Below are 57,186 nucleotides of genomic sequence, written 5' to 3' on the forward strand. Positions count from 1 at the left end.
GGAGAAGAGCACGACGGCCACTTCAAGGCAGGCGCACCGGTGTGGGTGGACCACGGCCCGGACTGCTATGCACCTGCCCTGCTGCGTGCACCTGGCGGCAGATGGCTGCTGTGGGGCTGGTCTTGGGAAGCCCGCGACCAAGCCTGGGCCGTCGCTGGCGGATGGGCCGGCGTCCTCACCGTGCCCCGCGAGATCCATGTCGGCGGCGACGGCACGCTGCGTCAGCGGCCCGCCACCGAGTTGCTCGCGCTGCGCGGTGAGCGCACCGTGCAGGCCGAGGGTGCGACCCATGGCCCGGAGCCGGTGGAACTGGGCAGCGTTGGACGGGCCTTCGACCTGACGGCCCGTCTGGAGCCGACCGGGACTGCCGGCCTGCGGCTGCTCACCACCCCGGACGGTTCCGAGTACCTCGACATCCACCTCGATCCGGACGCGGGCGAACTGGTCGTCGACCGCTACCACGCCTCCTTGGACACGCGGGCCCACGGCGGCGCCTACCGGATGCCCTGCCCCACCGGACAGCCGGTCGACCTCCGCGTGGTCGTCGACCACTCCATCGCCGAGGTCTTCCTGACCTCCACCGGCCAGGTCCTCACGCTGCGGTTCTACCCGACAGGGCAGGAAGCGTGGCGACTTCAGGCCCACACCGCACCGGGCACGCGCCTTCGCTACGCGGTCGACGCTTGGGAGTTGCACCCGCTCGTGATCAAGACGCCGACCGCCGGCGCCGCCGAGCAGTACTGAACCAACAGGTCTGAAGGAGGATCCTCAATGAGCTCGCACGGTTTTGGACGACGTCAGTTCCTCTCAACCGCCATCGGCGTCGCCGCCGCCTGGACCCAGGTTTCCGGCAACGCTGCCGCCGCCACCTCGTCGCGTAATTCTTCCGTGCAGGTCTGGCTGACCGACACGTCGGCCAAGAAGTGGGTCGTCGGCCAGAGCGATGTGCTGTTCCGGACGAAGAGCACCGGCAACCCGCTCACGATCAAGGTCGACGACAGCGTCAAGTACCAGAGGATCCAGGGCTTCGGGGCGGCCATGACCGACTCTTCCGCGTGGCTCATCAACAAGCTGTCCACCGCTGACCGAGCGAAGCTGATGCAGAAGCTGTACGACCCCTCCAAGGGCATCGGCCTCAGCCTGATCCGTACGCCGATGGGCGCCACGGACTTCAACCCGTCCGGCAACTACTCCTACGACGACATGCCGGCGGGACAGACGGACCCGACGCTGTCCAACTTCTCGGTCCAGCACGACGAGAAGTACATCATTCCCATCTTGCGCCAGGCTCTCGCACAGAACCCGTCCGCCAAGATCCTGGCCACCCCATGGAGCCCGCCAGGCTGGATGAAGACCTCGGACTCCATGATCGGCGGCACCCTCAAGAGCGACTACGCTTCCACGCTGGCCGACTACTTCGTGAAGTTCATCAACGCCTACGACAGGGCCGGTGTGCCCATCTCCTACATCACGCCGCAGAACGAGCCCATGGGTACGCCCAGTTGGCCCGGCATGTCCCTGTCCGCCTACCAGGAATCCGCGTTGATCCAGGAGATCGGTCAGGTGTTCGAGGCCAACCGCATCTCCACGAAGATCCTGGCCTGGGACCACAACTGGGATGTGCCCTCGTATCCCGAGACGATCTTCAGCGACCCTGCCGCCTCGCAGTACACGGCCGGCACCGGATGGCACATCTACAGTGGCAACCCGACGTACCAGACTGTGGTCCACAACGACTATCCGGGCAAGGAAACCTACATCACGGAGGCCACCGGAGGCGTCTGGCAGGGTGACGACGAGACGGCGTTCCATGACGCACTCGGCACCTGGATCATCAAGGGCATGCGCAACTGGGCGAACGGTGTGACGCTCTGGAACACCGCACTCGACCCCAAGCTGGGGCCGCTCAACAGCGACACCAACGGCATCCCCATGTGCCGGGCACTGGTCACGGTCGATCCGGACAGCGGGCAGGTGTCCTACAACGTGGACTACCACGCACTCGCTCACGCCAGCCGGTTCGTGAAGCCCGGAGCGCATCGCATCTACTCGAACACCTTCGGGGAAGGAAGCATCGAGAGCGTCGCGTTCCTGAACCCGGACGGCTCGAAGGTCGTGATCGCGTACAACTCGGGTAGCGCCGCGAAGAACTTCAGCGTCGCGGACGGAACGCAGTCCTTCGACTACACCCTGAACGCCGGCGACGCTGTCACGTTCACCTACACGGGCGGGCGCAGCGGCGGGACCCCCGCGGCGACCAATGTCTTCGACCCGTCCCATGACTTCACGTTCAAGTCGTCGCTGGGGCCGATGACGGTCACGTACGACCCGGCACTCCTGCAGTACCAGAACGCCGTCCGCACCGGAAGCAAGCTGCTCACGTACTCCCTGCCGGTCGGGGCGTCCATCAAGACGCCCGGAACGTCACTGAGCCGTGGCAAGTGGACCGCCACGGCCTCCTCGAGCCCGGACTGGGGCGCGGCCTCGAACGCGATCGACGGCGACATCAACAGCCGGTGGAATCTCGGCCAGGGGACGACCAGCGGCGTCTGGTTCCAGGTCGATCTCGGAAGCCCGACGAGCTTCAACAAGATCGTCTTCGCCACCGGAGAAAGCAACTCCTTCGACTACGTCACCAAGTACCAGATATACGTCTCGGACGACGGGGCCGACTGGGGCAGCGCAGTCGCGACCGGCAGCGGGAACATAGGGAAGATAGCCGTCACGTTGCCGGCCCGGACGGCACGGTACATTCGCATTGTCTGTGTCGCGGCATCCGGTTTCTGGTGGAGCATCGCCGAAATCAACGTCTACGGATCCTCGAACGGCACCGGGTCGATCGCGGCCCCGACTGCGGTGCCCAAGGGCCTCCAGCTGAAGACGTGGACCAGTCCGGAAGGGGAGCAGGTCACCGCGGTGTTCAACGGCACCGCCACCAGTCAGGGCTTCCCGGTGTCCGCCGACGGCTCGTACACCTACACCCTGCCGAGCGGAACGTCGGCGATGTTCACCACGCAGAAGCTGTCCAGCTTCCCCGCACCGGTCTTCGGAAGCCTGAAGCCGAAGCAAGGCATACCGCGTGCCAAGTTCACGATCAGCGGTTCTCACTTCGGTGACGCGCAGGGGCTGGGTACGGTGCGTTTCGGGAAGCTCTTCGCCGAGATCGACAGCTGGTCGGACACGAGCATCAGCGCGTACGTACCGAGCGGGCTCCCGGTGGGGACGTACAAGGTCTCGGTGAACGGAGCCGGCGGAGCGGACGCAGGCGGAGCCTCCTTCGACGTCATGGACCTGGGCCCGGCGCTGGCGCGCACAGGCTGGACGGCGACGACCTCGAACACAAGCCCTGACAACGACGGCCCCGCAAACATGCTGGACGGCAATTCCGACACCCGGTACAGCTCCGGAACAGGCCAGTACGACGGCCTGTGGATCCAAGTCGACATGGGACAGACACAGACCTTCGACAAGATCCTTCTCGATTCCGGCAGCAACATCGGCGACTACGCGCGATCCGCGGACGCGTACGTCTCCACGAACGGAACCGACTGGACCAAGGTGTCTTCCATAACGGACGGCCAACGGGTCGAACTCGTCTCGTTCCCGACGCAGACAGCCCGCTACATCAAGATTGTCAATACCGCCGATGTCGCGAGCAACTGGTGGTCAATCGCAGAATTGACCGTCTACAACTGACATGTGCCGTGTTGAACTCGCCCGTTATCGGGGCTGATGGCAAACCTCTTCTGGCTGCTGGAGCTGTATCCGCACGACCGCACCAAGTTCCGCCGTCGGAGTTGTCGGTGGATGGCAGGTGGCGGGTTCCGGCTCGCCGTGTGGGACGACGACCTCATCCGGGACGGGAGCAGGGCGGCCGTGGACCACAGCTGCGGCCCCCAGCCCGAGCACGGCTCCCGGCAACTGGGCCGCGATGAACGGGGCGACGGAGGTGGGAGCAATACCGGCGAGGGCGTGGGTGAACGTCCGGCCGATGGTCACCGCCGGGTTCGCGAAGGACGTGGAGGAGGTGATCCAGTACACGGCCCAGATGTAGGCGGCCACCGCCGCGGGGCGAGCGCGGTGCGGCCGATATGGCTGAGGCCGAAGAACAGCAAGACCAGCCCGGCCGTCGCACCGACCTGGGAGGACGGCTTCGGCTCCTTCGAGGCACCAGCCGGCGCCGGTCATGTCGAGGCGGTCGCCGATGATGTGGCGGCAGCTGCTTCGACGGCGCCGGTGGCGAAGGGGCAGCCGACATCCAGCGCGGTGTCATAGTGGAACTGGTCGAGGTGGCTGGTAGGTAGCGGTGGCAGCCGGTGACAGTCTGGCGGCGTGAGCCGGGCAGGCGTTCACGGTCGGCCTGGGCCAGCATCCATGCCGGGCCAGGGCCCAACGTCGGCGGTCATCCCCTCGCTCGCCTACGTGAAGAAGGCACTGCAAGCCGCTGACGAGTTCCTCGCGCTGGAGATCGTGATAATGGTGGACTGTGGCTTGCGGAACGGTGAAGCCCGGGCGGTGAACATCAACAATGTCGTGGCGGGCGATGTCTACCGGGTGCACGAGCAGATCCACTCCAACACGCACAAGCCGGCGAAGCTGAAGCATCGCAAGGCGGGGGAGTTCCGGGAGGAGCCACCCGTGCTCCGCCAGGCGCCGGGCTTTCGACCGCAGTCCCTCGACTTTCGTCGGCGTCGCATCAACGCCCAGCTCAACCGCGATCTCCTTGGCCCGAAGCGGTCCGTGACCCGTGGATCGCTGCTGTTCCAGCACGCCCAGAATGCACTGATAGTCCGGCGCCAGAACCGTCACCGGCAGCCCTTCCCGCCAGGGCGGCACCGTCGAGCCCGGCACCGGCACGAGCGACAGCACCGCTTTCTCCTCGGCCTCGGTCCCGGCGGTGGTCTCGGCAGCCGAGGCTGTTAGGGCCTCGACCAGCTCTTCCCGCGCGATCACCCGCCGGTCCAGCTCGATCTCGGCGGCCTCCAACACCTCAACCAACCGGGTGACTTCCTCCCGTAGCCCTTCCACCCGCACACGGGCCGCTGTCTCCCGCTCCTCCAGCATTCCCAACACCGACGCCATCGCGCACCCTTCGCTCACGGAGCGGAAACAAGACGCCGAATGCCTCTCTCATTCCGAGCTACACCATGCCTGACCAGCAGAAATCAACGGATCACGTTCGGTTGAGATACGGCTTCTCATGCACGGCCCCACCCAACTGACCGGGGACCGCTACCTGCTTTGGGACGGCACCCCTGACGAGGCGCACGCCTTGCGCGAGGCCCTGGCCTTGTGCGGCTGCACCGAACTGCCCGATGTCGACCGCCCACAGGTGGGGTACCGGGCCACCGGTGCCAGCGGAGACCTGTGCGCTCCCGCCTTGCCCTGGGGTGCCATGGATGTCACCCACTGCCTGACTTCGGCGGAGACCACCCGTGACCCCGAAGGATTCAGCATCCGCTACGCCGCACTCGATGACCTGATCCGCATGCGGCGGGCCCTCGGCCGCCCGAAGGACCAGCGGCGTGCAGAGGAACTCGCACGGCTACGCACCTGATTCGGTAGTACGAGCACTCACCGACGGCTCCCCTGAACAGCCGTGCTCCCGGGACGTCGTCGGCGTCTCCCCCTCGGCATACCTCCAACTGAGACGACGTCTTGAATGCTCGCTCAGAGCGCCAAGGAGACGGGGGGCTCGATGCCGAGCAGAAGACGGGCGTGGTCCTCCTCAGTGACATATGGGTTGAGCCCGGCACAGCGCGTCCCCACGGACACGTCTCGCCAGAAACGCTGCAGGGGGTTGCCGGGGTCGAAGCCGCTGGCGCCGTGCAGGTCGAGCAGCCACTCCACGGCCTGTCGGCATTCCGTGGCTGCGGAAACCAGTCGCATGCGCAGCTGTGCGCGTTCCAGGCTCGGCACGGGGTGCGCGGGATCCGTCGCATCCAGTTGTCCGGCGACATCGAGGACACGCCGGGGCGCGGTGTCGAGCAGGTGACTGGCCTGGCCGAAGCGGTGTCGGGCCAAGGGCGAGTCCGCGAGCCGGGAGTAGGTGGTCTGCGACGGGACCCTCGCGCCGGCAAGCACCCCCTGAAGTACGGCGAGCGCACCGCGGGTCGCGCCGATCATGGGAGCCAGGTGGGCCACCACAGTGCCGACCGTGACGGCAGCGGGCGGGGGCGTGCGCCGGTCAGCAGGTGAGGTCGTGTACTCGGACGGCACCACGACGTCCTCGGCGAGGAGCGTGTGGCTTCCCGTACCCGCCAGCCCGGCACTACGCCACGATTGCTCGACAACCAGGTCTGCCATCGGCACCAGGGCACTGCCCACGCCTGTCAAAGTGTCCTGACGCATGACGGGCACGATGAGGAAGGCCCATGCCGCGTCCTCGCACCCGGACGCCATCCGCCAGCGCCCCGACAACCGCAGGCCGTCCTCGCTCTGCTGTCCATACCCCTCGACGACCGCGGTGGCACACACCAGCGCGTGTGGGTCGGCGAAGTAAGCCGACCGGACCGAACCACGCAGACCGGCGCCGACCGACTTCTTCGAGAGCGCGACAGGGATGTCACCCACGCGGTGGAAGGGCAGGCCGCGCCCAGAGCCATGGCCACCTGCGTCAGAGTGCGCAGATCGGCACCGAGACCACCGAGTTCGCGGGGTACTGTCAGCGCGAAGAGCCCAGCCTCCCCGCACGGCTGCCACGGAGGCGGGCGTCAGGCGGCCGGACTGCTCGGTCTCGGCGGCGTGCTCCGCGAGCGTAGTGGCGAGGGTGACCGCGCGCGCCACAGGTTCCACGCCCGCCGGGCGCATGTCGACAGTGAACCTTTTCCATCTTGATCAGGTGGCGAGCTAGGCGTCGGCACTGGATTTCCGGTGGCCCATGCGGAGGCGATCTGTCGGGTGCATCCGGACGCCCAGGTTCGTTGGCATCATCGCGAAGGTCACGCGTTCGCCGACCGGGCCCGCTGTTGTGTCGGCCTCCAACTCGAAGTGGTGGCACACCATTGCGACGACCATGGTCATCTCGATGAGGGCGAGGTTGCGTCCGGGGCAGAACCGAGGCCCGCCTCCGAAGGGCAGGAACGGTGATACGCCGTTCGTCCGCGGGGCGGAGGGGGACAGCCAGCGCTCGGGCTCGAATGCGCCGGGGTCCGGGTACCTGCTGTCGTCGGCATCCGAAGCGTGTGTCAGTAGCGGCATGACAAGGGTTCCGGCCTTCAGATGCAAGGCGTCCGCTCCGTCCGCAACGGTGATGTCACGGGCGGTCTGCATGATCAAGAAAGGGCTCGTCGGGCGCAGGCGGATCGATTCGTTAACCACCGCCTCGGCATAGCGCAACCGGGACAGGGCGGCCGGGTCGGCTCGGAGTCCCGTGTCCCCCAGCACCCCCTCCGCCTCTTCCCGTACCTTCCGCTGCACCTCGGGATGGGCGGCCAGGTAGTACAGCGCCCATGCGGCAGCGGCGGCAGTGTTGTCCTCCCCCGCTACGATCATGTTGACCACGGCGCTGACGACGTCCTTCTCCGCCAGTTGTTCGCCGCCGTTCGCGCCTGCCTCGGCGAGCGCCTCGAGGTAAGTAACCGGCTCCCGCCCTTCTGCCACGCTACGCCTGGCCTGGACGTACTGTTTCTCCACCAAGCCACGGAGCTCCGCAATGGTGGCGTCCAGCCTGCGGTCAGCGGGCAGGCGGACCCACCGCCAGTACGGGATCGGGCTGGAGATCCGGCGCCCGAGTTTCTCGAAAGCCAGTGGCAGGCGCCCGGCCAGGCCATCGCTTTGCTGTGGTCCCACGGCGTCCAGATCGTGGCCTGAGAACAAGGCCGTCGACACTTCGACCGTGTAGCGCATCAGGTCGTCGAGGACGTCCACCCGCGCACCCCCCGTAGCGGCCCAGAGCATCTGGAGCCGCTCGACAGACCGGATGATCACGGAGAAGGAGTCACGCAATGCCTCGGCACGTAAGCCCCGCATTGCGATCTGGCGCATACGGTGCCAGTCCTCGCCTTCTGCATCGAACAGACCTGGAGCGCCTATCTCGTGGATGAGTTGCGCCAGCAGCGGAGCCCGCCGGAATGCTCCCGGTCGCTCGCGCAGAACTGTCTGAACGATGTTCGGCGACGAGGTGACGACCAGGGGAGTACGGCCGAACCGGATCCGGTAGATCGGGCCGTACGTGTCCCGCCAGTCATGGAGCACACGGTGCATGGCCGGACCGCGCGCCAGGGCCGGGAGGTGACCCAGCAGGGGAAACGCCGACGGCTCCGGGAGGTCGTTGACAGTGAGCATGCTCTCGGTCCTTTCCATGGCAGATCAGGCCTGGGCACACAGGTTGACACCCGTTAACCGCGACTGAAGTTAACAGCTGTCAACCTGTCATGTCGAGTGTCGTCGGCCTCGGATGACCGGAGCGGGAAGGGGCGACCGCTGACACGCCAAAAGGCGAAGAGGGAGAAGAGGGGCGGCCTGGTGACGGCGTTCAGGCAGTGAAGCCCCACAGGATGAAGAGCCGGTCGACGTGTGTCTCCACGTCCGGCCACGCCAGGTGTGGCTTGTGGATGCGCAGGGAGACCACTCCGTGCATGCCGACCCAGAGATCCTCAGCAGTGACGCGCTCGTCTGCGCCCGCCCCTCTGGCCAGTTGGCCGATGCCTCCCAGGACAACGTCCGCCGCCCCGCTCTGTACGTAGTCGTCGCCCAGTTGGCCGGCACTCTCAAAACGCAGCTGGTACAGCCCTGGGTTGGCGACGCCCCAGGCCAAGTAGGCAGCGGCGATGCGGCGGAGGCGGTCGAGAGGAGGCAGCTTCGGATCGTCGGCCTCGGTCAGCGCAGCGACGAAGATGGCATCGATGCGCAGGAGAATGGCTCGGTTGAGCTCACTCTGCGAGGCGAAGTAGCGGTACACCGCAGTGGCGGACACCCCGCAGGCCCGGGCCGCCGACCGCAAGGACGGCACGGCGAGAACCAGGCCGGGAGAGGCCAGTTCAAGGGCCGCGTCCAGCAGCCGGTCACGCAATGCTTCGCCAGGCACCCGCCACATCCCTCATTCGGTCGAGTTCGTTCGTAAGAACTTAACGCGGCGCCCCGGAGAGACCCATCGAGTCGTTTCCAACCTGACGGGAGGTTGGACGGGCGGCCCTGGCCGCGGACATGAAGAAAGCTCCTGGTAGACGGGTTCACGACCAAGATCACCAGTCCGCCAGAAGCTTTCGTATGCTTGTCTACCCGTCCGCCATTGATCTGTCCAGCCGCGCCTTGCGCCACCTCTCCGGTCTTCTCGCAGGTCACCGCCGCCGCATCGGCTCCCGGTGGCGTCGCCTGACCTGCGGCCGGCAGGCCCTGCTCGTCCTGGCCCACCTGCGCTGCGGCGACACCTACGCCCGCCTCGCGGCAGCTTTCCGCATCGGGATCGCCACGGCCTACCGCTACATACGCGAGGCCGTCGACCTCCTGGCCGACCTCGCGCCCACGCTGGAACAGGCCATGGAGACCGTGCGGAAGAAGGCGTACGTGATCCTCGACGGCACCGTGCTGCCGATCGAGCGCATCGCTGCCGACCGCCCGTACTACTCGGGGAAGAAGAAGCACCACGGGATGAACGTGCAGGTCCTCGCGGATCCAGCCGGCCGTCTGATCTGGGCCTCCGACGCGCTACCCGGGACCGTGCACGATCTGACCGCGGCCCGGGCCCACGGCGTTCCTGCGGCTTTCGCCGCCGACGACATCAAGTGCTGGGCGGACAAGGCGTATCAGGGCGCAGGTCCTGCTGTCCGCGTCTCGTTCCGGGGCAGGGGTCTGCGCGGCTGGCGGCGCCGTCACAACCGAGATCACGCCAAGATCCGCAGCCTCGGCGAACGCGCCATGGCCACCTCAAATGCTGGCGGCTCTTACGGAAGCTCCGCTGCAGCACCACCCGGATCACCGCCGTCGTCCGAGCAGTCATCGCACTCGAACTCGCCTCCTGATCAAGATGGAAAAGGCTCAGTGTCAATGGACACGAGGGATTGCATCTCCTGTAGGTCGGTGGGGGATCGCGGGGGCTTGCCGTAGGCGGGGAGTGTCAGTCGGTTCGTGTGCCGACCGGGGAAGGGGCTGTACGGTTCCCGAGAGGGCCAGGCGCTGGGCCTGGGGTGAGCCGGGTTCGGCGGTGAAGAGAATGAAGCGCAAGTCGCCGTCGTCGATGGACAGCGTGTCGCAGTCGACGACGATGTCGCCTGCGTCAGGGTGACGTACCGAAACGCGCTCCTCACGGGCCGGCGCACCGGCCCGGCCTTCCCACAGTGAGCGGAAGCGGCTGCTGGTGGCGATGAGATCGCCCACCAGAGTGCTCAGGCGTGCGTCTGCCGGATAGCGGATGACCGCTCTGCGCAGGTCGGCAACGACGGTGGCCTCAAAGTGGGCGGTCCGTCCGGAGGAGCGGAAGATCGATCCGGGTGTGCCGACGAACAGGCGCCAGGCCACGTTCCGTTCACGTCCTGGGCCGGGCTCCGGCCCGCAGCCCATCACGGAACTCCAGCTGCTGTTCCATGCGATCACCGTCCAGGCCGCATCGCAGACACACAGGAACGTCGGTCAGCCGGTCGAGCAGGCGCAGGGCGCCACCACCGATGTGTTGTGGTACATAGCCGTCTCCAGCCAGGGAGTAGCCGGCGAGCACGCAGAAATACTCGTAGTCGTCGCGGCCCAGCCGCAGAGCCCGCGCAAGTGCTTCCAGGACCTCCCGGCAGGGATGGCCCTGCCCCTGCTCCAGGCGCTTGATGTAGTCGGCTGAAACCCCTGCCAGTCGGCCCAGCTCCTCGCGCCGCAGGCCAGGAACTCAGCGGCGGTCGATGCTAGGAACGCCCGCCTGCTCAGGCGACGTTCGATCGCGCCACTGCCGCAGCATCGCTCCGAAGTTGTTGCTTTCCAACATGTTCCGACTCTAGTTACCCGGCGCCTGGTCAGCCTGGCCCAAACACTCCCAGGCAACCGCGTCCAGGACGCCAGCATGGTTTCGCTGTCGCTGGGTGGCGGGGGGTGCAGCGGGACTTCGATCGTGCGGGGGCGGTCTCACGGAGACCGCCCGTGTGGCCGTCCTGACGGTGGACACCGACGGCGAGGTTGTGCAGGCCGGCCCTGATGCGCGGCGCGGGTGGGGGCAGTTCGAGTGGGTACCGGCGGTGGTCATGAGCCTGGGGCCGCGGTGCCCGGCACGATCGGGGCAGGTCGAAACTTCAGCGGTCGACGATGCCCGACCGCCAGGCCCATGCGGCGATCTCGACGCGGTTTCGGGCGGGGAGTTTGGTCTGCACGTTGCCCAGATGGGTTTTCACCGTGCCCACGGAGATCGACAGTTCTGCGGCGATCTCCGCGTTGGTGAGGCCGTTGGCCACGAGCCGTACCACGTCCGTCTCGCGGGCCGACAGGCCATAGGACCGCGGTTCCCGGGCGCCGTGCGCGGCCGGGGTCGGCAGGCCCCTGAACAGTCGAAGCGTGATCGACGGGCTGACCAGGGCTTCCCCGGACGCCGCGGCGCGGATCGCCTCGACCAGCAGCGCGGGGCCGGAGTCCTTGAGCAGGAAGCCGCAGGCCCCGTCGCGCAGGGCGCGGTGGACGTACTCGTCGTCGTCGAACGTCGTGGCCACGACGACCTTCGGGGGGTCGACCAGGCCGGGACGGGTCAGCCGGCGCAGCGCCTCCAGGCCGTCCAGCCGGGGCATGCGGATGTCCATCAGGACGACGTCGGGGCGGTGTCGCTCGGCGAGTTCCACCGCCTCCAGGCCGTCCGCGGCTTGTCCGACGACCTCGATGTCGTCCTCGGCTGCCAGAATCATCTCGAAGCCGGTCCGGACCATGGCCTGGTCGTCGGCCAGCAGCACACGGATCTTCTCCCGGCCCGTCATGCCGCGCTTCCCACGGACGCGTCCAGGCGTGCGCCTACCGGCAGCGTCGCCTCGACGCGCCAGCCTCCGGCCGCCGCGGGGCCCGACTGGACCCGGCCACCGATCATGCCCACCCGCTCCGCCAGCCCCTTCAGTCCGAAACCACCGCCGAGCGCCTGGAGGGCCTGGTGGCCGGCGCGGGTCCGTCCGTCGTCGCTCACGGTCACGGTGACCCGGGGCCCGGAGCGGACCAGGCGCACCTGAACCTCGGTGAAGTCGCGAGCGTGCTTGCGTATGTTGGTCAGCGCCTCCATGACCACCCGGTGCAGGGTGGTGACCACCTCCACGGGCAGGTCCTCAAAGTCGCCCTCCGTCCGCAGGCTCGCCCGGCCGCCGCCGACCGGGGCGAACTCCTCGACGAGGGAACGCACTTCCGCCATGCCGACGAGCGGGGCGGTGACCGTTTCCCGCGTCTCGCCCGCGTCCGCCGGGGCGGTGTCGCGCAACATCCCGACCATCGCACGCATCGACTTCAGCGCCTCCGCCCCCGCGTGCTCGATCCGTTCCAGTGCCGGGGGCACCAGGTCCGGGCGGCGGGCGGCGATCGAGCGCGCCCCCTGTGCCTGGATGACGATGCCCGTGACATGGTGGGCGACGAAGTCGTGCAGGTCCCTGGCGAACTCGGCGCGTTGCTCGAGCCGTACGGCGGTCTCCCTGCGCTGCCGGTCGGTGACGACCAGACGTATGGTCAGGCCGATGGTCAGGGCGGCTATGGCCGCCAGGGTGAAGAAGAACGCCAGGACCATGCTGCTCAGATCGATCTCGACGGCCAACGGGCGCAGGACGATCGCCGCGATGCAGGCCGCCGCGGCCACAGCCGCCCTCCTCGGCGCGCCGCGCCATGCGGTCAGCGTCAACAACCCCAGCAGCGCCGCCGGTTCGGTGAATCCGACCGGTGGCTCCACGGGCGTGTACCCGTTCTCGTTCCGGACGGACAACACCCAGATGACGTGGACGGAGGCCGTCGTACCGAGCGACAGCGCCGCCACGGCACCGGTCACGAGCGGCAGGCCCTGGGCGCCCAGCCGGGGCCAGAGCAGGAGAGCGGCGGCCGACAGCATCGCCGAGCACAGCATCAGCGGACCGGCCGTGTGTGCGTCGACGCTGGTGAACGCCTGGCCCAGCAGACCGAACGCGCCGATCAGGTAGTCGAACCAACCGAGACAGAGCAGCAGCACGCCCACGACGGGCCACATCGCCGTGCGCACCCACGACCATCGCCAAGATCGCCAGGACGTCATGTCGGGAGCCTAGCCGGAAGGTCGGCCGAAAGTCGTAGTGCTCTCTGAAAGATCTGACTTTCGCAAGATCCGCCGCCGGGTGCGGCGGACGAGAGTTGACTTCGCCGCCGGACGCCACCGGCAGTCAACCCGGCAAAGCAAGGAGCAACTCCCCATGGCCGACGTCAACTTCGAGATCGGTGCCCCCACCGTGCTGGGGCCGCTGCTGGCCTCGTTCGGCGTGCTGGTGGCCGTCCGGGTACGCCAGGGCAGACCCGGCTGGACGGGAGGGCACGCCGTGACCCGCCTGCTGGCGGCCGGATACGCAGCCGGCGTCCTCGCCCTCACGCTCTTCCCGATCGTGGTGACCTACGGCAAGTACGCCAACCAGATGCCCTGGACCAACCAGATCAACTGGATCCCGGTGCCCAGCCCCGACCCGAGCATCGTCGCCAACGTGATCCTGACGGTCCCGCTCGGCATGCTGCTCCCGCTGATGTCGGCCCGGGCCGGGTCGAAGGGGCGGGTCACGGCCCTCACAGCGGCGGTGAGTCTGTCGATCGAGCTGACCCAGCTCCTCATGTACATCGTGTGCAACAACGCCCGTCTGACCGATGTCACCGACCTCGTGGTCAACACGCTCGGCGGGCTCATCGGGTACGTCGTCCTCCACCGCGCGGCCCGCGTCCCGGCCCTGGCCCGCCTGCTGCACACCCTCGCCCTGCCTGGCTCCGCGTTCGCCACGCGGGGGCCAGTGGCGCCCCGCCCGGCCGATGCCACCGCCGCCAACTCCTGACCGTGGCCCGACGGGCCGCCACCGAAGGCCACCACGCGGGCACGACTATGCACCGTCGTTGTGGTGCCCGGCGCGTACACCAGCGGCACCAACCACTTCGCCCACGCGGGAACCCCCGCCGACACAGCACGGGCCGCTCAGTACGACACCCTCTACGGCAAGCTACGCAAGGACATGGCGGGCGCCCTGACCGCGATCTTCCCCGACGGCCACGACGCCTCCGAGGTCGCCGACGAGATCGTCCGCGTCGTCGGCCTGCCCGCGGGCAAGCGACCCTTTCGTGTCCACGCCGACCCCAGCAAAGACGGCAGCGAAGTCGTCTCCGCCGTCTACGACCGCACACGCGCCGAGTTCTACCGGCGCACCGGCCTCGCAGAACTGCTCACCGACCAGGCCAGTCTGTAACCCGAACACCCCTCGGCCACCACGCCGATCAACGGGCCCGGACCCGCCCGCAGCCCGCAACGACTGTGCCCGCGACACCCTTTGACCACCTGAGAGGTCTCAGCGATGAGCATTCATACAGACACTTCAGGCACTTCCCCCTCGGACACGCCGTGGGCACTGGTGACCGGTTCGACCAGCGGGATCGGCCGGGCGACGGCACTGGGCCTGGCCGGCGATGGATACGCGCTCATCATCACCGGCCGCGACAAGGACCGGGCTGCCGAGAGCCGCCGAATCATCGAGTCCGCGGGCGGCCGTGCGATCGACCTGGTCGCCGACCTGGCCGACCCCGCAGCGGTACGCACCCTCATCGGCCAGGTACGTGAGGCCATCGACGGCCCGCTCGAAGTCCTGGTCCACAACGCCGGCGGCGGCAGCTTCGCACCGACCGAAGCCACGCCGGAGACCATGTTCGACACCGCGTTCAACGTCCATGCCAAAGCACCGTTCCTCCTGACCGGCGCGTTCGCCCCCGCCATGGCCGAACGCGGACACGGGGTCATCATCAACGTCGGCAGCCTGAGCACCTCGATGGCCGCATCCGGCACCTGCGCCTTCCAGGCATCAAAAGCGGCTCTGTCCATGATGACCAAGTCATGGACCGCCGAGTACGGCCCCCGAGGCGTCAGGGTCAACTCCGTCGACCCCGGCTACATCCTCACCCGCGTCAACCAGGACATCCGCTCCATGTTCACCACCTACCTCGCCTCGCTGCCCGCCGGCCGCGGCGGAGACCCCAACGAGGTCGCGAACGCCATCCGCTTCCTCGTCTCCCCCCAGGCGTCCTACATCAACGGAGCAACACTCGCCGTGGACGGCGGGAAGAACGCCGTCGTCGTCATGTAGAAAACCCATCCAGATGCGCGGACTCCAGCCTGCGCCCGGGCGCAGGCCGTCCGGGCTGCGCTCTGATCTTGTGCCTGTGGACGGCTGCCCCGCCGAGCCCGGCCTGTCATCCGACCTGCCTGACAAACGAAACGACACCAAGGAGCTCAATTCCAGTAATCGGCGATCAGTCGTTGACCTCCGCACTGTGGGTTTGGAGACCGGCCTGTCCGTCGGGGGCGACTTGTAGGCACCGTTGCCTACGCTGATCCACCGTCCCCGCGGGGCAGCCTGGAGAGTGATGCGGCCCCCGAACACCCCTCAGCACCTCTGAGTAGTCGTCAGGAAAGTCAGCAATCGGTCAGAGTGAGTCCTCAAACACCCGGCGACAGCTGACCACACATGCGAAACGTTGTAGCCTCCGAACATCGCCCTTGACCTGCAGAAGCAGGCAGGGAGCAGGACGAATCGGGAGTTTCCTCATGTTTCGTACAATGTTCAAGTCCAAGATCTAGCGTTTGGGTGTTTTCGCAGCTCAGCGCACTGATCGCGGCCTCCGGGTCAGTAAAAGGTCAGCATCAGGCCGGGCGGTGTCCGGCATGCTGACCTGCACCTACGGCAGGGCCTGCTGCGCCGCCCATCGCCCTGCTCGGAAGGCTTGGTGCGTGGCTCGGCCGCTCGCCCGTGGGATGGGGTCGTTCTTCAAGGAGTGCGGCAGATCGGGCGTCGTCGTGCAGAGGCGGCGGACCGCCGCCTCGTTGCGTCACTTCCGTCCCGCGTCACCGGTTGAGCCGCTCTGCCGACTTCGGCTCCGGCACCGTTGATGCGGTGGCAAGTACCGCCAGCGCGGCAGCGAACCGTCAAATGCTCTCTCCGCGGCTGGTGCGCCGGTTGGGCGCGGCGTCGCACGGCTGAAGTCCTGGCGGATCTTTCGCAAGGCCCGGTGCAGCCCGAATCGAATGAGGTCCATCGCCGCGGACGTCCTCACTCTGGAACGGCAACGCTGATCATACTCAGGATGTCAGTACAGTGAGACTGCGTAGTCCTAGTTTATGGAACGTAGGCCACCACTCCAGCTCGTCAGCAGTTACGGCCAATTCAAGCACGGGGAAGCGTTCAAGGAGGGACCGTACCGCGATTTCCGCTTCCATCCGTGCGAGCGGGGCGCCAAGGCAGTAGTGCACTCCGTAACCGAATGCCAAGTGAGTTGTTGCACGGCCTGGGTCGAACACATCGGGAGACGGGAACTCTCGCTCGTCCCGGTTCGCCGAAGCGATTGAAATCCACACTCGGCTGCCAGCCGGAATGAGAGCGTTCCCAATGTTCACATCTTCGAGGGCGAAGCGACGCACCGCCATTGCGAAAGGAGGGCTCCAACGCAGTGTCTCCTCAACTACCGACCGTATCGGAACGTCCCCGACTCGCACTGCCGTCAGCAGTCGGGGATGCAGCAGCAGACTCAGCGCTGTGTTGCCAATCAGATGTACGGCGTTGTCGTAGCCGGCGAACAGAGTAAGGAACGCCAGAGAGAGGAGTTCAGGCTCGGTGAGTGCGTCTTGGCCGTCGCGTGCCTGTATGAGGGCAGACAGAAGGTCCTCGGTCGGGCTGTTCCGCTTGTCTTCGATGACACTCTTGAGGAATTGGTGCATCTGCCCGATCGCAATGCGTGACTCTGTTGCCGCTCCCGGAGTCGGTGAGAAGAGGGTGTCGGTCCAGGTCCGAAAGTCGCGCCTCATTGTCTCCGGGATGCCGAGCAGTTCGCAGATGACGCCCATGGGCAGCGGGACGGCCAGGGCATGGGCCAGGTCCACGCGAGGGCCTGTCAACGTGGTGAGGAGTTCGTCAGTCAGTGCCTGGATGCGCATGCGCAACTCCTCGACGCGACGGGGAGTGAATGCCTTGGAGACGAGTCGACGCAGGCGAGTGTGGTCGGGCGGATCCATGTTGAGCAGGTGAGCGTCGAGCTCAGGAGGCATGGAGGACCTGTACGCCTCGCTGGTTTTGGCATGTGCCTTGTTCAGGGAAAGCCGGGGGTCCGCCAGAGCTGCGCGGGCCTCGACGTACCGGGTGATCAGCCACACAGGTTCGCCGTCAGGCGTGGTGGTGCGATGGACCGGGGCGGTTTCGCGGAGCCGGGCATAGGCGCCATGTGGGTCAGCGACGAGGGCTTCGCTGAACAGAGACGAGACGTGGCCGGGCCGCTTGGTGCTGCTCATGCGTCTGTTGTTGCCGACTGGAGCCGCTTGAGAACGGCAGGGATGACGGTGGAGGTGCTGAATGCCACGGCGACCTGAGTCAGACGCGCGCCTTCCTTGTCGAGGTCGCCGTCGGCGGCGTCGTCGAGGTCTGTGCCGTGTCCCTCTGATGCGTCATGGCCGGAGGACCGGGCCTGCAGGGCTGCAGCGATTTGCGCGGCTTCTGCCACAGCGACCGCCTCGTCACCAGTGATGTTCTGCTTGGCGACTATCTCTCGTGTCATGCGGCTGAGGTCTGTGTCAAGGTGGGACCGAAGTCTCATTTCACCGTCGAGTATCTCGATCACCTGGCGGCCGAGGAAGAACCGGAGGTCGCCTACCAACTCCCTGCGGGAGGCCGGCGGTGTGACGAGGACGACTTCGGGGAATGCTTGGGTGATCGCCTGCCAGAGAGGGTAGCGGCGGCGGAAGGTACGGTAGTCGGATATCCATGCCGTGGCCCTACTTAGGCCGACGCCCCAGGCGGGCATGGTGAACCCTACGGCGAAGAGAGCAGCCGAGACGCTGGCGAACATGGGGGCGACAACGGAGTTGACGAAGGCGAGCGATGAGATGCCGAGCTTGTCACAGATGAGGGACATGGCCTTGGGCAGAGAGTAGCCCAAGCCGGCGACTGCCCCCGCGGTAACGATGCGCAGGCCGCGGCGCAGCCAAGGCTCGTCGACGATTCTGGAGTAGCGCCAGCAGAGGCGGATCAGGCCGATCATGCTGACCGTGAACAAAGTCTGGTGGACGAGGAGGAACTCCCAGATGTACGCGCTCTTGGCATAGTGAACGTCGAAGTCAAGGGCGTGCGACGTGTCGGTGGCGTCTCCCAGGAAGAACAGCACCCAATTCGTGGTGACCGTGGCGATGGCATATCCGAGGATCAGCCGGTGATGGAGCCGGACCTTCGACTGCGCAGACGACCAGCTGACGAGGAGGGCCACGAACGATGTGAGGCAGATATCCACGGTGGTATAGATGATCAGCGAAGTGATATTAGGTGTGCCGACCAGGGCATCGATACGTGTGTACACCGGGGGTGCGGCGAAGCCGAAGGGTGCAGCGAATGTGGCGATCGCCAAGCACAACTGCTGCAGCTCCTTGTTGCGCCAGTCGCGGGCGAGGTCTCTCAGTTTGAAGGCGAATGCGCTCCATGTGATCAAGGAGAGCATCCCGTAGACGACGTTGAATAACACTCGGCTAGATCCTTGCTGTGGAACTGCGCCCCAGGGAGCGCTTGAGGTGGCTGACGAGATTGACCACGTCTTTCGACGAACTTGTCGTCGGCCGGGGAGCGGCCTTGGTGGCCTGCAGGGAGATCAGGGAGGCAACAAGCTCGGCAGCCTTCTCCTCGCTCCGGTCGTAGCAGGTGCGCCCAAGGACGGTGCGGACAAGGGTAGGATCGATGGTCGGCAGAAGAAGTCGGGAGATCTCTTCCTCCTCAGCCGGGGTCGACTCGTGATCGCAGAGCATGTGGCCGACCTCGTGGAGGACGATGTGGCCTTGGTGTGCCTTTCTGGCCCTCGCCTGGTAGATGACGTAGTCCACATCTGGGGTGGCGACCCACATGCCGCACAGACCTCGGTCGGCGGGTAGCGGCATTGGTATGAGCGAGATGGGTCGTCCGCGGCGTTCCTCCATTTGGTCAATGAGCATGTTGATGTCGAACGGCTCGGGGAGGTGAAGCTGCCGGACCAGATCGGCGCAGTAGCGACGCAGTTCGCTGTCGTTCATTCCCGCTCCCCCCGGGTTGGCCCACTGCCACTGGATGAAGACCGCTCTCGTGCTCCTCCCTCACCACCGCTGTGTCTGTCTTGCTTGGCAGCGGTGGAGGCCCGCGTGGACCACCGAATCGTGCTCAGTTGGCTGCAATTGAGCATCTCGTACACCGCCCTACCAGCAGCTCACATCCGTCGTCTTCTGCTTGCCCGCTGCAGGTGCTGGATCACTGGAACAAGGGCAGTAAGCGCCTCCTCGTCCAGGTCGGCGACTGCCCGTAGAGCGATCTGACGGGGGCCGGTGCCCTGGCATTTTAGTGTCTCCAACAGATCAAGATCGGCGGAGACCTGAGAGGCTACTTCGTCGTTGATGAAGTAGCCGACCGGTACGCCGAAGAAGTTGGCCAGGGCTTCGAGTTGCTCAGCACTCGGCGAATCCCAGGAGCCTTGTCGTAGCTTCTCGACTTGTGCTGCAGTGACCTTGACGCCGTACGCTGTGATTGCCTTGGCAACCTCGCGAGAGGTGTAGGTCTCGCGCCCCTTGGGGTGTATGACAGCAAAAAGGCGATTCAGTCGCACTGAAAGATCCGAGACGGTGGACGGCGGCTGTGCGAGGCTCGGCGCGTTTTCGACGTCCGCCTCTCGGAGTGCGAAGACCGCCACTTCGCTCTCTGCTGGCGAAGCGGCCAAATGCTCGACATTCGGCTGCCCTGGCGTCTGCTGCAGCGCGGTCAGTATGGGCAGCAGTACGCGGTTCAGGGCCTCAGCAGCTGGGGCGGTGAAGAACGCCTCGCCCCCCTCGACTCCGAAGAATCCCACCAGGCCGTGCAGCAGTTCAACACTCGGTACTTTGTCGCCCGAGCACACCTGGCGCGCCCAGAAAGAGGAAACACCCAGCTGCCGGGAAATGTTGCCCGCCAGGTCGGACATAGGCTTTCCGGTGCGCGCCAAGTAGGCATCCGCGAGAATCTTGATGCGTGCGCTGACTCGGGCAGCCACGGTGTCGGCTTCAATCTGGTCGCCTTCCAGCAGGATGGCTACGGTTTCTTCGGGCAGTGCGGTCTTGGCAGCCAGTTCCCCGATATTGAGCAGTTGCCCTGGATGCATGCCTCGTTCTTCGAGTAGTGCTTCGAGGCGAGCAAGCGTCATCGGCAGGGGTGAGGCAGAGCCCAACGAGATACTCCCTGCTACGGGTGGATTGGGTTGGTCGGTGCATGGCACCTTACAGGGCCCCCGACGCAGGCTCAACGATCATTTATCGCCGGAGAGGGGAGCGCGTCGATCCGCGTGTACCCACAGGGCGTAGCGAGGCCGTGCGGGCTACTCGACACTGTCTTCGGCGAGCGTTGCGGGTGCCGTTCCGCGGATGCGGCAGACTGTGCAGTCGTGTTGTCCGGCCACGGTTCGCGCGGTCTGTGACCTGCCCCGCGTAGTGCCGGCCGGACGTGCAATGGTGCGCGGGTGAACGCCCAGGTATGCAAGGTCAGTGGGTGTCGCACGCTGCATGCTGTCAACGATCCTTTAGCTGAAAACGATCGTTGACAGTGCTTGTTGGATCTAGCACGATCCTGGCGAGTCGAGCCGTGTCCGATGGGCGAAGCCCGTGACGGGCACACCGTGACCTGTTTGCTTTTCACCCATCGAACCGGAGGCTTGTATATGCGTGCGCCAACTGTACGGATGGCGCTTCGACATCAATGCGGATGTGGCCGAGTTGCATAAAAGCGCAGAGGTATCGGCAGGTTTACCGCCAGGTCCCGTCCCGCCGAGATGACCATCATGGCATCCGGGGAGGCCTTGGCAGGGCAGTTCCTCGTCGCGGCCGGCCAGCTTCCCGCTACATGGGGCGCGAGCTCATGGACGGCCCATGTGTCGCATGACGGCGGCGCCCCAGTCCCTGTCCTGTCTCGGAGGTCGACCGGAAAGGCAATTCGTCCTGAATGGCAGGTTGGGGAGACTGTCAGCGCCATGCCTGGCCCGTCTGACGGACTTCGTCCGCGGCTGGCCCGACACCTGCCCCGCTGCCGCTGCCAGAGATAGAAAACTGTCAAACCCATGCCCAACGTTATGTCGGCTGACCACCGGCGGACGCGTCGTGCGGCAACCCTTCGACGACTCTTCGAAGTACGTCTGCGTCGCACCAGGGTGCTGAGGGACAAACTCAAGGGGGAAACGCTCTGATGACATCCGTACCGAATTTGTCCGTCGCCGGTACTCACCCGGATTGTGAGGACAGCGGAGTCGGTGCCGCACCAGGTGCCGGGTCGGCGCTCTATGCCCGGATAGGGCGAAAGCTCAAGGGGGAAATCCTGTCTGGTGTGTATCCCCAGGGGGCGTACCTGCCTTCATCGGGCCAACTCGGAGAGATTTATGGCGCGAACAAGAACACTGTCCTCCGGGCACTCCGGATGCTTCGTGCCGAAGGGCTGATCGACTTCGGTCGGGGTCGCGGTGCTGTCGTGGTGCACTCGCCGCAAAAAGCTAACCTCGCGGAGATATCGGAGCAGCTCCGCCGCGTGGTGAACCTAGCCGATTTCTCCGGGATTTCACGGGCGGCCGTCGTGGCTGCAATACAGCGGATTCCCCCATCGCATGGCCGACACGGGGCGGGTGTCATGCCTGCCCCGGCAGGCCGACGTGGGGGAGCGAGCCGCGGTGCGTACAGGCGGCGCGGGCCTGGTGCCGCGTGACGAGCGGCGGCCTGCGACAGTGGCAAGGAAGCTAATACGCAGGGTCACGACAGTGCCAGGGAAGCTATCTGCCCGGCTGGGGCCCACTTCGTCTGCGATGCCTCGGATCACGGACGTAAGAGCAGGTTACGTCATATCCCGAGGGTCGGGTGATGCAATCTCCGGGGCGATCACGCAGAGTACAAGAGTCGGTCTTTCGTTGATCGCCCCCATTCACTTGCGCTTAGATTCTCTGGCGACCAGAGAAGTACGCGGGGCATCGCGTCCGTTCCGTATGGATGGAAGTGAACAGCATGGGATCCAAGATTTGCGAGGCGTCGACGATGTTCATTGTCAGCGACTTCCGACTGGACACCGGGCTCATGCGGCGTGGGTCCCATGAGCCCGGGGCCCGTCTGCCGCTGGGTTGGTAGCGAATCTCTGGAGAATGATGTCGACCCACGGCGAAAGCTGGGAGGCCACCGCACCGGTCGACGAGCCGGCGCCGACCATCCTCGACCAGCCCCGGTGGTTTGCAGGCCGCGGGGAGATGCTGGCCCGCGGTTCCGAACTGCTCTTCACCGGGATGGGTGGCGACCACGTCCTGCGGGGGCACCCGGCCCAGGTACTGCGCCGGCCGGCCATCGGGCGGTTCGTTGCCGCGGCCTGTTCGCGCTGCTTGCGGAGCGGCGGATGACGGGCTCCTGGGCGCTCACTCTGACGGTTGTCGGCACGATGCTGTCGCTGCTCACAATGCGGCTGATCGACCGGGCGGGGACCGGCGAGCCCCTGGCCGGTCCTGCGCTGCTGCTCAAAGGGTGGCTCGCCGCTCCGGCATGTATCGAGGGCCTGAGCCAGTTCCTACTCGATGTGGCCGACGAGGGGGTGGAGTTGGGGCTGGGCAAGACTCCGGCGAACCGACTGCTGTTCGTCCACACCAGTGACCTCGGCCGCCACTGGACCGGCCACCTGCTCTCCTTCGTGAGCACGGACATGAGCGTGCTGCGGGACATGGTGGCGGGATGCTTTGTTCAACTCGTCACCGCAGTGCTCACGGCCGTCGGTGCGTGCGGACTGATGCTGCGGCTCGGCCCGTTGTACTCGGCACTGTTATCGTCACGGTCACCGCCGTGGCTGTCGCCGTCGCCGGGGGCATAACCGGGATCCGCGGGACCGCCGAGCGATCCCTCACTCGTGTCGGCACCCTGACTGCCGAACTCGAAAGGGCGTTGGGCGACATACGTCCGTGCGCGCCTGCCCGGCGGAGTTCCGCGAAGGCCGGCGCATCGGGATTGCAGCCAGGCTGCCTGCCGAAGCGGAGTGTGATCGACGCGCCCGGGTTCCGTGTCGGACCGATAATGGAGGTCGCGGTCAACGGATCGTTCCTGTTCATGCTGCTCATCGGCGCGGTGTGTGTCTCGAACGGCGCCATGACAATCAGGGCACTAGTCGCCTTCCTGCTCCACGCGACCTAGCTGGCGATGCCGTTGGTCGGCCTGCTCAGCGCCACCGCCCTCATCCATCGAGGCCGCGGGTCACTGAAACGCATTCAGGAAACTTTGAGGCTGCCCGTGGGGTCCAGGCCAAACCCCGCCGAGGAGCCCCCGCCCCGGGGAGCCTGGCCTCCTGCTCGAACTGCAGGATGTCTGCCTCTCCTATGGGGGGCGCCAGGTCCCGGGTCAGGTGCCGTCTCAGATAGCGGAGCGCGGACACCTCGCGCGGGCAGTTCCGATGCGGGCAAAACCACGGTCACCGCCCTCGTCGAACGTTGCTACGACCACGATGACGGAGTGGTGGTCTTCCGGAGCGCCGGCCTCACAAAGTCGGCATACCGCGCCATCCAGTCTGAGAGATCCGCACATGTATGAGGTCCCTGGACATGAACCCCACTGGACAGCTGCCCTGCAGCGACTGGACCGCCTCACTCCACGCGAGTCGGAGGTTTTTTCCATGATGGCGGAGGGCCTGTCGAACGAGGATTTGGCGAACCGTCTCCATTTGACCGAACGAACCGTACGGGCGCATCTTGCGGCGATAACCGAGAAGTTGGAACTGCACTCCCGTTTGAGTGTCTGCCTGGCGTCGTACGTTTCTCGCAATACTGTCGCGAACGACAATGTCTGCCGGTGTGACCGGCGAGCAGAATAGGAATCAAGCAGAGACCGACTCTGCATCTTCCGCAATCCTGTGGAATTGTCACGCGAAAGGAAAGTATATGTCCGGCAACGAATTCGATCTGGACGTCCGGATCACCTCGCCGTCCACTGCCGGCCCGGACAGGGCACCCGCATCGATCAGCTCTCTCCTCACCCGACGGGTCTGCACCCGGGTGACCTGCAGGACCGGCTGCACCGTCGGCTGCACCAACATCTGCACCTCGGGGATCTGCTCCAAGGAGCACTGAACGGGATGAGCCCGCTCTGATCGGGCTCACCTTTGACGACGGGTGTTGCCGTGGGCTCAGTACGGCAACACCCGTTCCCACTACGGCAACCGAGCGGCCACGACACGAGGAATGGACATGCGTGAGAACCGGGAATCAGTCGGCTGGCCGGCTAGAGGCGAGGAGGACACCCTCATTGCACGCGCACACCGTGCGGTCCGCCTGGTTGTCGAACGAACCTCGACCACCGACCAGGTGACCGATCTGGCCTTGACCGCCGCGGAACAGTCGGTGCATCCGGTGGGCTGGTACCCCCCGAGCCTCAGCCACGGCCAGGCCGGAACGGCCCTGCTGCACCTGTACGCCGCCCGCGCCGGACTCGGCGACCGGGACACCGCCTTCGAGCACATCCGGGAAGCCGTGCTGGGCACCCGCGTCGTACCGCTGGAGGGACCCGGGATCTTCGGCGGCACTAGCGGACTGGCCCTGGCACTGGCCGACTGCGCCCGCGACGAGCCGCGCTTCCTGCCAAGCCTGCACCGGATGCACGAGCAGCTCGCCGCCCAGGTCCTCGACACCGACTACCCGACCGTGGAACGCGCGGTCACCGACGCCGACTACGACTGGATCAGCGGAGCAGCTGGGGTCCTCGCCTACCTCTCTTCCATCGAGGACCCCAGTCCCGCCGTCCGGGAGGCGGTGGGGCGGCTGCTCGACTACCTGGTGTGGTTGAGCGAGCCTGCGCAGACCACGAACACCCCTCGCCGCTGGCTGCTGGTCCCCGATGTCTACCCACCCGTGGGGGACTATCACGACAAGTATCCGCACGGGTATCTCAACCTAGGTTTCTCTCACGGTATGCCCGGCGTCGCCGCGGCGCTGGCCTCGGCTGCGGCGTCCGGTTACCGGCATCCGGGCCTCGACACGGCGGTCACCACGGTCACCACCTGGATCCTCGCGCGGCGGGCCGCCGACGAGTTCGGTCCGCTGTGGCACGACGGCGTGGCGGTCGACGTCGACGGCAACGAGCAGTCCCGCCGGCACGGGCACGACCAGATCGCCTGGTGCTACGGCACGGCCGGTGTCGCCTCGGCCCTGCTCGACATCTCGCGCAGCACCGGTGACAACGGCCTACTGACCACCGCCGTCACGGCGTTCGAGACCGTCTTGCGACGGGCCGCGCAGGCCGGACCGCTGTCGCCGACCCTGTGTCATGGACAGGCTGGCCTGTTGCTGATGTGCCGCGCCTTCGCACCCTTCAGCGGCCTCGCCCGCGAACGGATCCCGGTCCTGCTCGACCGGCTGCTGGAGCATGCTGACGAAGCGCGGCCGGTGGTGTTCACGGATCATCAGCTGCCTGGACACCTGGTGGACGACCCGGGCCTGCTGTGCGGAGCCGCCGGAGTCGCCCTCGCGATCCTCGCGGCCCTGAACGACGACCGCCCGGCCTGGTTCCGGGCCTTCTTCGCAAGGTGATGCGCATGTCCCGGTACGTACCCGCAGACTTCTACATGCTGCGCTCTCCCGCGTTGCCCGTGGAGACGTTCCACGAGTTCATGAGCGACCCGGAACATACGTCTGAAGCACTGTTACGGCTGGCCGACGACCCGGAGGTCCGGCGGGCGATCTTCGTCGCCAGCGAGGGCCTGGCGGATGGGCTCACGCAGCTGGAGCGGATGTCCCCCAAGAGCGTGGCGCGCGTCCACTCGCGGCTGTGGCGCTATGCCACCAGGATGTCGACCCGGCCCACGCCCTTCGGGGCGTTCTCGGGCGTTGCCGCCGGGACCTTCTCCGGGCGCACCACCGCCCGGTTGGTCACCCCTGTGATCAGTAGCACCCGGGTGCGCGCGGACATGGCCTGGATCCTCGCCTGCATCAAACGACTCGAGGACGATCAGGAGATCTGGCGGAGCCTCAGAATCGTCCGCAACGCGACAGCACACATCTCCGGCGACCGGGTGGTCTTGCCACACGCCGATGTCTACGGGAAGAGCGACCGCACGTCGGTGCGCGTCCGGGCAACCCCTGCCGTCCACACCGTCCTGGAGGCCGCCGCCACTCCCGTGACCCACCCGGAGCTCATCGACGCACTGTCGACCGCCTTCCCCGAGGCGACCGGCCCGCAGAAGGAGAACCTTCTCCAGCGGTTGTGGGACCTGAACTTCCTCACCAGCGATCTCCGCCCGCCCCAGACAACCGCCCAGCCTGAGCAGTACCTGCTCGACCGGCTTGCCGGAATCCCTCAGACGGCCGAAGCGACCGAACGGCTGCGCGAGGTCGTCGAGCTTGTCCGGCGCGCGGACGATCCGGCCTCTCTCGCCCGGTTGCGGGCGGCCCAGGAGAAGCTCGTTCCGGGTTACACAGGACAGACGTACCAACTGGACTCCGCCATCGGCCTGCAGTCGGAGGAACTGAACCGGTCCGTGGGCGAGGCGGCCGCCGACACGGTGGACGTCCTCATGCGCCTGAGCTCAGCCACGGGCGCCGTCAACGGCCATCTGAAGCGGTATCGAGAGGAGTTCCTCGAACGATACGGGCAGGGCGTGCGCGTCCCGGTTCTGGAACTGCTCGGCCCGGATCAGGGCCTGGACGCTCCCGAGTCCTACACGGAGCCAACTCGCACGGCCGGCCCGCTCAACAGCGACACCGACCCCGAGGACACCTCCTCCTACGACCGGGCCGTCGTCGCATTCGCACACCATGCCTGGCACGAGGGGACGCTGGAAGCGGAACTCACCGACGCCTGGCTGAACCGGCTTGCTCCCGAGGCGGCCGTCGAACCGCTGCTTCCCACAATGGACGTCTATCTGCAGATCGAGGCCACCGACCGGCAGGCCATCGACCGGGGTGAGTGGCGGGCCGTCGTCCGCGCCGACGGCCTCGCTCACGGTGGACGCACCTTCGGGCGCTTCTTCGACCTGCTTGGCGACCGGCTGGTGGACCGGTTGCGCGACCTCGCCCGGTGGGAACAGGAGCTTCAGCCACACGTGGCGTACGCCGAAGTGGCCTACCTTCCCACCTACGGCCGGGCCGGGAACGTCGCCGCACACCCGGACCTCGGGACATACGAGATACCCGTCAACACCACTCCCTCTGTGCCGGCCGACCGCGTCCTGCCGCTGGACGACATCCTGGTGGGCGCCGACGAACGGCGGTTCCACCTGTGGTCGCGGCGGCTGGACCGCGAGATCGTCGTGACGCAGCATCACATGCTCAGCCCCCTCGCTGCCCCGAACGTCGCCCGCTTCCTGCTGGAGGTCTCACAGGACGGGTACGTGCTGCCCGGCGGATTCCACTGGGGGCCTGTTTCGAACGCCACCTTCCTGCCCCGGGTGACCCGCGGCAAGGTGGTGCTCCGACCGGCCGAATGGCGGCTGGACGGAAAAGGGCTGGACGATCTCGCGGCATGGCGCGAGCGGTGGCGCGTGCCGCGCTACGTGCATCTCGTGGAGCATGACAACAGGCTGCTGCTCGACCTCGACCACCCACGCTGCGTCGGGGAACTACGGGAGGAGATCGGCCGCTCAGGCGGCGGTTCGGTGCTGCTCAACGAGATGCTGCCCGACTTCGCGCATCACTGGCTCGGCGACGACCGCGGACGGCGGTACACGGAGGAGATTGTCGTCCCCGTCATGGCCGCCCGCGCCGAGACCGCCGCCCGGTATCCGGCCGGGCAGCCGGTGGAGATCCCGGTACGTCGGTACCCGCCGGGCAGCGAATGGTCGTACATCAAGTTGTACGCCGCCTTCGAACGCCACGATGAGATCATCGCCGGTCCACTGCGCGAACTGATCGCGGAACTGCGCGCGGAGGACGCGGTGGACCGATGGTTCTACATCCGGTACGCCGATCCCCGCCCGCACCTTCGCATCAGGGTGCGCAGCGAACGGTCGTCGGTCCTGGGGCGACTCGCCGCCTGGGGCAGGAGCCTGATGCACGTCGGTCTCGCCCAGGACCTCGCCATGGACAGCTACTGCCCGGAGATCATGCGCTACGGCGGTCCCGACACCAGCGACGCGGTCGAGCGCCTCTTCGAGGCCAACAGCGACGCCACCGCACATCTGATAGCGGCTCGTGCGGATCAGCTTCAACTGGCTGACGAGCACCTGGCCGTGGCCGCGGTGGACACTCTCCTTCGCCACTGGGGCGTCCCGCTCGCGGAGCGCATGGACATGCTCCCCGGGCACCCGGACGACAACGCCACGCGGGACGAATTCAGGAAGACTCGCGCCTACCTCTGCGAACTGCTGCTGCCCTGGGAGCGGTCCACCCACGAGGAGGGCCGTGCACATCGCCTGCGGATCGACGCATCCCTCGCGTCCCAGGAGCCTGCGGTGCGTGCGGCATCGGCGGCGGTCCGCGAGGCCACCAAGCGCTCCCGTCTCGCGGTCCCGCACGTCGAGATCCTCGGCAGTCTCGCGCATATGCAGATCAACCGCCTCCTGCCGGTCGATCTGGCCCGTGAGGAACGTTGCTACGGGTTGCTGCGGCACACCTTGCGCACCCTCCGGGGCCGCCTTGCTGCCGAGGAGGCCAGGTGATCTGGCTCCGCGTGCTGCGGCTCTTCTGGAAGCTGAGCGCGCGGAGGGTCACCGCCTTCGCCGTCGTCTCGGTGCTGTCGGCTGCGATGCCCGGCGTGCAGGTCGGGCTCACGGCGAGTGCGGTGCAGTCGGTGGCGCAGGCTGCCGGCGGCAACGAGGGGGCCGGACGGCAGGCCCTGCACGCGGGCGTCGTCCTGCTGCTCATCGCGGTGGCCGGGCACCTGCTGGATGTGTGGGGCCAGTACCTCGACTCCTTGCTCCGCCTGGAACTCACCACCAAGATCGGTGAACAGGTGATGATCAAGGGCACGCGACTCGACCTCGAGGAGTATGAGAACGCCGAGTCGTACGACAAAATGCAGCGCGCCTTCCAGGAAAGCAACGGGGGCCGCATTTACCAGCTGTTCTCCGAAATGCTCACCGTCACTCGTGAGCTGGTCACCGTCGTCTCGGTAGGAGCGGTGCTGTTCACCTGGTCGCCGTGGGTGGCCCTGTTCATCGTGGTGTCCCCGGTCCCGTCCGTGATCGCGCACATGATCTACACGAACAAGGCGTACGCCGTCGAGTACGCGCGCGCAGCAGACCGCCGACGGATGTACTACTACCAGTACCTGACGACGACGGATCACTCCTTCAAGGAAGTGCGCCTGTTCCAGCTCGGACCCTACCTCGTCGAGCAGTACCGCAGGCTGGTCCACGAGTTCTTCCGGATCGACCGGCAGCTGGCCCGCCGTCAGTCGGGCATCGTCGGCTTGCTGGGCCTGGTCAGCGTCCTGGCCTCTTCGGGGGCGCTGCTGTGGGCGATCGGGTCGGCCGTGGACGGCGGGCAGGTGGGCCACCTCGCCGGATACCTGCAGTCCATGGGGGCCATCCAGGTGTCGGCCCACGGAATGCTCCTGGGGATCGCCTCGCTCTACAAGGACACGCTCTTCCTGGGCAACCTCTTCGCGTTCCTGGACCTCCCTGAGCGCCGGATCAGGGGCGGGAACAGGCCGTTTCCGGTGAAGCTGCGCAAGGGAATCGAGTTCCGGGACGTCAGCTTCGTGTACCCCGGCACCGACCAGCTCGTCCTCGACGGTGTCGACCTGCTCCTGCCGGCCGGGAAGTGCGTGGCGCTGGTGGGGCAGAACGGTGCCGGGAAGACAAGCATCGTCAAACTGCTGACCCGGCTGTACGAGCCGACGGGCGGGCAGATCCTGATCGATGACGTGCCGATCGAGGAGTATGACGTCGACGACCTCCAGCGGCACATCGGTGTGATCTTTCAGGACTTCATCCGGTACGAGATGTCCGTCCGCGACAACATCGGCTTCGGCCGCATCGAGGCAAGGGACGACGACGAGCGCATCCGGGCCGCAGCCGTGGCCGGAGGGGTCGACACTGTGGTGTCCGGGCTTCCGGACCGGTACGACACCATGCTCGGCCGGCACTTCGAGGAGGGCCGGCAACTGTCGGGCGGCCAATGGCAGAAGGTGGCTCTGAGCCGGGCCTTCATGAGGAGGGCCCCGGTGGTCGTGCTAGACGAACCCACGTCGGCCATCGACGCCGAGGCCGAGTCCGAGATCTTCGGCCGGCTTCGTGACATCGCAAGGGAGGCCACCTCCCTCATCATCGCGCACCGGTTCGCCACAGTGCGCATAGCCGACCGGATCGTGGTACTGGACCAGGGCAGGGTTGTCGAGGAAGGGACCCATGAGGACCTGCTGAGCGCCGACGGGATGTACGCCCATCTGTTCAATCTGCAGGCAGCGGGATATCTCGGCGAGCCCGCCTCTCAGTGAAGGTTGGTCCATGGAGACATCGGTAATTTTTCCAGTCATGCCCACAGATCCCTTTGACGTGGTTCCCTTCGCGGAACTTGTCAGAAGCGAGGACATGCCGCGGCTGTGGCAGGGCCAGTCCGTCACCATTGAAACCCATCAGATGTTCGCCTACCTCGCGGGCATGGGATTCCGTATCCCATTCGGCACGGCCGTGACCCTGATGCCTTTACGCCACCCCATGGAAGCAGCGACGCACGCCCGGTCCCTGGCCCGTCTGACCGGCAGGCGAGTGACGCTGGGACTCGGCCCGGGATCCCCCGACTTCGTGGCAGGTCTGCGCGGAAATCCGTACGACAGCCCGAAAGCAGCGTCTGCCGAGTATCTCAGGCAGGTGCGCGGCTTTCTCACCGAGCAGAATCGTGAGGCGCCAGAGGTCGGTCGGCAGTCATTGGACTTGCCAGATCTTGGTCATCCCGGTGTGGATCTCGGACTGGGGGTCCTCCGTCCGGCGCTCGCCCGGCTCGCGGGCGAGACGGCCGACGTGGCGATCACCTGGATGACGCCGCCAGGGTACCTGGCACGTGATGTGGTGCCGGCTCTCCGGCGCGGTGCCCGGGCGGCGTGCCGCCCGGTCCCGCGCCTGGTCACCGTGGTACATGTCGCCGTCGCCCGCAACGGGCGTGATCCTCGCCAACTCGCCTACGCAGCCGCCCACACACACCTGGGCGCCCCGCACTACACGGACATGCTCAGGCGCGCGGGGCTGCGGGTGCACCCATCACAGCCTTATCTCAACGCACGTGCTCTGGTCGACTCGGGAACCTTTGTATACGGCTCACCGCGGGAAGCGGCCGACGCACTGGCCGAATACGACCGAGCAGGCGTGGACGAGGTCGTCCTGAACTGCGCGGGGGTAGGTCTTGTCCATGGCTGGAACGCGGCCCTGGAGGACCTGGCGGAACTCGCGGCTGAAATGCGTTCGGCCCGTACAGGCATGATCGCATAGAGGCTAGGCTTGGCTAGGTCGAGAGGCGGAGCGAAAGGAAATCGCGATGACCGAGGAAGTGCAACAATGGCTGAAAGAGAACGCCTGGCCGCTGAAAAGCTTGCACCCTCAGGCATCGGAGCAGGGTCAAGGCGACCTGGAGCCAATGTGCGAGGTCATGCGCGACGTACGTGTTCTGGGTATGGGGGAAGCGACCCACGGGACAGCCGAGTTCTTCCGCCTCAAACACCTGTTACTGCGCTTCCTCGTCGAGGAGATGGGGTTCACCGCACTGGCCATGGAAGCCAGTGCCTCCGCCGCCCAGGCGGTCGACGACTATGTGCTGCACGGCACCGGTGATGCCGCCGACGCATTGGCCGGCCTCGGCTTCTGGACATGGCGGACCCGGGAAATGCTGGACGTCATCGAGTGGATGCGCGACCACAACCGAACGGTTCCGCCGGACCGAGCCGTACGTTTCGTGGGCATCGACCCCCAGCGATGCGGTCCATCGCTGGCTGCGCTGGCCGCCGTGCTGCGCACGCTTGCACCGGAACGGGCAAAGATCACCGGTGGCCTGCTCGGCACACTGGCGGAGGCCAGGACGGGATCCCTCGTTGCCCAGCGGTCCCAACTCCTTGCCGAGGCACATGAACTGGAGCGATACCTTGAGGAACAGCGGCCCCGGCTCGCCTCGCACAGCGGGGAGGCGACCGTCGAGCGCGCTCTCAGGCATGCGCGTCTGATCGTGGCCGCGGCCGACGTGGCCTCCCTGCCGCCGCGCGGCGAGGGACAGGAGCCGGGCGCGTTGGCCACCCGGGACCGCTACATGGCCCAGGCAGTGATCTCCCTGCAGGAGAGAACCGGCGGCAAGGTGGCCGTCTGGGCCCACAACGGCCACGTCTGCACCGACCGTTACGCGCGGGACATACCGGCCATGGGACGGCACCTCAGAAACCACTACGGTGAGCAGTACTACGCCTTGGGCCTGCTGTTCGGCGAGGGCGCATTCCGCGCCCGCCCCGGAAACTCCGCGACACGACCGCCCAGGAAGCACACCATCAGCGCGGCGGGTCCACGCTCCGTCGAGGCCCAGCTGGCCTCGGCCACCTCCGAGGACCACTTGATCGACCTCCGCGCCGGCCGAACCCAGCCCGCCGTTGCCCGGTGGCTGGAGAGCCCGCAGCTCATGCGGGCCTTCGGCGCCGGTGTGCCACGCGTGACGTACCGCTTCACCATGACAGAGACGGTGCTCATGCGCGAGTACGACGGACTGGCGTACGTGGCCCGCTCGACGCCTTCGGTGCTACTGAGCTGAGACAGCATCCATTTTCGGGGGCGTCTCTGGTCTGCTCGCCGACGCGGATGTCGCGTGCCATGACGCTCGACTGGAGGCCGCGTCCTCTGCGTCGACGCTGACGTGACACAGATCTCGATGTGCCTCCGGTAGACGGGTCTATAGTCTGGTCCCGTTTGTTGGCCGAAGGTGAGATGTAAGGCTCATGAAGAGCCGTCCGTATGTGGCTGGCGAAGCGTCAGCCAAGTCAGCAAGCGGTCAGCACAAAGCCCGCAACGGGCGTCGGAAGCGCGTTGGTGGCGGGCCACTGTAAGGTGAGAGAACAGCCCTTGACCTGCATAAAGCGGGCAGGGAGCGAATTCCGGGAGTGCTGAATGCTTCGTACCGTATTCAAGTCCAAGATCCACCGCGCCACCGTCACCCAGGCCGACCTGCACTACGTGGGATCGGTGACGATCGACGCCGACCTCCTCGAGGCGGCGGATCTGCTGCCCGGTGAGCTCGTGCATATCGTCGACATCACCAACGGCGCTCGTCTGGAGACCTACGTCATCGAGGGCGAGCGTGGCTCGGGGGTGGTCGGGATCAACGGGGCCGCCGCGCATCTCGTCCACCCCGGTGATCTGGTGATCATCATCAGCTACGCTCAGGTGACCGACGCCGAGGCGCGGGCGCTGAAGCCGCGGATCGTGCACGTCGACCGCGACAACCGGATCGTCGCCCTCGGCGCCGACCCGTCCGAGCCGGTGCCGGGGTCGGACCAGCAGCGCAGCCCGCAGGCCGTACCGGCCTGACCGACGCCCACCAGGAGCGTGCCCATGAGCGACATCGAGATCCGCGACGACCGGGCGGCCGGGCGCCTCGAGGCGGTGGCCGGCGGGGAAGTCGTCGGGCACGTCGAGTACTTCGTCCTCGACGGTCCCGCGCGGGCGCTCGTGCCCGTCCACACCATCGTGGAACCGGCCCATGAGGGGAAGGGCATCGCCGGCTCCCTCGCCCGGGAGCTGTACGCGAGCGCCGAGCGCGAGGGTGTCACGGTCGCGCCGCTCTGCCCGTACGTCGTCAAGTGGGCGGAGCGGCACCCGGACGTCGCCCCGGCGCCCGACCCGGGACTGCTGGACGCGGCGAAGGCCTGGCTGGCGGCGCACCCGGGCCGGTTCTGAGGGTCGGGCGCCCACCCGGCGGTGCGCCATCCCCCGGACGGGTGAGTGGCGGGGCGGCCGTCGGGTAGGTGGGGGAGTAGTCCAGAGCCCACGTCGAGTGACTGGCCGGAGGACACGATGACGAACCCGTACCCCGACCCGGTCCCGCCCGGACCGACGCCCGGCCCGGACCCTCAGCACCCGGAGCCGACCCCGAACCCGGTGCCGCCTCCCGAGCCGCCGCCGGCTCCCGCACCGCCTCCCGGTCCGGGGCCGAGCCCGGTTCCGCAGCCGCCCCCCGAGCCGGGCGGCCCGCCGGAGCCTTCGCCGTCCCCGATCCCGCCGGGCCCGGAGCCGGTCCCGAACCCCGAGCCCGGACCTCCGCTGACCTGATCCGGTGAGGGGCGAACGCCGGTGGGCGGCCACCCGGGCCGCCCACCGCTCGCTACGTCCTCCTGCCGGAAGGCCTACGCGGAGACCTCCGAGCGGTCGCCGCCCCACAGCGTGTGGAACGAGCCGTCCTGGTCGACCCGCCGGTAGGTGTGCGCACCGAAGAAGTCCCGCTGCCCCTGGGTGAGCGCGGCGGGCAGACGCTCGGCGCGCAGCGCGTCGTAGTAGGCGAGGGCCGCGGCGAAGCCCGGCGTCGGCACGCCCTGCCGGGTCGCGGCGACGAGCACCTCGCGCCAGTCGTCCTGGGCCGCCGCGATCTCCTGCGCGAACGTCTCGTCCGACAGCAGGCTCGGCAGGTCCGGCCGGGCGTCGTAGGCGGCGCGGATACGGTCCAGGAACGCCGCGCGGATGATGCAGCCGCCGCGCCAGATCGCGGAGACCGCGCCCAGGTCGATGTCCCAGCCGTACTCCGCGCGCGCCGCGTCGATCTCGTGGAAGCCCTGCGTGTAGGACACGATCTTCGACGCGTACAGCGCCTGTTCCACGCGGTCCGCGAAGGCCGCCGCCTCGGACTCGGACAGCGGGGTCGCCTTCGGGCCGGCCAGGCCCCGGGAGGCCTCCCGCAGGGCCGCGTGGCCGGAGAGGGAACGGGCGAAGACCGCCTCCGCGATGCCGGAGACCGGGACGCCGAGGTCGAGCGCGATCTGCACGGTCCAGCGGCCGGTGCCCTTCTGCTCGGCCTGGTCGACCACCACGTCCACGAACGGCTTGCCGGTGGCCGCGTCCACGTGGGACAGCACCTCGGCCGTGATCTCGATCAGGTACGAGTCCAGGCGTCCCGTGTTCCAGGTGCGGAAGATCTCCGCGATCTGCGCGGGGGAGTAGCCGGCGACATCGCGCAGCAACTGGTACGCCTCGCCGATCAACTGCATGTCGGCGTACTCGATGCCGTTGTGCACCATCTTCACGAAATGACCGGCGCCGTCCGGACCCACGTGCGTCACGCAGGGCGCGCCGTCCGCCGCCTTCGCCGAGATCTTCTCCAGCATCGGGCCCAGCGAGTCGTACGACTCCCTCGGGCCGCCGGGCATGATGCTCGGCCCGTGCAGCGCGCCCTCCTCACCGCCGGAGACGCCCATGCCGACGAAGTGGATGCCCTGCTCGCGCAGCGCCTTCTCCCGGCGGCGGGTGTCCGCGAAGTGCGCGTTGCCACCGTCGATGATCATGTCACCGGGCTCCAGGAGCGGGGCGAACTCCTCGATCACGGCGTCCGTCGGACCGCCGGCCTTGACCATGATGACCAGCCGGCGAGGTCGTTCCAGTGCCGCCACGAACTCCTTGGCGGTCTCGGCCGCGATGAAGTCGCCCTCGTGCCCGAACTCCTCGACCAGGGCGTGCGTGCGTGACGCCGTCCGGTTGTGCAGTGCGACCGTGTAGCCGTTGCGCGCGAAGTTCCGGGCGAGGTTGCGGCCCATGACCGCGAGTCCCGTCACGCCGATCTGGGCTGAAGTGCTCATACCGCCTGCTCCCTAACTGCGTCGTGAGTACGGCCCCGCCAGTATTGCCCGGCAGCGCTGCTGCGCCCATCCTGACGTGCCGCTACGGCGAGCGCACATCCGACCCGCCAGGTTTGAGTACGCACGGAAGGGCCCTGTCGCCTCAGCAAAGATCCGGCCGATCGAACGCAGGCGGGGCAATGAAGGTTTGTTCCCGGCCACTTGGGTACGGGAGGCGGCCGATTGCCGCCTTGTCATGGCCTGTTCGCAGCGCTTACTTTTGCCGCTCCTGACGCATGGCTAGGGGGCTTGAGACATGGCCGTACGCGGCCGGCACCGCCGGTATCAGCCGAACAGGATCAACCGCGCCTCGCTCACCGTCACGGCGGGCGGCGCAGGCCTCGCGCTCCCCCTCGTCGCCGCAGGCAGCGCCGACGCGGCCGACGCGGCCACCTGGAACAAGGTCGCCGCGTGCGAGTCCAGCGGCAACTGGAGCATCAACACGGGCAACGGCTACTACGGCGGACTGCAGTTCACCCAGTCCACGTGGGAGGCCTACGGAGGCACCGCCTACGCGGCCCGCGCCGACCTCGCCACCCCGCACCAGCAGATGGCCGTCGCCGAGAAGGTGCTCGACGGGCAGGGCCCGGGCGCCTGGCCGGTGTGTTCGGTGCACGCGGGGCTCACCCGGGGTGGCGCCGGTCCGGAAGTCCACCCGGCGAGCACGGCCAACCGGCCCGCCAAGAGCTCCGTCGAGGCCGCCGCAAGAACCTCCGTACGGGACGTCCAGCCGGAGAGCACGCCCCAGTCCCGGGCGGGCCGGGCCGAGATGTACACGGTGGTGCACGGCGACACGCTCTCCGGGATCGCCCAGGAGCGGCACGTGCCGGGCGGCTGGCACCGGCTCTACGCGGGCAACCGCGCGACGATCGGAGCCGATCCCGACCTGATCGTCCCGGGCCAGCGGCTGAACCTGCACGCCACCGTGTCCCCGGCCGGCGACACCCGTACCCCGGCCAGGCCCGCGCACAGGAAGGCGCCCACGCACCACGGCCACTCCACGTCCACGAGCGGCCACTCGCTCGTCGCTCCCGTCGACGCGGCCACGGGCGAGCCGTACCACGCCATGGGCTCGCACTGGTCGAAGGGCTACCACACGGGCGTCGACTTCCCCGTGCCCACCGGCACCTCCGTCAAGGCGGTCGGGGCCGGCCACGTGGTCTCCGCCGGCTGGGGCGGCTCGTTCGGCTACCAGGTGGTGATCCGGCACGCCGACGGGCGTTACACCCAGTACGCCCACCTGTCGGCGATCTCCGTCAGGGCCGGGCAGACGGTCGGCGAGGGGCAGCGCATAGGGCGCTCCGGCGCCACCGGGAACGTCACGGGCCCGCATCTGCACTTCGAGGTGCGGACGGGGCCCGGCTTCGGCTCGGACATCGACCCGGTCGCCTATCTCCGGGCCGGCGGCGTCAGGATCTGACCTTCGTACGTCCCCGGCCGGGGGCCGGGAGCATGAGGTGGAGACCGGTGTAGCCGGACGCGACCAGGGTCTGGATGTCGTCCGGCACGGTCTCCGCCAGGGCCGCTTCCTCCAGGACGGTGTCCGCCAGGCTCGCCTGCGCCAGGTTCCCGTCCATCAGGACGGGCTCCGCGAGCCCCACTTCGGCCCGCACGGCGTCCGCCTCGGCCTGCCGGCCCTGGCCCGCCCCGTTCAGGGCGGCCTCTTCCGGGACCATGGCCGCGGCAGCCCCGCTCAGGACGGCCTCGCCAGGGGCCGGGCTCAGGCCCGCCCCGCTCAGGGCCATCTCGCTCAAGGCGACCTCGGCCGGTGTCACGCCCAGGCCCGCTCCGCCCGGGGCCGCTTCCCCCAGGGACGCCGTGGCGTACCGGCGGGGCAGCGCGAGGGGTGGCTCCCCGAAGGGTGCGGTCTGCTCGACCGGCGCGACGGACGCCTCGGACGACGGGTCCGCCGCGATCGCGGTCCGGGGCGCCGCGGTGTCCGGCGTGTGCTCCAGCCGCTCCGTCGTCAGCAGGATCAGACCGCCGGCCGCCACCACGCCGCAACTCAGGGCGAGGGCGGTGCCCGTGGTGCCGTACCGGAAGGTCTCGCCGAACATCGTGATGCCGACCGCGGCGGCGAGCACCGGGTTGACCACCGTCAGCGTGGCGAGCGGTGCCGCGAGACCGGCGCCCCGGTAGGAGGCCTGCGAGAGCAGCACCCCGGCGACGGCGAACACGGCGATCGCACCGATGGAAGGCAGGTCCGCCGCCGAGACCCCGTCGGCCCAGTCGACCGCTACGGTCTTGGTGAACACGGACGACATGCCGAAGGCTATGCCCGAGGCGGTGGCCAGCAGCACGCCGCGCACCGCGGGGTGCCGGTGCGCGGCCCGGCCCGCGATCATCAGCGCGACGACCGCTCCGCCGGTGACCAGCGCGACGCCGACCCGCTGGGCGGTGTCGAGCGACTGGCCGTCGGAGGTGCCGACGAGGGAGAGCAGGCCGGCCAGTCCCGCCGTGGCCATGACGGCGCCGCGCCAGGCGGTCGCCCCGGCCCTGCGGCCGACGAACAGGGCGGCCATGGGCAGTGCGAACACTATGGTCAGCGCGCCCAGCGGCTGCACCAGGCTGAGGGGCCCATAGGCCAGCGCCACCACGTGCAGCACTCCGCCGAGGCCGTTCAGCAGCAGCGAAGCCCACCAGCCGGGCCGGCGCACCGGCGCGCAGTTCCCGTCGGGGGAGGACAGCGCGACCTGCTCCTGCACGATCGCCCCGCCCGCGTACGCGACGGCGGAGACGAACGACAGCAGCACGGACAACGCGAGGGCGTTCATCAGCGGCTCTTCTGCGTGGGGCGGGGGCCCGTGGCCCGGCGCGGCGAAAGGTCGGCTTCCATGTCCAACACTCTGCCCCGGCCCATGTGTTCCCGTCGTCGTCCCTGAGCACCCAATGGGTCCTACTGCCGATGGAGTACGAGGGGGACGCAGTCCTCCCAAAGGTGGGCGACGAAGGGCTTAGGACCCCGAACGCCGTCACCGAACCGCGCCTGATACCACTCTCGTCCATGGACCTCGACCCCGGCCTCGCCGCGCTCCGCCCGCTCGGCGGCTTCTTCGTCCTGCGCACGGCGGTGAACGCGCCGAACGCGATGAACACGGCCCCGCCCGGCCCGCTGCCGACGCTCGCGCGAGCCTACGCGGGCGACACGCCGTCGGGCGCGCAACGGCACGCCCTCACCGCCCGGGTCGAGACCGTCGCCCGCCGTCTGGGCAGCCACGAGCCGCGGGTCGCCGCGTCGATCGCACACCAGGGACTCGCGGCACGCCTGTGGTCCGCGGCCCTCGGCTGCGCCGCCCTGTACGGCCGCCTGCCCGACCTCGATCCCGCCCTGCTGCTCTGGGACTGCGACGCCGCCGCCCCCGACGACCTGTGGCTGACCGAGGTACGCGCGGTGCCCGCGGACCCCGGCACCCTCGCGGACACGGTACTGCACGGCCACCTCGCACCCCTAGGGGCCACCCTGAGAGCACGCCACGGGGTCGCGGCGGGCCTGCTGTGGGGCAACGCGGGCTCCGCGCTGGCCGGCGCGGCCCGTGAACTCGACCGGTGGGCGCGGGCGAACGGCCGTGACGACGTGGCCGGCCGGTCCCGCGCCCTGACCTCGGCGCTCTTCACCCACCCACTGCTGAGCACCACCGGCACCCGCACCGGGACCGCCTTCCGGCGCCGCAGCTGCTGCCTCTACTACCGCGTCCCGGGCGGCGGTGTCTGCGGTGACTGTTGTTTCCCACGACCGCCGCGCCCTTCCCCAAGAGCCACATCTGGGTGACCATGGGGATCCGGCTGTGCGAGACCAGGGAGTTGCCGGTGCGAGTGGGACTGCTGACCCGGGAGTACCCCCCGGACGTGTACGGCGGAGCGGGAGTCCACGTCGAGTTCCTCGCTCGGGAGTTGCGCCCCCTGGTGGACCTCGAGGTGCACTGCTGGGGCGAGGGCCGCGGTGTCGGCGTCGTACGCCACCGGCCGTGGTCCGCCCTGGACGGCGCCAACGACGCGCTGCGCACCTTCTCCGTGGACCTCGCCATCGCCGCCGGCCTCGAGGGCCGCGAACTCGTCCACTCCCACACCTGGTACGCCAATCTCGCGGGCCATGTCGCCAAGCTGCTGTACGGCGTCCCCCATGTGGTGACCGCCCACTCGCTGGAGCCGCTGCGCCCCTGGAAGGCCGAGCAACTCGGCGGCGGGTACGCGCTCTCCGGGTGGGCGGAGCGCACCGCGCTCGAGGCCGCGGACGCGGTGATCGCCGTGTCGGGCGCCATGCGCGAGGACATCCTCGGCTGCTATCCGGCCCTGGACCCGGACCGGGTGCACGTCGTGCACAACGGCATCGACACCAGCCTCTACCGGCCGGATCCCGGCACCGACGTGCTGCGTCGCGTCGGTCTCGACCCCGACCGGCCCTTTGTGCTGTTCGTCGGCCGCATCACCCGCCAGAAGGGCGTGCCCCACCTGCTGCGCGCGGTACGCGACATCGACCCGGCCGCGCAGGTCGTGCTGTGCGCCGGTGCGCCGGACACTCCGGAGATCGACCGCGAGTTCCGCGAGCTGTTCCAGGAGCTGAGCAGCGTCCGCGCGGGCGTGCACTGGATCCCGCAGATGTTGCCGCGCGCGGAGGTGATCCAGCTCCTCACGCACGCCGCCGTCTTCGTCTGCCCCTCGGTGTACGAGCCCCTCGGTATCGTCAACCTGGAGGCGATGGCCTGCGGCACGCCCGTCGTGGCCTCCCGGGTCGGTGGCATCCCCGAGGTGGTGGAGGACGGGGTGACCGGCCTCCTCGTGGCGGCCGACGACGATTTCGAGACGGGCCTCGCCCAAGCCCTGGACACCGTCCTCGGCGACCCGGAGGCGGCCCGGCGGATGGGAGCGGCCGGACGGGAGCGCGCGGTCGGTGAGTTCGGCTGGGACGCGGTGGCCCGGCGGACGGTCCGGCTCTACGAGGAGATCGTCAAGCAGGCTTAGCCGGCCCGCTCGCGGGCAGGCATGGTGTCAACCACGGTGAGGGGAGCGACCATGCGTCGTGGCGGACCTTCGGTGCTCGGAATCGTCCTGGCGGGCGGAGAGGGCAAACGCCTGATGCCGCTGACCGCCGACCGCGCGAAACCCGCGGTCACCTTCGGCGGCACCTACCGACTTGTCGACTTCGTTCTGTCCAACCTCGTCAACGGCGACATCCTGCGCATCTGCGTGCTGACCCAGTACAAGTCGCACTCGCTGGACCGGCACATCACCACCACCTGGCGGATGTCCAGCCTGCTCGGCAACTACGTCACCCCGGTCCCGGCGCAGCAGCGGCTCGGCCCGCGCTGGTACCTGGGCAGCGCGGACGCCATCCTGCAGTCGCTCAACCTCGTGCACGACGAACAGCCCGACTACGTGGCGGTCTTCGGCGCCGACCACGTCTACCGCATGGATCCCCGCCAGATGCTCCGGCAGCACATCGAGGGCGGCGCGGGTGTCACGGTGGCCGGGATCCGCGTCCCGCGCTCGGACTCGTCCTCCTTCGGCGTGATCACTCCAGGCTCCGACGGACAGCTCGTGGAGCGCTTCCTGGAGAAGCCCGCCGACCCCCCGGGGCTCGCGGACGACCCGGAGTGCGTCTTCGCCTCGATGGGCAACTACATCTTCACCACCAAGGCGCTGATCGAAGCCCTCCAGCGGGACGCCGAGGACGAGCACTCCGTGCACGACATGGGCGGTTCCATCCTGCCCCAGCTCACCGAACGCGGCGAGGCCCAGCTGTACGACTTCAGCGAGAACCACGTCCCCGGCGAGACCATCCGCGACCAGGGCTACTGGCGGGACGTCGGTACCCTCGACGCCTACTACGACGCCCACATGGACCTGATCGCCGAGCGCCCCGCCTTCAACCTGTACAACCGCGACTGGCCCGTCTACACGCACTCGTACCAGCTCTCGCCCGCCCGCTTCAACGCCGGCGGCATCGCGAGCGAGTCCATCATCAGCGCGGGCTGCCTGATCCGCGGCCAGGTGAGCCGGTCGGTGCTGTCGCCGGGCGTCCGGGTCGACCCCGGCGCGGTCGTCCAGGGATCCGTACTGCACGACAACGTGCACATAGGCCGGGGCGCGGTCGTGCGCGGGGCCGTCCTCGACAAGAACGTGGAAGTGCCGCCCGGCGCGACGATCGGCGTCAACCCGGAGCGGGACGCGGAGCTGTACACCGTGTCCAAGGGCGGGGTGATCGCGCTCGGCAAGGGGCAGGTCGTGTCCTAGACCGCGCCGGTGCTCAGCCGGTCAGCGGCGGGAAGTGGGTCATGGTCACCTCGCTGGTGCGGCGCAGGTCGTCGGCCGGGCTGAACTGGAGGTACTCGCTGCCCGGCTCGGTGTGCACGGGCACGTGCCCGGGCGGGGCGTAGAAGGCCTCGCCGCCGCGGTAGACCTCGTCGTGGTCCGCATAGCGGAAGACGAGCTCGCCCTTGAACACGTACCCCCAGTGCGGGCACTGGCAGCGGTCGTCGGGGAGCCCTTTGAGCAGGGGTGTGTGGTCGACGTCCGCGCGGAACGTCAGGAAGTCCACGGTGTAGGGCTCGAGATCCTCGGAGTGGTCGACCACCGAGCCGTAGTCGCCGCCCTGGGTGGCCGTGTGCCTGGAGACCTTCGGCATCGTTCCCGCCCCCTTTCGTCGCCGAGGCGGCCGTTCCCCCTGCGCGAGGGGTGCCGACTCCATTGTTCGCGCGCGACGCGTTTCGCGCGATCCGCGCGGCTTCCCCGGCTTCGCGGCCTTCGACCCGGAGGATGCGGACAACGATGTCCGACTCCGAAAGGTCGTCCCACATGAGAGGGACCCGGCGCCCGCGGCTGTGCCTGGCCGGGGTCATGGCGGCGTCCGCGCTGCTCACCGTCCCCGCCGCAACTGCCGCAGAACCGTCCGACGGCCACCTCACCGACCTGGTCAACCCCTTCATCGGGACCCAGAACGAGGGCAACACCTTCCCCGGCGCGGCCATGCCCTTCGGCATGGTGCAGCTCTCGCCCGACACCGGCCACAGCACCGGCTACGACTACACCCAGGACCGCATCCGCGGCTTCTCCCTGGTCCACCTCTCGGGCGTCGGCTGCCGGATCGGCGGCGACCTGCCCGTACTGCCGACCACGGGTGAGGTCACCCGGACCGACTACGCCCACTACGCGGCCGGTTTCCGCCACCGGGACGAGTCGGCGAGCCCCGGCTACTACCGGGTCGGCCTGGACTCCGGGATCGAGGCCGAGCTGACGGCCACCGCGCGCACCGGTGTGCAGCGCTACACCTTCCCCGCCACCGACCACGCCAACGTCCTGCTGAACGCGGCGCAGGCGCTGCACAAGCCGGTCACCAGCACGGTGGAGGTCCTCGACGACCGGACCGTGCGCACCGTCATCACCGGCCACGGCTTCTGCCGGGACACCGGCCCGTACACCGTGTACACCGTCACCCGCTTCTCCCGGCCCTTCACCACGTACGGCACCTGGGACGGCGGTGAGGTCACCGCGGGCTCCCGGACCGGGCGCGGCGGCGCCTACGTACGTTTCGACACCACCCGGGACCGCACCGTCGAGGCGACCACCGCCCTGTCGTACGTCGACGCACGCGGTGCCGAGGTGAACCTGCGCGCGGAGGGCGGACGTTCCTTCGACACCGTCCGCGAGCTGGCCCGGCGAGCCTGGGAGCGCCGTCTGGGAGCGGTCCGGGTCCGGGGCGGCGACACGCCCCTGCGCCGCACCTTCTACTCGTCGCTGTACCGCTCGTTCCTGGCGCCCAACGTCGGCAGCGACGCCGACGGCCGCTACACCGGCTGGGACCGGCGGATCCACCGGGCCAGGGGCTTCACGTACTACCAGAACTGGTCACTGTGGGACACCTACCGCACCCAGTGCCAGCTCCTCGCCCTGCTCGCGCCCCGGGAGGCCCGGGACATGGCGATCTCCGTGATCAGGATCGACGAGGACGGCGGCTGGCTGCCCAAATGGGGCTACGGCCCGGTCGAGACCAACATCATGACCGGCGACCCGGTGACCCCGTTCCTGACCACCGCCTACCAGCTGGGCCTGCTCGGCGGGTACGAGGAACGCGCCTACCGGGCACTGCGCAAGAACGCCGACGGGGTGCCGCCCGCCGACTACCCGGGCGTCGGCCGGGAGGCCAACGCGGAGTACCTGCGGAACGGGTTCGCGCCGTACATCAAGGACCGCCCGCGCCCGAAGGCGGGCGACTCCGACTACCACCAGGGCGCCTCCGTCACCCTGGAGTACGCCCTCTCCGACGCGATGCTCGCCCAGATGGCGCGAGGGCTCGGCCACGACGAGGACGCGGCCCGCTACGCGGCCCGGTCCCGCAACTACCGCAACGTCCTCGACCACTCGACCGGCTTCTTCCGGGCCCGGGACGCCTCCGGTGCCTTCACCGGCCCGGCCGACCCGGCCCGCAGCGTGGGCTTCCACGAGGGCACCGCCTGGCAGTACCAGTGGCTGGTGCCGCAGGACCTGCCCGGCATGATCGGCCTGATCGGCGGCGAGCGCGTGGCGAACGAGCGGCTCGACGTGTTCTTCGCCTACGACAGGCTGCTCAGCGATCCCGCCGGCACCGCCCGCCAGGTGTGGGTGCACGGCGATCCGTACGCCTACTACAACGCGGCCGTCTACAACCCGCAGAACGAACCCGATCTCATCGCCCCGTACACGTACCTGTCGACCGGGCAGCCCTGGAAGACCACCGACGTGGTGCACGCCGCGCTGACCCTGTTCACGGACACGCCGACCGGTATGACCGGCAACGACGACCTCGGCACGATGTCGGCCTGGCAGGTGCTGTCCTCGATCGGGATCTTCCCGGTGCAGCCCGGTTACGGCACCTGGGGCCTGTCCACACCCGTCTTCGACCGGGTCGACCTCCACCTGGACCGCCGGTACTGGCCCGGCGGCACCCTGACGGTCACCGCGCCGGGGACCTCGCCCACCGACCGCTACGTGCAGGCGGTCCGCAGGGGCACCGCGGTCCACGACCGGACCTATCTGACCACCCGTGAGCTGCGCTCGCTGCGCTCGCTCTCGTTCACGGTCGGCCCGCGCCCGTCGGAGTGGGGTACGTCACCCGAGGCGGCGCCGCCGGCCCTGAAGTGACCTCGCCTCACAGGCGTCCCGCCCCTTTCGGAGGGGCGGGACTTAATCTGCTGTTAACTGAGCGTAGCCTGATCGTACTTGACCGTAATCTCCAGTCAGGGATTGACTCAGGCTCACCACGTCCGTCGTCGATGAGAGGCAAGCCATTGACTTCCGACCCGCTCGCTCCTCTCGATCTGGCGTTCTGGAACATCGAGTCCGACCGGCACCCGATGCACCTGGGCGCACTCGGCGTCTTCTCGGCGCACTCACCCACCGCGGGCGCCCACGCGGCGGACCTGCTCGCCGCCCGCGCCGCCGCCGTGCCCGGCCTCAGGATGCGGATCAGGGACGTGTGGCAGCCGCTCGGCTCGTTCGGCGGTGCGACCCGGGAGGCGGACCCCGGCTTCGACCCGCTCAACCACGTCCGGCTGCACGCCCCGACCGGCGATTTCCACGCCGTCGCCGGCCGGCTCATGGAGCGCCCGCTGGAGCGCTCCCGGGCACCGTGGGAGGCCCATGTCCTGCCCGGTGAGGACGGGATCTCCTTCGCGGTGCTGTTCAAGTTCCACCACGCGCTGGCCGACGGTCTCAGGGCACTGACGCTGGCCGCCGCCGTGCTGGACCCGATGGACATGCCGGAACACCGCCCCCGCCCCGTGGAGCCGCCGCGCGGGCTGCTGGCCGACCTGCGCCGGCTGCCCGTCCGGCTGCCCGGGCTGCTGCGCGGCACGCTGTCCGACGTGGGCCGGGCCCTGGACATCGGCGCGTCCGTAGCCCTGTCCACCCTGGGGGTGAGCTCCTCGGCGGCACTGGCCTCCGGCTCCAGCGGCACCCGGCGCACCGCGGGGGTCGTCCTGGACATCGACGACGTGCACCGGGTACGCAAGGTCGTCGGCGGCACCGTCAACGACGTCCTCATCGCGGTCGTCGCGGGCGCCCTGCGCCGCTGGCTCGACGAGCGGGGCGACGGCAGCGAGGGTGTGGCGCCCCGGGCGCTGATCCCGGTGTCCCGGCGCCGCCCGCGTACCGCGCACCCACAGGGCAACCGGCTCTCCGGTTACCTGATACGGCTTCCGGTCGGCGACCCCGACCCGCTCGCCCGCCTGGCCAGGGTCCGTACGGCGATGGACCGCAACAAGGACGCCGGCCCCAACCGGGGCGCGGGCGCCGTCGCGCTGCTCGCCGACCACGTGCCCGCGCTCGGCCACCGGCTCGGCGGGCCGCTGGTCGGCCAGGCCGCCCGGCTGTGGTTCGACATCCTGGTCACCAGCGTGCCGCTGCCCGGCCTCGGCCTCCGGCTCGGCGGTCATCCGCTCGCCGCGGTCTACCCGTTCGCCCCGCTCGCCCCCGGCCAGTCCCTCGCGGTGGCGGTGTCGACCTACCGGGGCCGGGTCCACTACGGCCTCGTGGCCGACGCGGAGGCCGTACCGGACCTGGACCGCCTCGCCCGGGCGGTGACGGACGAGGTGGAGACGCTGATCTCGGTCTGCGATCCCTGACGTGGCCGGGGCGGCCGGGGCCGCCCGCCGTCCCGCGCGTCCGCGCCCGCTGCCGGCGCTCGCCGTCCCGCGCGTCCGCGCCCGCCGTCGGCGGGGCCGCCCTGCCGGGCCGGACACGCCGGGGCCGCATCGCCTCCCGGCGTGCCGGCCTCCGGCGCTGCGGCCCGGCCGCGCGGCGGGAGGTCCGCCCGTGTGGCACCCGGGTCCCCAGGGAGTGCGCCCGCCGCGGCGCACGGGCGGCTGACGCCTCGCGGCGGGTACCGGGCCCGAGGCGTCCTGAGGTCCGAGGCGTCCTGCGGCCCGCCAGGCCGACGGGCCCGGCGGCGGCCGGGCGCGTCCGGTCCCGCGCCGTCGTGATCGCCACGACGGCTCACCGGCGACGGTGCGGGCGGCCACGGACCGTGGCGGCGGATGCGTGGACCGCCGGTGTGTTCGTTCGGCAGGCGGCGCGCCGGCCGCGGTCCGCCGCACCCGAGCGGAGCGGTTTGGCGGTGGGGGGTCGCGCTGCCGTAAAATCCCCCGTTCGAAAGCGGGCGCGAGTCGGAGCGCTGCGCGGGTGACCAGGGAAACGGCAGCGCGATGACGGTGACTGAGGACGGCTCGGCGTCCATGGGCGTGGACATGGACGAGGTGGTCCACGGACCCGGGATCGACCCCGAGCGGCTCGCCGTGTGCCTCGGCGTGCTCGAGGAACTCGACAAGCTGGACGTCGACCACCCCGACGCCATCGCGGTGCGCCGGGCCACGGCCGGCATCTACCGCACGGTCAAGCAGCGCCGCCGCCAGGAGCGCCGGGCCGCCAAGACCGCCCACGACAAGGCGGTCACCGAGGCCACCGCGACCGGCTCCGCCCAGCGCATCGACGACGAGACCGAGGGCATCCTGCCGTCGTCGATCACCGAGGAGGGCAGGATCGCGGGAATACTCCAGCGCCCCCGCTCCTGCTACACCTGCAAGACCCGGTACGTCGAGGTCGACTACTTCTACCACCAGCTCTGTCCGGACTGCGCCCGGACGAACCGGGTCAAGCGTGACGTCCGGGCCGACCTGACCGGCAAGCGAGCGCTGCTCACCGGCGGCCGCGCCAAGATCGGCATGTACATCGCGCTGCGCCTGCTGCGGGACGGCGCCCACACCACGATCACGACCCGCTTCCCCAAGGACGCCATCCGCCGCTTCAAGGCCATGGACGACTCGGCGGACTGGATGCACCGGCTGGAGGTCGTCGGGATCGACCTGCGCGACCCGGCGCAGGCCGTGGCCCTCGCCGAGCAGGTCGCCGGGGCGGGCCCGCTCGACATCCTGATCAACAACGCGACACAGACCGTACGCCGTCTGCCCTCCGCGTACGCGGCCCTGGTCGAGGGCGAGAGTGCGCCCCTGCCCGCCGGGGAGCTCCCCGCCCACCACGTCATCGGCGCCTTCGGCTCCGGCGCCGTCGACGGCATCGCCGCGCTGCCCCTCGGCACCAGCGGCCTGGACGCACAGAAGGTCGCCGACCTGGCGCTCGTCGCGGGCAACGCCAGTGTCGCCCGTCATCTCGACGGCACCGCCATCGACGCGGGTGGCCTCGTTCCCGACGTCGTCGAGACCAACACCTGGGTGCAGACCATCGACCAGATCTCGCCGGTCGAACTGCTGGAGACCCAGCTGTGCAACTACACGTCGCCGTTCATCCTGATCAGCGCCCTGCGCCCGGCGATGGCGGCCGCCGCGAAGAAGGCCGCCAGCGGCCGGGCGTACGTCGTCAACGTCTCCGCGATGGAAGGCGTCTTCGGCCGCGGTTACAAGGGCGCCGGACATCCGAACACCAACGCCGCCAAGGCGGCCATGAACATGGTCACGCGGACCAGCGCCCAGGAGATGTTCCAGACCGACGGCATCCTCATGACCTCCGTCGACACCGGCTGGATCACCGACGAGCGTCCGCACTACGACAAGCTCCGCCTCGCCGAGGCCGGCTTCCACGCCCCCCTCGACCTCGTCGACGGAGCGGCCCGCGTCTACGACCCGATCGTGCGCGGCGAGGCCGGCGAGGACCTGTACGGCGTCTTCCTGAAGGACTACGCGCCGGGCAAGTGGTGAGACGATTCCGGACAGGCCCCAACCGGGGTTAACCGGTGGCCTGTTCGGGCAGCGGCGTCCTACGGTGGAGCGCGAAGCGCCGAAGTGCCCGGTGCGCAGGTCACGCGTTCTTCGTGGTTCGACTCCACACAGGTCCACCACCCGGGCCTGTGGCCCCTCCGGTGGGGCAACCGCGTCACCGACCCGACCTCGGGCACCGGCGTGTCGCACCGTGCCCGTGGGGTGTCAGTCGACCGCTCCCAGACGGGAGTTGCGCGCCGCGACCAGTTCCAGGACCGTGCGCCAGTCCTCCAGGACCCCGGCGTCGAAAACGACGGCCGGGCCGTCCGCCACGGCCTGGCGCAGGCGCAGCAGGTCGTCGTCAGCGGGACCGTCCGCGCCGGGCCGCGCGCGCACGAGCCGGCACACCCGCTCCCCGAGCAGTGCACGCACCGCGCGCGCCGCGGCGTCCGCCTGCCCCGCCCGGTCGCCGGGCCCGAGCAGGCGTCCGATGCCCGAGACCAGCCCGGCCACCTGGAGTTCCTTGTCGGCAGGCCGGGCGCGGCGCAGCAGGGCGGCGGTGCGCAGCGCGGAGTCGTAGGGGCAGGCGTACAGCAGATCCATCAGCTCCTCGACGCTGCGCAGCTCCATGCGTCAGTCCTCCCGCGGGACAGCCGTTGCCGTACGCCAGCAGATCATGGCTGGCTTTCGACTCGGCCAACGGCACTTGAACTGCGTAGTCTTCCCGGCCGGGATGAAATGGAGAGCCGAGGATACGTTCGCCGACGTAGGCCGATCGGGTGTATCCCGGCATGCCCTTGTCGGGCAAAGAGGGGTATAACGGGCCGGTGGGCCGGCGGATGACGCGCGAAAGTTACACCTTGTTTGCACTCCCTATCGAGCAGGCCCCCGCTCATTTGGTTAACCTGAGGTGGACGGACAGCAGCACGGGTCCCAACCCACACCCATGGTCCGTCCCGGGGCGAGCCGGTGCACATCGGCCTGCTCACGTACGAGGTACCGGCGCCACCGCGTCCGAACTGGCCTTCCTATCCAACCCGAGCGGGCGTCAGGCGGCGGATCGCAGACCGACCGGTACGCCCCCGAGGGTGACCCGACACATAAGGAGTGCGCGGTGACACCGGAGAAGACGAATCGCGAGCAGCGCCCCAAGGAACGCATGGAGCGTGCGGGCCGCGGGACCACGGAGCTCGGCAGCCTGGACGTGTGGGCCCGGTCCGCCCCGATCCGCCTCGCGGGCTACGAGGAGGACCTCGCCGAGGACCACATCCTGCCGAGCGTGGACTGATCCTCGCGGATCGGACCGTCGCGATCGCCGAAGGCATGGGCGTGCCGGATTCACGCCCATGCCGATCAGGGAAGCCGTGGCCGGCGCCCGGCCACGCATCAGGCCTCCGGCACCGCATCGTCGCCGCGGCCGACGCGTACCCCTGGGACCCCGGCACCCGTGCACGGATCGCTGCCCCGAGCAGCGCACTGGCCGAGCGGCGCCCTAGCCGAGCGGCGCCGTTCTCCGCCAGGGGCGCAGCTCCTCCAACTGCTCCGCCACCTCCAGCAGCACCGCCTCCGACCCCGGACGGGCGGCCAGTTGCACGGCGCACGGCGCACCGGAGGGCAGGGTGGCGAAGGGGACGGACATGGCCGGCCAGCCCGTGAGGTTCCACGGCGGGGTCAGCGGCGAGTAGTTCGTGTTGACCAGCAGGTTGCGCAGCCAGCCCCGTTCGTGCCAGGGCCCGGCCTCGGGCGAGCGGCGGGCGAGGGCGGGCATGAGCAGCACGTCGTGCTCCGCGAAGAACGGCTCCAGGCGGCGGCGCAGCCGCTCCCGCCGCGCGCCGGTGCGGACCGCGCCGACGAAGCGGCGGCCCACCGCCGCGTGCACCCGGGTCCGCCGGGCCAGCCGCGCCGGGTCCAGGCCCTCGGCGTCCACGGCGGTGCCCGCCGTCCAGTGCTGCAGCGCGGTGACGCCCAGCGACGCCGGATACGGCGGCTCGGCCCGCCGGAGCCGGTGCCCCGCCCCGGCCAGCAGCCCCGCCGCCTCCCGGACCGCACTCGTGTACGGCTTGCCCACCCGCACGCCGAGCAGCGGACTGCGCAGCGAGACGGCGACGTCGAGCGGGGCGGGATCCGCCCGGTGGCCGAACTCCGCGTCCGCGAGGACCGACAGCACCAGCCGCAGGTCCCCGACCGTGGTCGCCAGCGGCCCGTTCTCCGACATGCCGAACCAGTCACCGTTGCCGATGCCCGCCGGCACCACCCCGGGCCCGGGCTTCAGCGTCACCAGGCCGCAGTTCGCCGCCGGGATGCGCAGACTGCCCATGCCGTCGTTGCCGAGCGCGACCGGTACCAGGCCGGCGGCCACCGCGGCCGCGCTGCCGCCCGAGGAGCCCCCTGCGGTGCGCGACAGGTCCCACGGGTTGCGCGCGGTGCCGTGCACGCCCTCCGTCGTACCGAAGACACACAGCTCGGGCACGTTCGTCAGCCCCACGACCACCGCGCCCGCCGCCCGCAGCCGGGCCACGGTGACATGGTCGTCGGCCGCGGGCACCGTGGGGGTCGCGGCGGAGCCGTTACGGTTCGCCTCGCCGCGTACGGCCAGGTTGTCCTTGACCGCCACCGGAACACCGGCGAGCGGCAGATCCGCGAGACCGGCCCGGCTCGCCACCTCGTCCGCCTCGACGAGCGCCGCCTCGGCCCGCACCGTCCGGAACGCGCCGGTGCGGGCGTCGAGCCGCTCGATCCGGGCGAGGTGCTCGGCCACCACCTCGCGGGGCGTGGCCCGCTTCTCGCGTACGGCGGTGGCGATCTCGGCGGCGGTCCGGCCGACCCAGCTGGTCACGGGCGCTCCTGAAAGGGGGACGGGGAAGAGACACGGGCGCGTACCGGTCGGTACGTACGGTACGCAGGCAGAACTGTGCCCGTTCGCCCGCCCCCGCGTCGAGATCCCGGGCGCGGTCACCAGCCGGTGAGCAGCAGATGGTTGACCAGCAGGGCCAGGACCGCCTGGGCGGCGAGCCACGCCCGGGGCCGGGTGAGGAACGCGCAGGCCGGCAGGAGCCACATCGCGAACGGCAGCCAGATCCGTTCCGTCTCCGCCTTGCTCATGCCGGACAGATCGGCGACGAGGAGGGCCAGCAGGGCGGCGAGGGCGAGCAGGGCCAGGCGCGCCTCGGCGGCCACCACCGGGGGAGTGCCGGCCGGTGTCCGGTCGAGGACTGCCCGGGGCGCGCGGGCGAGCGCGCCGCCGGCCCGGCTGAGGCCGGCCACCGTGGCCAGGCCGGTGATCACCACCGTGCAGGCGAGGTTCGCCCAGACCCAGTAGCCGTAGGGCCGGGTGCCGCCCACTCCCTGGTAGTAGCGCGTGACCAGCAGGCGGTAGGCCTCCCACCAGTCGAAACCGGCGAGGGTGAAGGCGGCGGGCACCACCACCAGGCCGGCGACCAGGGCCACGGGCAGCGCGGGACGCTCGCGGACGCGGTGCCGGCCGAGGAACAGCACCGCCGCCGCGAGCACCGCGAAGAGCGTGAGCCCGTAGGAGAGGTAGCAGGTGAGCCCGAACAGCAGCCCGGAGCCGGCCGCCCACCACACCGACCGCCCGGTCACCGCCAGGGCGAGCAGGGCCACGGCCCAGGAGGCGACGGCCGCGAAGTAAGCGTCGGCCGAGGCACCCATCCACACCGCGGCCGGGGCCAGTACCAGGAACGGGGCCGCCCGCCGCGCCACGCCGTCCCCGGCGAGGACGCGGACCGTGACCAGGACCGCCACGCAGGCCGTGGCACCGACGGTGATGCACCAGGCCGCCGCCCACGCGCCGCCGCCCAGCCCCACCCGGTCCAGCAGGACGAACGTGAGCGTCGCGGCCGGCGGGTGTCCGGCGACGTGGGTCGGCCACGGCTCGGGCGTGCCCCAGACGATGTGGTGGGTGAAGTCGCGCAGGGTGGCAGGGATGTCCTGGAAGCGGTCGACGGCGCGGAGGTACTCGTGGCGGGTGGTGAGCCGGCCCGCGACACCCCGCTGCCAGCCGTCGACCAGCGCGAGGGACCAGATCCAGGCCATGGCCGCCCCCCAGGTCGTGGCGAGCAACGCGCCCGGGCGCAGCCGTGCCGCGAGCCGCGGCCCGTACGCCACCACGGCGGCCGCCACCACGACGGCGGCCGGGGTGCCCGGCCCGATGTGCGGGTCCCAGTCGGCGAACAGCGGGGGCCAGTGGACGAACAGCGTGTGGTGGCCGTCCTGGATGTGGCGGCCGACGACGACGGCGGTCAGCACGAGCAGGACGGCGGCGGCGACGGCGTACAGGTCGCGCAGGTCACGGGGGAGAGGGCGGTTCACAACCGGAACGCTAGGCCGCACGGCGGGCGCGGGGCCGCCGTGCACGGCGGACGTCAGCGTTTCGTCATGGGTCTGCGGCCCCTCACCAGGGCCGCACCGTCCTACGGTCGGAACATGAGCGATCCACGGCTCCCCACCTCACCCGGCTTCTGGCGCAGCCCGCTGCGCGGCCCCTGGTTCACCTCGGTGCTCGGCCTCGTCCTGCTCGTCGGCATCACCGTGCTGTTCGTGACGGGGCTGGTGTCGTACGCCGCCTACAACCCGGGTCTGTCGCCGGTCAACGACAAGACCCCGGACAAGGGCGTCCTCGGCTTCTACCTCTTCGCCTGGCCGACGAACCCCTACTGGCTGTACCGGCTCACCCAGGGCGTCCACGTCACGCTGGGCATCACCCTGATCCCGGTGCTGCTGGCCAAGCTGTGGTCGGTCGTGCCGCGGCTCTTCGCCCTCCCGCCGGCCCGCTCGCTCACCCACGCACTGGAGCGGATCTCACTGCTGCTGCTGGTCGGTGGCGGCCTGTTCGAGTTCACCACCGGGGTGCTCAACGTCCAGCTCGACTACGTCTTCCCCGGCTCCTTCTACCCGCTGCACTTCTACGGCGCCTGGGTCTTCTTCGCCGCGTTCGTCGCGCACGCCGTGCTGAAGCTGCCCACGGCGGTGCGGAGCGTGCGCCGCGCGCGGGAGGAGGGGGACCTGGTCGCGCCGCGCCCGGACGCCCCCACCGTCTCCCGGCGCGGCGCGCTGTGGCTGGTCGGCGGCGGATCGCTGCTGCTGTTCCTGACGACCGCCGGCCGCAGCTTCGACGGACCGCTGCGCCGGACCGCGCTGCTCACCCCGCACGGCGGCGCCGAGCCCGGCGGCGGTCCGGGCGGCTTCCAGATCAACAAGACGGCGGCCTACGCGGGTATCGACGGGGCGGAGACCGGGGAGGAGGCGTGGCGGCTGACCGTCACCGGCCGCACCGGGACCGTCCGGCTGGCCCGCGCCGACCTGCTGCGGCTGCCGCTGCACAGTTCCGCGCTGCCGATCGCCTGCGTCGAGGGCTGGTCCACCTCGGACCAGTGGTGGCGAGGCGTGCGCCTGCGCGACCTCGCCGCGCTGGTCGGCCACGACGACCCGCCCGACGTCCTCGTCGAGTCCCTCCAGCGGCACGGCGCCTTCCGCCGGGCCGCCCTGCGCGCCAACCAGGTCGCCGACCCGCGCTCCCTGCTCGCGCTGTACGTCAACGGCGAGGACCTCACCCCGGACCACGGCTACCCCGCGCGGATCATCGTGCCCGCGGCGCCCGGTGTGCTCAACACCAAATGGGTGGCCCGGATGACCTTCGGAGACCTGTGATGCGCAGACCCGTGATGCGCAGACCTGTGCTGCCCCGCCGGATCCCGCTCGGCAACCCCCTGCAACTGGTGCTGCTCGGCTGTTCCTTCGCGCTCGCCGGATACGCGGGCCTGCGGCTCCTCGCGGGTGACTGGTTCGGCGTGGCGCTGTGGTTCGTGGGGGCGGCGCTGCTGCACGACCTGGTGCTGCTGCCGCTGTACGCGGCGGCCGACCGCACCCTCGTACGCGCGCTCGACGCGGCCGGACGGCGCGGCTGGACACTGTACGTCCGGGTGCCCGCCGCGCTGTCCGGGCTGCTGCTCCTGGTGTGGTTCCCGCTGATCAGCGGCCAGGTGAACGAGCGCTACCGGTCGGCCGCGGGACTCTCGGCGAGCGGCTTCGCGGCCCGCTGGCTGCTGATCACCGCCGTGCTGTTCGGCGGCTCGGCGCTGCTGCTGGCCCTGCGGCTGGTGCGGTTGCGCAGGGCGACGAAGCGGCGGGAATCCGCCGTCCACTGATCCTCGGCACGCCAGCCCGCCCGGGCCGCGTGCCGCAGCAGGGCGGGTGTGCCAAGCCGCGCCCAGGGGAACGGGCGGGCGGCCGGACCGGGCACGACGGTCGCGTCCACGACCTGGACCCGGGCGCGTTCGTCCACGTCGACCGGCGCGGTCTCGGCGACCAGCAGTCCGCCGGGCGCGAGGAGCCGGGCCAGCCGGTCCAGCAACGCCGCCGGGTCCCCGCCGATGCCGATGTTGCCGTCCAGCAGCAGCGCGGTGCCCCACCCGCCCTCGCCCGGCAGCGGCTCGAAGACCGATCGGCACAGCGCGGCCCCGCCCCGCCGGACCGTGCGGGCCACGGCCGCCTCGCTGACGTCGATGCCCAGCGCGCGCCGCCCCTGCGCCGCGAGGGCCGCCACCAGCCGGCCGGGACCGCAGCCCACGTCGAGCACGGTGCCCTCGCACCGCGCCAGCACGGCCAGATCGGTCTCGTCCGCCCGGGCGCACCAGCGTTCCACCTCCAGGGGCAGCAGCCATCCGTCGGCCCGCCGCAGGAACAACGGCCCCCGCCCGGCCCGCAGCGCCGCGGAGTAGGAGTCGTCGGTGGACCAGGGCGACGGGGCGGTGCCGGGATCGCCGTCCGGTCCGGTCGGGTCCGGGACGGCCGCGGGTGCACCGTCGCCCGGCCGGGTGGGTGCGGGCACACGGGCACCGTCGGGGCCCACGCCGGTGCCCGAGGGCGGCCGTACCGACGTGGTGCCGCGGCCGGCCGGGCGGGCGAGCCGGTGGGCGGTGCTCATCGGTCCGCCGCCCGGGTGAGACCGGCGAGCCGGGCGGCGAAGCGGCCGTGCGGCGCGCGGGCCGCGACCGCGTGCGCGTCGGCGGCGGTGTCGACGTCCCGCAGCCGGGGCAGGTCCCGCACCCTGAGGCCCGCGGCCACCAGCCGGTCCCGCTGCACGGCGCCCGTCGCCGGTACCGACATGGGCACGCCCAGCAGCAGCCGGGGATCGGGCGCCGCCAGACCGAGGGCCCAGAAACCGCCGTCCTCGGCCGGTCCGAACCATGCGTCGCAGTCGTCGAACCCGACGTCGAGCAGCTCCGGCGTCACCTGCGGGGTGTCCATGCCGATGAGCAGAGCGGGCCCGTCGCACCCGGCGAACGCCGCGGCCAGACGCTCGTCCAGCCCGCCCGGGCACTGCGGTACGACGTCGAAACCGGGCGGCAGCCAGGGGCCCGGCTCCCCGTCGAGAACGAGGACCCGGCGAGCGGCCGGCGCCGCGGCCACGCAGTGCAGGGTGTCCGCGAGGGCCGCCTCGGCCAGCTGGGCCGCCTGCCCGGGGGTGAACGGCGGGGTGAGCCGGGTCTTGACCCGGCCCGGCCGTGGTTCCTTCGCGATGACGAGGAGCGTGATCACCTGGGGCTGCCTCCTCGGACGGGTGGACGGGCGGGCGCCTCGGCCAGGACGCGGCTCATGTCCCGTACCGCCTGCCAGGTGCCGCGCCAGGTGCCGGTCACCTTCGAGGCGCCGGTACGCGGCCGGTAGGGGACGTCGTGCTCGGTGATGCGCCAGCCCGCGTCGGCGGCACGCACCACCATCTGCAGCGGGTAGCCGCTGCGCCGGTCGGTGAGCTCCAGGGCGAGCAGCGCCTCGCGGCGGGCGGCCCGCAGCGGACCGAGGTCCCTCAGGCGCAGCCCCGTGCGGCGGCGCAGCATCCGGGCGAGCGCGAGGTTGCCGGCCCTGGCGTGCGCGGGCCAGGCGCCCCGGCCCTCGGGACGGCGCCGGCCCAGCACCAGATCGGCCCGGCCGTCCCGCACCTCCCGTACGAACGGCACCAGCAGCGCCGGGTCGAGCGAGGCGTCGCAGTCGCAGAAGCACACGATGTCGGCGTCGGCGGCGGCGAGCCCCGCGTGGCAGGCGGCGCCGAACCCGCGGCGCGGCTCGTGCACGACGGTCGCGCCGAGCGCGCGGGCGACGTCCGCCGAGCCGTCGGTGGAGCCGTTGTCCACGACCAGCGCGCGCCAGCCGGGCGGGATACGGGCCAGGACCCAGGGCAGTGCCCCGGCCTCGTTCAGGCAGGGGAGCACCACGTCGACCCCTGTGGGTGTGGGTGTGGGAGTGGTCGTCACGGCTCTCACCCTACGAACGCAAAACGGTCGTATCGGACTTCGGCTCCTTACGAAACGCGGACGTCACGGCCCTGGCCGCGTCCGTCGGCGGCGCGGGCGGGGCAGGCGGTGCGAGGCTGGACGCATGCAGCAGCCGTACGAGTTCACCCGGGCGGGGACCCCCGCCGAGGCCGTGCCGCCCGACTCCGCCCGCGTCCTGGTCGTCGACGACGACCCCACGGTCGCGGAGGTGGTCGCCGGCTACCTCGGCCGCGCCGGCTACACCGTGGACCGGGCCGACGACGGCCCCACCGCGCTCACCCGGGCCGCCGCGCACCGCCCCGACCTGGTCGTGCTGGACCTGATG

At 69.6% G+C, this 57,186-nt stretch carries 49 protein-coding genes and 5 pseudogenes (1 of these 54 only partly in view); 31 read left to right on the top strand and 23 right to left on the bottom strand.

Annotated elements, in window-relative coordinates; genetic code table 11:
• Together ACWC21_RS32475 and ACWC21_RS32480 are read left to right on the top strand one after the other, a co-directional pair.
• The coding region (locus ACWC21_RS32475) for a GH32 C-terminal domain-containing protein (RefSeq protein WP_450887048.1) at positions 1-744 on the top strand (744 nt) is incomplete at its 5' end.
• 27 nt (positions 745-771) lie between these two features.
• Positions 772-3,696, top strand: a complete 2,925-nt coding sequence (locus ACWC21_RS32480; RefSeq protein ID WP_450887049.1) for a discoidin domain-containing protein — start codon at positions 772-774, stop codon at positions 3,694-3,696.
• Positions 3,697-3,720: 24 nt separating this feature from the next.
• Here ACWC21_RS32480 and ACWC21_RS32485 read toward each other — a convergent pair.
• Both ACWC21_RS32485 and ACWC21_RS32490 read right to left on the bottom strand, forming a co-directional pair.
• Positions 3,721-4,142: pseudogene (locus ACWC21_RS32485) on the bottom strand (aquaporin family protein); the annotation flags it as partial.
• Between the two features lie 127 nt (positions 4,143-4,269).
• A complete protein-coding gene (locus tag ACWC21_RS32490; protein ID WP_450887050.1) occupies positions 4,270-5,082 on the bottom strand; it encodes a hypothetical protein in 813 nt (270 codons plus the stop codon).
• A 118-nt stretch (positions 5,083-5,200) separates the two neighbouring features.
• On the opposite strand from ACWC21_RS32490, the gene ACWC21_RS32495 reads away from it, so the two are divergent.
• The gene (locus ACWC21_RS32495) at positions 5,201-5,557 is read left to right on the top strand and encodes a hypothetical protein (RefSeq protein WP_450887052.1); all 357 of its coding nucleotides are present in this window, start codon (positions 5,201-5,203) and stop codon (positions 5,555-5,557) included.
• A 113-nt stretch (positions 5,558-5,670) separates the two neighbouring features.
• On the opposite strand, the gene ACWC21_RS32500 is transcribed toward ACWC21_RS32495, so the two are convergent.
• The 4 genes from ACWC21_RS32500 to ACWC21_RS32515 all read right to left on the bottom strand — a co-directional run bounded on the left by ACWC21_RS32500 (position 5,671) and on the right by ACWC21_RS32515 (position 9,028).
• Positions 5,671-6,126 carry an acyl-CoA dehydrogenase family protein gene (locus ACWC21_RS32500; RefSeq protein ID WP_450887054.1) on the bottom strand — a complete coding sequence of 152 codons (456 nt, stop codon included), beginning with the start codon at positions 6,124-6,126 and terminating at the stop codon, positions 5,671-5,673.
• A gap of 206 nt (positions 6,127-6,332) precedes the next feature.
• Entirely contained in the window at positions 6,333-6,668 is a 336-nt protein-coding gene (locus ACWC21_RS32505; RefSeq protein WP_450887169.1) for a hypothetical protein, read from the bottom strand.
• Between the two features lie 181 nt (positions 6,669-6,849).
• Positions 6,850-8,286 (bottom strand): cytochrome P450, encoded by a 1,437-nt coding sequence (locus ACWC21_RS32510; protein ID WP_450887056.1) that lies wholly within the window; start codon positions 8,284-8,286, stop codon positions 6,850-6,852.
• A 190-nt stretch (positions 8,287-8,476) separates the two neighbouring features.
• Positions 8,477-9,028, bottom strand: a complete 552-nt coding sequence (locus ACWC21_RS32515; protein ID WP_249834976.1) for a TetR/AcrR family transcriptional regulator — start codon at positions 9,026-9,028, stop codon at positions 8,477-8,479.
• 182 nt (positions 9,029-9,210) lie between these two features.
• Between ACWC21_RS32515 and ACWC21_RS32520 the strand changes: the two are divergent.
• A pseudogene (locus ACWC21_RS32520) lies at positions 9,211-9,962 on the top strand (transposase family protein).
• A gap of 22 nt (positions 9,963-9,984) precedes the next feature.
• Here the strand turns inward: ACWC21_RS32520 and ACWC21_RS32525 are convergent.
• From ACWC21_RS32525 to ACWC21_RS32540, 4 genes are all read right to left on the bottom strand, one after another.
• Complete coding sequence (locus ACWC21_RS32525) at positions 9,985-10,500, bottom strand: MmyB family transcriptional regulator (RefSeq protein WP_450887171.1); 516 nt, start codon at positions 10,498-10,500, stop codon at positions 9,985-9,987.
• Positions 10,466-10,804 (bottom strand): helix-turn-helix domain-containing protein, encoded by a 339-nt coding sequence (locus ACWC21_RS32530; protein ID WP_450887173.1) that lies wholly within the window; start codon positions 10,802-10,804, stop codon positions 10,466-10,468. The genes ACWC21_RS32525 and ACWC21_RS32530 overlap by 35 nt, the downstream gene beginning before the upstream one ends.
• Positions 10,805-11,210: 406 nt before the next feature.
• Positions 11,211-11,879, bottom strand: coding sequence for a response regulator (locus tag ACWC21_RS32535; RefSeq protein WP_450887058.1), 669 nt, complete (start codon positions 11,877-11,879; stop codon positions 11,211-11,213).
• Positions 11,876-13,159 carry a sensor histidine kinase gene (locus tag ACWC21_RS32540; protein ID WP_450887060.1) on the bottom strand — a complete coding sequence of 428 codons (1,284 nt, stop codon included), beginning with the start codon at positions 13,157-13,159 and terminating at the stop codon, positions 11,876-11,878. Before ACWC21_RS32540 ends, ACWC21_RS32535 begins: the two co-directional genes overlap by 4 nt.
• A 154-nt stretch (positions 13,160-13,313) precedes the next feature.
• On the opposite strand from ACWC21_RS32540, the gene ACWC21_RS32545 reads away from it, so the two are divergent.
• From ACWC21_RS32545 to ACWC21_RS32560, 4 genes and pseudogenes are all read left to right on the top strand, one after another.
• Positions 13,314-13,934 carry a VanZ family protein gene (locus ACWC21_RS32545; protein ID WP_450887061.1) on the top strand — a complete coding sequence of 207 codons (621 nt, stop codon included), beginning with the start codon at positions 13,314-13,316 and terminating at the stop codon, positions 13,932-13,934.
• A gap of 63 nt (positions 13,935-13,997) precedes the next feature.
• Positions 13,998-14,339, top strand: a complete 342-nt coding sequence (locus tag ACWC21_RS32550; protein ID WP_450887063.1) for a hypothetical protein — start codon at positions 13,998-14,000, stop codon at positions 14,337-14,339.
• A 105-nt stretch (positions 14,340-14,444) separates the two neighbouring features.
• Entirely contained in the window at positions 14,445-15,227 is a 783-nt protein-coding gene (locus ACWC21_RS32555; protein WP_450887065.1) for an SDR family NAD(P)-dependent oxidoreductase, read from the top strand.
• An 839-nt stretch (positions 15,228-16,066) separates the two neighbouring features.
• Positions 16,067-16,213 (top strand): annotated as a pseudogene (locus ACWC21_RS32560) (IS5/IS1182 family transposase); the annotation flags it as partial.
• A gap of 6 nt (positions 16,214-16,219) precedes the next feature.
• Here the strand turns inward: ACWC21_RS32560 and ACWC21_RS32565 are convergent.
• The 4 genes from ACWC21_RS32565 to ACWC21_RS32580 all read right to left on the bottom strand — a co-directional run bounded on the left by ACWC21_RS32565 (position 16,220) and on the right by ACWC21_RS32580 (position 20,313).
• A complete protein-coding gene (locus ACWC21_RS32565) occupies positions 16,220-17,422 on the bottom strand; it encodes a cytochrome P450 family protein (RefSeq protein ID WP_450887066.1) in 1,203 nt (400 codons plus the stop codon).
• Positions 17,419-18,642 carry an MAB_1171c family putative transporter gene (locus ACWC21_RS32570; protein WP_450887068.1) on the bottom strand — a complete coding sequence of 408 codons (1,224 nt, stop codon included), beginning with the start codon at positions 18,640-18,642 and terminating at the stop codon, positions 17,419-17,421. The genes ACWC21_RS32565 and ACWC21_RS32570 overlap by 4 nt, the downstream gene beginning before the upstream one ends.
• 4 nt (positions 18,643-18,646) lie before the next feature.
• Positions 18,647-19,180, bottom strand: a complete 534-nt coding sequence (locus tag ACWC21_RS32575) for a hypothetical protein (protein ID WP_450887070.1) — start codon at positions 19,178-19,180, stop codon at positions 18,647-18,649.
• Between the two features lie 170 nt (positions 19,181-19,350).
• On the bottom strand, positions 19,351-20,313 hold the full coding sequence (locus ACWC21_RS32580; protein ID WP_450887072.1) for a hypothetical protein: 963 nt from the start codon (positions 20,311-20,313) through the stop codon (positions 19,351-19,353).
• Positions 20,314-21,344: 1,031 nt separating this feature from the next.
• Between ACWC21_RS32580 and ACWC21_RS32585 the strand changes: the two genes are divergently transcribed.
• From ACWC21_RS32585 to ACWC21_RS32640, 12 genes are all read left to right on the top strand, one after another.
• Positions 21,345-21,854 carry a GntR family transcriptional regulator gene (locus ACWC21_RS32585; RefSeq protein WP_450887073.1) on the top strand — a complete coding sequence of 170 codons (510 nt, stop codon included), beginning with the start codon at positions 21,345-21,347 and terminating at the stop codon, positions 21,852-21,854.
• A gap of 427 nt (positions 21,855-22,281) precedes the next feature.
• Entirely contained in the window at positions 22,282-22,530 is a 249-nt protein-coding gene (locus tag ACWC21_RS32590; protein ID WP_450887075.1) for a hypothetical protein, read from the top strand.
• The gene (locus tag ACWC21_RS32595; RefSeq protein ID WP_450887077.1) at positions 22,527-22,991 is read left to right on the top strand and encodes an ABC transporter transmembrane domain-containing protein; all 465 of its coding nucleotides are present in this window, start codon (positions 22,527-22,529) and stop codon (positions 22,989-22,991) included. Before ACWC21_RS32590 ends, ACWC21_RS32595 begins: the two co-directional genes overlap by 4 nt.
• 702 nt (positions 22,992-23,693) lie before the next feature.
• A complete protein-coding gene (locus tag ACWC21_RS32600; RefSeq protein ID WP_450887078.1) occupies positions 23,694-23,981 on the top strand; it encodes a response regulator transcription factor in 288 nt (95 codons plus the stop codon).
• Between the two features lie 67 nt (positions 23,982-24,048).
• Positions 24,049-24,237, top strand: a complete 189-nt coding sequence (locus tag ACWC21_RS32605; RefSeq protein WP_450887080.1) for an FDLD family class I lanthipeptide — start codon at positions 24,049-24,051, stop codon at positions 24,235-24,237.
• Between the two features lie 234 nt (positions 24,238-24,471).
• Positions 24,472-25,692, top strand: a complete 1,221-nt coding sequence (locus ACWC21_RS32610; RefSeq protein ID WP_450887083.1) for a lanthionine synthetase C family protein — start codon at positions 24,472-24,474, stop codon at positions 25,690-25,692.
• 5 nt (positions 25,693-25,697) lie between these two features.
• Positions 25,698-28,757, top strand: coding sequence for a lantibiotic dehydratase (locus ACWC21_RS32615; RefSeq protein WP_450887084.1), 3,060 nt, complete (start codon positions 25,698-25,700; stop codon positions 28,755-28,757).
• Positions 28,754-30,538 (top strand): ABC transporter ATP-binding protein, encoded by a 1,785-nt coding sequence (locus tag ACWC21_RS32620; RefSeq protein WP_450887086.1) that lies wholly within the window; start codon positions 28,754-28,756, stop codon positions 30,536-30,538. Before ACWC21_RS32615 ends, ACWC21_RS32620 begins: the two co-directional genes overlap by 4 nt.
• A gap of 10 nt (positions 30,539-30,548) precedes the next feature.
• Positions 30,549-31,526, top strand: coding sequence for an LLM class flavin-dependent oxidoreductase (locus tag ACWC21_RS32625; protein ID WP_450887087.1), 978 nt, complete (start codon positions 30,549-30,551; stop codon positions 31,524-31,526).
• A gap of 46 nt (positions 31,527-31,572) precedes the next feature.
• The gene (locus tag ACWC21_RS32630; protein ID WP_450887089.1) at positions 31,573-32,823 is read left to right on the top strand and encodes an erythromycin esterase family protein; all 1,251 of its coding nucleotides are present in this window, start codon (positions 31,573-31,575) and stop codon (positions 32,821-32,823) included.
• 353 nt (positions 32,824-33,176) lie between these two features.
• Positions 33,177-33,596, top strand: coding sequence for an aspartate 1-decarboxylase (gene panD, locus ACWC21_RS32635; protein ID WP_450887090.1), 420 nt, complete (start codon positions 33,177-33,179; stop codon positions 33,594-33,596).
• Between the two features lie 24 nt (positions 33,597-33,620).
• Entirely contained in the window at positions 33,621-33,965 is a 345-nt protein-coding gene (locus ACWC21_RS32640; protein ID WP_450887092.1) for a GNAT family N-acetyltransferase, read from the top strand.
• 446 nt (positions 33,966-34,411) lie between these two features.
• Here ACWC21_RS32640 and gndA read toward each other — a convergent pair whose 3' ends face one another.
• Positions 34,412-35,851, bottom strand: a complete 1,440-nt coding sequence (gene gndA, locus ACWC21_RS32645; RefSeq protein WP_450887094.1) for an NADP-dependent phosphogluconate dehydrogenase — start codon at positions 35,849-35,851, stop codon at positions 34,412-34,414.
• 295 nt (positions 35,852-36,146) lie between these two features.
• On the opposite strand from gndA, the pseudogene ACWC21_RS32650 reads away from it, so the two are divergent.
• A pseudogene (locus tag ACWC21_RS32650) lies at positions 36,147-36,437 on the top strand (transglycosylase family protein); the annotation flags it as partial.
• 183 nt (positions 36,438-36,620) lie between these two features.
• Positions 36,621-37,310: pseudogene (locus tag ACWC21_RS32655) on the top strand (M23 family metallopeptidase); the annotation flags it as partial.
• On the opposite strand, the gene ACWC21_RS32660 reads toward ACWC21_RS32655, so the two are convergent.
• Positions 37,300-38,664 carry a DMT family transporter gene (locus ACWC21_RS32660; RefSeq protein WP_450887096.1) on the bottom strand — a complete coding sequence of 455 codons (1,365 nt, stop codon included), beginning with the start codon at positions 38,662-38,664 and terminating at the stop codon, positions 37,300-37,302. The pseudogene ACWC21_RS32655 and the gene ACWC21_RS32660 sit on opposite strands and share 11 nt — an antisense overlap.
• Positions 38,665-38,894: 230 nt before the next feature.
• Here ACWC21_RS32660 and ACWC21_RS32665 point away from each other — a divergent pair, with 230 nt between their 5' ends.
• The 3 genes from ACWC21_RS32665 to glgC are packed head-to-tail and all read left to right on the top strand — an operon-like array spanning position 38,895 to position 42,121.
• Positions 38,895-39,659 carry a (2Fe-2S)-binding protein gene (locus ACWC21_RS32665; protein WP_450887097.1) on the top strand — a complete coding sequence of 255 codons (765 nt, stop codon included), beginning with the start codon at positions 38,895-38,897 and terminating at the stop codon, positions 39,657-39,659.
• 38 nt (positions 39,660-39,697) lie between these two features.
• On the top strand, positions 39,698-40,849 hold the full coding sequence (gene glgA / locus ACWC21_RS32670) for a glycogen synthase (protein WP_450887174.1): 1,152 nt from the start codon (positions 39,698-39,700) through the stop codon (positions 40,847-40,849).
• Between the two features lie 51 nt (positions 40,850-40,900).
• Positions 40,901-42,121, top strand: coding sequence for a glucose-1-phosphate adenylyltransferase (glgC, locus tag ACWC21_RS32675; RefSeq protein WP_450887099.1), 1,221 nt, complete (start codon positions 40,901-40,903; stop codon positions 42,119-42,121).
• Between the two features lie 13 nt (positions 42,122-42,134).
• Here glgC and ACWC21_RS32680 read toward each other — a convergent pair whose 3' ends face one another.
• On the bottom strand, positions 42,135-42,512 hold the full coding sequence (locus ACWC21_RS32680; protein ID WP_450887101.1) for a hypothetical protein: 378 nt from the start codon (positions 42,510-42,512) through the stop codon (positions 42,135-42,137).
• 170 nt (positions 42,513-42,682) lie between these two features.
• Here ACWC21_RS32680 and ACWC21_RS32685 point away from each other — a divergent pair, with 170 nt between their 5' ends.
• The 3 genes from ACWC21_RS32685 to ACWC21_RS32695 all read left to right on the top strand — a co-directional run bounded on the left by ACWC21_RS32685 (position 42,683) and on the right by ACWC21_RS32695 (position 48,570).
• Complete coding sequence (locus ACWC21_RS32685; RefSeq protein WP_450887103.1) at positions 42,683-45,004, top strand: GH92 family glycosyl hydrolase; 2,322 nt, start codon at positions 42,683-42,685, stop codon at positions 45,002-45,004.
• Positions 45,005-45,150: 146 nt separating this feature from the next.
• Entirely contained in the window at positions 45,151-46,485 is a 1,335-nt protein-coding gene (locus ACWC21_RS32690; protein WP_450887104.1) for a wax ester/triacylglycerol synthase family O-acyltransferase, read from the top strand.
• Between the two features lie 579 nt (positions 46,486-47,064).
• Positions 47,065-48,570, top strand: coding sequence for an SDR family NAD(P)-dependent oxidoreductase (locus ACWC21_RS32695; protein WP_450887106.1), 1,506 nt, complete (start codon positions 47,065-47,067; stop codon positions 48,568-48,570).
• 225 nt (positions 48,571-48,795) lie between these two features.
• On the opposite strand, the gene ACWC21_RS32700 is transcribed toward ACWC21_RS32695, so the two are convergent.
• The gene (locus ACWC21_RS32700; protein ID WP_450887108.1) at positions 48,796-49,200 is read right to left on the bottom strand and encodes a hypothetical protein; all 405 of its coding nucleotides are present in this window, start codon (positions 49,198-49,200) and stop codon (positions 48,796-48,798) included.
• A gap of 484 nt (positions 49,201-49,684) precedes the next feature.
• Between ACWC21_RS32700 and ACWC21_RS32705 the strand changes: the two genes are divergently transcribed.
• The gene (locus ACWC21_RS32705; protein ID WP_450887110.1) at positions 49,685-49,858 is read left to right on the top strand and encodes a hypothetical protein; all 174 of its coding nucleotides are present in this window, start codon (positions 49,685-49,687) and stop codon (positions 49,856-49,858) included.
• Between the two features lie 204 nt (positions 49,859-50,062).
• Here the strand turns inward: ACWC21_RS32705 and ACWC21_RS32710 are convergent, their stop codons facing one another.
• Both ACWC21_RS32710 and ACWC21_RS32715 read right to left on the bottom strand, forming a co-directional pair.
• Positions 50,063-51,406, bottom strand: a complete 1,344-nt coding sequence (locus tag ACWC21_RS32710) for an amidase (protein WP_450887112.1) — start codon at positions 51,404-51,406, stop codon at positions 50,063-50,065.
• Positions 51,407-51,522: 116 nt separating this feature from the next.
• The gene (locus tag ACWC21_RS32715; RefSeq protein WP_450887114.1) at positions 51,523-52,899 is read right to left on the bottom strand and encodes a hypothetical protein; all 1,377 of its coding nucleotides are present in this window, start codon (positions 52,897-52,899) and stop codon (positions 51,523-51,525) included.
• Positions 52,900-53,013: 114 nt separating this feature from the next.
• Between ACWC21_RS32715 and ACWC21_RS32720 the strand changes: the two genes are divergently transcribed.
• Complete coding sequence (locus ACWC21_RS32720) at positions 53,014-54,237, top strand: molybdopterin-dependent oxidoreductase (protein WP_450887116.1); 1,224 nt, start codon at positions 53,014-53,016, stop codon at positions 54,235-54,237.
• Positions 54,238-54,580: 343 nt separating this feature from the next.
• Here the strand turns inward: ACWC21_RS32720 and ACWC21_RS32725 are convergent, their stop codons facing one another.
• The 3 genes from ACWC21_RS32725 to ACWC21_RS32735 are packed head-to-tail and all read right to left on the bottom strand — an operon-like array spanning position 54,581 to position 56,849.
• Positions 54,581-55,513, bottom strand: coding sequence for a class I SAM-dependent methyltransferase (locus tag ACWC21_RS32725; protein ID WP_450887118.1), 933 nt, complete (start codon positions 55,511-55,513; stop codon positions 54,581-54,583).
• The gene (locus tag ACWC21_RS32730) at positions 55,510-56,127 is read right to left on the bottom strand and encodes a TIGR04282 family arsenosugar biosynthesis glycosyltransferase (RefSeq protein WP_450887120.1); all 618 of its coding nucleotides are present in this window, start codon (positions 56,125-56,127) and stop codon (positions 55,510-55,512) included. Before ACWC21_RS32730 ends, ACWC21_RS32725 begins: the two co-directional genes overlap by 4 nt.
• Complete coding sequence (locus tag ACWC21_RS32735) at positions 56,124-56,849, bottom strand: glycosyltransferase family 2 protein (protein ID WP_450887121.1); 726 nt, start codon at positions 56,847-56,849, stop codon at positions 56,124-56,126. Before ACWC21_RS32735 ends, ACWC21_RS32730 begins: the two co-directional genes overlap by 4 nt.
• 115 nt (positions 56,850-56,964) lie before the next feature.
• Here ACWC21_RS32735 and ACWC21_RS32740 point away from each other — a divergent pair, with 115 nt between their 5' ends.
• A protein-coding gene (locus ACWC21_RS32740; protein ID WP_450887123.1) for a response regulator transcription factor crosses the window boundary here: on the top strand, positions 56,965-57,186 show its start. The gene runs 528 nt beyond the window's last position; the window shows 222 of its 750 coding nt (coding positions 1-222); it begins with the start codon at positions 56,965-56,967; its stop codon lies beyond the right edge, outside the window.

This window comes from Streptomyces sp. NPDC001348 (assembly GCF_053597535.1).

Coding starts and splice junctions, on each gene's coding strand:
- ACWC21_RS32480 (WP_450887049.1), top strand. CDS start 772: ATGAGCTCGCACGGTTTTGGACGACGTCAGTTCCTCTCAACCGCCATC.
- ACWC21_RS32490 (WP_450887050.1), bottom strand. CDS start 5,082: ATGGCGTCGGTGTTGGGAATGCTGGAGGAGCGGGAGACAGCGGCCCGT.
- ACWC21_RS32495 (WP_450887052.1), top strand. CDS start 5,201: ATGCACGGCCCCACCCAACTGACCGGGGACCGCTACCTGCTTTGGGAC.
- ACWC21_RS32500 (WP_450887054.1), bottom strand. CDS start 6,126: ATGATCGGCGCGACCCGCGGTGCGCTCGCCGTACTTCAGGGGGTGCTT.
- ACWC21_RS32510 (WP_450887056.1), bottom strand. CDS start 8,286: ATGCTCACTGTCAACGACCTCCCGGAGCCGTCGGCGTTTCCCCTGCTG.
- ACWC21_RS32525 (WP_450887171.1), bottom strand. CDS start 10,500: ATGGGCTGCGGGCCGGAGCCCGGCCCAGGACGTGAACGGAACGTGGCC.
- ACWC21_RS32535 (WP_450887058.1), bottom strand. CDS start 11,879: ATGACGGGCCGGGAGAAGATCCGTGTGCTGCTGGCCGACGACCAGGCC.
- ACWC21_RS32540 (WP_450887060.1), bottom strand. CDS start 13,159: ATGACGTCCTGGCGATCTTGGCGATGGTCGTGGGTGCGCACGGCGATG.
- ACWC21_RS32545 (WP_450887061.1), top strand. CDS start 13,314: ATGGCCGACGTCAACTTCGAGATCGGTGCCCCCACCGTGCTGGGGCCG.
- ACWC21_RS32555 (WP_450887065.1), top strand. CDS start 14,445: ATGAGCATTCATACAGACACTTCAGGCACTTCCCCCTCGGACACGCCG.
- ACWC21_RS32565 (WP_450887066.1), bottom strand. CDS start 17,422: ATGAGCAGCACCAAGCGGCCCGGCCACGTCTCGTCTCTGTTCAGCGAA.
- ACWC21_RS32575 (WP_450887070.1), bottom strand. CDS start 19,180: ATGAACGACAGCGAACTGCGTCGCTACTGCGCCGATCTGGTCCGGCAG.
- ACWC21_RS32580 (WP_450887072.1), bottom strand. CDS start 20,313: ATGACGCTTGCTCGCCTCGAAGCACTACTCGAAGAACGAGGCATGCAT.
- ACWC21_RS32585 (WP_450887073.1), top strand. CDS start 21,345: ATGACATCCGTACCGAATTTGTCCGTCGCCGGTACTCACCCGGATTGT.
- ACWC21_RS32590 (WP_450887075.1), top strand. CDS start 22,282: ATGATGTCGACCCACGGCGAAAGCTGGGAGGCCACCGCACCGGTCGAC.
- ACWC21_RS32595 (WP_450887077.1), top strand. CDS start 22,527: ATGACGGGCTCCTGGGCGCTCACTCTGACGGTTGTCGGCACGATGCTG.
- ACWC21_RS32600 (WP_450887078.1), top strand. CDS start 23,694: ATGTATGAGGTCCCTGGACATGAACCCCACTGGACAGCTGCCCTGCAG.
- ACWC21_RS32605 (WP_450887080.1), top strand. CDS start 24,049: ATGTCCGGCAACGAATTCGATCTGGACGTCCGGATCACCTCGCCGTCC.
- ACWC21_RS32615 (WP_450887084.1), top strand. CDS start 25,698: ATGTCCCGGTACGTACCCGCAGACTTCTACATGCTGCGCTCTCCCGCG.
- ACWC21_RS32625 (WP_450887087.1), top strand. CDS start 30,549: ATGGAGACATCGGTAATTTTTCCAGTCATGCCCACAGATCCCTTTGAC.
- ACWC21_RS32630 (WP_450887089.1), top strand. CDS start 31,573: ATGACCGAGGAAGTGCAACAATGGCTGAAAGAGAACGCCTGGCCGCTG.
- panD (WP_450887090.1), top strand. CDS start 33,177: ATGCTTCGTACCGTATTCAAGTCCAAGATCCACCGCGCCACCGTCACC.
- ACWC21_RS32640 (WP_450887092.1), top strand. CDS start 33,621: ATGAGCGACATCGAGATCCGCGACGACCGGGCGGCCGGGCGCCTCGAG.
- gndA (WP_450887094.1), bottom strand. CDS start 35,851: ATGAGCACTTCAGCCCAGATCGGCGTGACGGGACTCGCGGTCATGGGC.
- ACWC21_RS32660 (WP_450887096.1), bottom strand. CDS start 38,664: ATGAACGCCCTCGCGTTGTCCGTGCTGCTGTCGTTCGTCTCCGCCGTC.
- ACWC21_RS32665 (WP_450887097.1), top strand. CDS start 38,895: ATGGACCTCGACCCCGGCCTCGCCGCGCTCCGCCCGCTCGGCGGCTTC.
- glgC (WP_450887099.1), top strand. CDS start 40,901: ATGCGTCGTGGCGGACCTTCGGTGCTCGGAATCGTCCTGGCGGGCGGA.
- ACWC21_RS32680 (WP_450887101.1), bottom strand. CDS start 42,512: ATGCCGAAGGTCTCCAGGCACACGGCCACCCAGGGCGGCGACTACGGC.
- ACWC21_RS32685 (WP_450887103.1), top strand. CDS start 42,683: ATGAGAGGGACCCGGCGCCCGCGGCTGTGCCTGGCCGGGGTCATGGCG.
- ACWC21_RS32695 (WP_450887106.1), top strand. CDS start 47,065: ATGACGGTGACTGAGGACGGCTCGGCGTCCATGGGCGTGGACATGGAC.
- ACWC21_RS32700 (WP_450887108.1), bottom strand. CDS start 49,200: ATGGAGCTGCGCAGCGTCGAGGAGCTGATGGATCTGCTGTACGCCTGC.
- ACWC21_RS32720 (WP_450887116.1), top strand. CDS start 53,014: ATGAGCGATCCACGGCTCCCCACCTCACCCGGCTTCTGGCGCAGCCCG.
- ACWC21_RS32725 (WP_450887118.1), bottom strand. CDS start 55,513: ATGAGCACCGCCCACCGGCTCGCCCGCCCGGCCGGCCGCGGCACCACG.